Source organism: Afipia felis ATCC 53690, from assembly GCF_000314735.2.
Lineage (GTDB): Bacteria > Pseudomonadota > Alphaproteobacteria > Rhizobiales > Xanthobacteraceae > Afipia > Afipia felis.
Genome location: NZ_KB375270.1, coordinates 720027 through 776766 on the forward strand (window position 1 = coordinate 720027; position 56740 = coordinate 776766).

At 58.9% G+C, this 56740-nt stretch carries 51 protein-coding genes and 1 tRNA gene (2 of these 52 only partly in view); 35 read left to right on the top strand and 17 right to left on the bottom strand.

Features of this window, described 5'->3' with window-relative positions:
• Positions 1-661, bottom strand: partial view of a UbiH/UbiF family hydroxylase gene (locus HMPREF9697_RS03620; protein WP_002715793.1) — the 5' portion only. The gene continues 533 nt to the left of window position 1, outside the view; 661 of the gene's 1194 nt are visible here — the first part of the coding sequence; the start codon lies at positions 659-661; the stop codon falls past the left edge of the window.
• Between the two features lie 99 nt (positions 662-760).
• On the opposite strand from HMPREF9697_RS03620, the gene pcsA reads away from it, so the two are divergent.
• Together pcsA and HMPREF9697_RS03630 are read left to right on the top strand one after the other, a co-directional pair.
• On the top strand, positions 761-1501 hold the full coding sequence (gene pcsA / locus HMPREF9697_RS03625) for a phosphatidylcholine synthase (protein WP_002715794.1): 741 nt from the start codon (positions 761-763) through the stop codon (positions 1499-1501).
• 119 nt (positions 1502-1620) lie between these two features.
• The gene (locus tag HMPREF9697_RS03630) at positions 1621-2595 is read left to right on the top strand and encodes a quinone oxidoreductase family protein (protein WP_002715795.1); all 975 of its coding nucleotides are present in this window, start codon (positions 1621-1623) and stop codon (positions 2593-2595) included.
• 6 nt (positions 2596-2601) lie between these two features.
• Here the strand turns inward: HMPREF9697_RS03630 and rimO are convergent, their stop codons facing one another.
• Positions 2602-3924 carry a 30S ribosomal protein S12 methylthiotransferase RimO gene (gene rimO, locus HMPREF9697_RS03635; RefSeq protein WP_002715796.1) on the bottom strand — a complete coding sequence of 441 codons (1323 nt, stop codon included), beginning with the start codon at positions 3922-3924 and terminating at the stop codon, positions 2602-2604.
• Between the two features lie 335 nt (positions 3925-4259).
• On the opposite strand from rimO, the gene HMPREF9697_RS03640 reads away from it, so the two are divergent.
• The 7 genes from HMPREF9697_RS03640 to HMPREF9697_RS03670 are packed head-to-tail and all read left to right on the top strand — an operon-like array spanning position 4260 to position 14664.
• Entirely contained in the window at positions 4260-5573 is a 1314-nt protein-coding gene (locus tag HMPREF9697_RS03640; protein WP_002715797.1) for a CmpA/NrtA family ABC transporter substrate-binding protein, read from the top strand.
• A gap of 58 nt (positions 5574-5631) precedes the next feature.
• Positions 5632-6531: a nitrate ABC transporter permease gene (gene ntrB, locus HMPREF9697_RS03645; protein ID WP_002715798.1), complete on the top strand. Its 900-nt coding sequence runs from the start codon at positions 5632-5634 to the stop codon at positions 6529-6531.
• A 10-nt stretch (positions 6532-6541) separates the two neighbouring features.
• Positions 6542-7336, top strand: coding sequence for an ABC transporter ATP-binding protein (locus HMPREF9697_RS03650; protein ID WP_002715799.1), 795 nt, complete (start codon positions 6542-6544; stop codon positions 7334-7336).
• Between the two features lie 12 nt (positions 7337-7348).
• Positions 7349-8560, top strand: a complete 1212-nt coding sequence (locus HMPREF9697_RS03655; RefSeq protein WP_002715800.1) for an NAD(P)/FAD-dependent oxidoreductase — start codon at positions 7349-7351, stop codon at positions 8558-8560.
• 3 nt (positions 8561-8563) lie between these two features.
• Positions 8564-10318 carry a NirA family protein gene (locus tag HMPREF9697_RS03660; RefSeq protein WP_002715801.1) on the top strand — a complete coding sequence of 585 codons (1755 nt, stop codon included), beginning with the start codon at positions 8564-8566 and terminating at the stop codon, positions 10316-10318.
• Entirely contained in the window at positions 10318-11934 is a 1617-nt protein-coding gene (locus tag HMPREF9697_RS03665; RefSeq protein WP_002715802.1) for a sulfite reductase subunit alpha, read from the top strand. Before HMPREF9697_RS03660 ends, HMPREF9697_RS03665 begins: the two co-directional genes overlap by 1 nt.
• Positions 11935-11946: 12 nt before the next feature.
• The gene (locus tag HMPREF9697_RS03670) at positions 11947-14664 is read left to right on the top strand and encodes a nitrate reductase (RefSeq protein WP_002715803.1); all 2718 of its coding nucleotides are present in this window, start codon (positions 11947-11949) and stop codon (positions 14662-14664) included.
• Here the strand turns inward: HMPREF9697_RS03670 and HMPREF9697_RS03675 are convergent.
• From HMPREF9697_RS03675 to pxpB, 3 genes are read right to left on the bottom strand one after another with little or no spacing between them, the layout of a single operon-like run.
• Positions 14648-15406 (bottom strand): LamB/YcsF family protein, encoded by a 759-nt coding sequence (locus tag HMPREF9697_RS03675; RefSeq protein WP_002715804.1) that lies wholly within the window; start codon positions 15404-15406, stop codon positions 14648-14650. The two genes, HMPREF9697_RS03670 and HMPREF9697_RS03675, sit on opposite strands and share 17 nt — an antisense overlap.
• Positions 15403-16335 (bottom strand): 5-oxoprolinase subunit C family protein, encoded by a 933-nt coding sequence (locus HMPREF9697_RS03680; protein WP_002715805.1) that lies wholly within the window; start codon positions 16333-16335, stop codon positions 15403-15405. Before HMPREF9697_RS03680 ends, HMPREF9697_RS03675 begins: the two co-directional genes overlap by 4 nt.
• Positions 16332-17069, bottom strand: a complete 738-nt coding sequence (gene pxpB, locus HMPREF9697_RS03685) for a 5-oxoprolinase subunit PxpB (RefSeq protein WP_040308102.1) — start codon at positions 17067-17069, stop codon at positions 16332-16334. The genes HMPREF9697_RS03680 and pxpB overlap by 4 nt, the downstream gene beginning before the upstream one ends.
• A 145-nt stretch (positions 17070-17214) precedes the next feature.
• Between pxpB and HMPREF9697_RS03690 the strand changes: the two genes are divergently transcribed.
• The gene (locus HMPREF9697_RS03690) at positions 17215-17922 is read left to right on the top strand and encodes a ribonuclease activity regulator RraA (RefSeq protein WP_002715807.1); all 708 of its coding nucleotides are present in this window, start codon (positions 17215-17217) and stop codon (positions 17920-17922) included.
• 16 nt (positions 17923-17938) lie between these two features.
• Here HMPREF9697_RS03690 and HMPREF9697_RS03695 read toward each other — a convergent pair whose 3' ends face one another.
• Complete coding sequence (locus HMPREF9697_RS03695) at positions 17939-18163, bottom strand: hypothetical protein (protein ID WP_002715808.1); 225 nt, start codon at positions 18161-18163, stop codon at positions 17939-17941.
• Positions 18164-18317: 154 nt separating this feature from the next.
• Between HMPREF9697_RS03695 and HMPREF9697_RS03700 the strand changes: the two genes are divergently transcribed.
• The 6 genes from HMPREF9697_RS03700 (at position 18318) to HMPREF9697_RS03725 (ending at position 23964) form a co-directional block, all read left to right on the top strand.
• Entirely contained in the window at positions 18318-18515 is a 198-nt protein-coding gene (locus HMPREF9697_RS03700) for a hypothetical protein (protein ID WP_002715809.1), read from the top strand.
• A gap of 171 nt (positions 18516-18686) precedes the next feature.
• Positions 18687-20924, top strand: coding sequence for a CHASE2 domain-containing protein (locus HMPREF9697_RS03705; RefSeq protein WP_002715810.1), 2238 nt, complete (start codon positions 18687-18689; stop codon positions 20922-20924).
• A 65-nt stretch (positions 20925-20989) separates the two neighbouring features.
• Positions 20990-21814 carry an MBL fold metallo-hydrolase gene (locus HMPREF9697_RS03710; RefSeq protein WP_002715811.1) on the top strand — a complete coding sequence of 275 codons (825 nt, stop codon included), beginning with the start codon at positions 20990-20992 and terminating at the stop codon, positions 21812-21814.
• 94 nt (positions 21815-21908) lie between these two features.
• The gene (locus tag HMPREF9697_RS03715; RefSeq protein ID WP_002715812.1) at positions 21909-22574 is read left to right on the top strand and encodes a Crp/Fnr family transcriptional regulator; all 666 of its coding nucleotides are present in this window, start codon (positions 21909-21911) and stop codon (positions 22572-22574) included.
• Complete coding sequence (locus tag HMPREF9697_RS03720; protein ID WP_002715813.1) at positions 22571-23446, top strand: DUF6537 domain-containing protein; 876 nt, start codon at positions 22571-22573, stop codon at positions 23444-23446. Before HMPREF9697_RS03715 ends, HMPREF9697_RS03720 begins: the two co-directional genes overlap by 4 nt.
• A 29-nt stretch (positions 23447-23475) precedes the next feature.
• Positions 23476-23964 (top strand): hypothetical protein, encoded by a 489-nt coding sequence (locus tag HMPREF9697_RS03725; protein ID WP_002715814.1) that lies wholly within the window; start codon positions 23476-23478, stop codon positions 23962-23964.
• Positions 23965-23970: 6 nt separating this feature from the next.
• Here HMPREF9697_RS03725 and HMPREF9697_RS03730 read toward each other — a convergent pair whose 3' ends face one another.
• On the bottom strand, positions 23971-24864 hold the full coding sequence (locus HMPREF9697_RS03730; protein WP_002715815.1) for a cation diffusion facilitator family transporter: 894 nt from the start codon (positions 24862-24864) through the stop codon (positions 23971-23973).
• Between the two features lie 387 nt (positions 24865-25251).
• Between HMPREF9697_RS03730 and HMPREF9697_RS03735 the strand changes: the two genes are divergently transcribed.
• From HMPREF9697_RS03735 to HMPREF9697_RS03755, 5 genes are all read left to right on the top strand, one after another.
• Positions 25252-26424 (top strand): efflux RND transporter periplasmic adaptor subunit, encoded by a 1173-nt coding sequence (locus HMPREF9697_RS03735; protein WP_002715816.1) that lies wholly within the window; start codon positions 25252-25254, stop codon positions 26422-26424.
• Positions 26425-26430: 6 nt separating this feature from the next.
• On the top strand, positions 26431-29595 hold the full coding sequence (locus HMPREF9697_RS03740; RefSeq protein WP_002715817.1) for a multidrug efflux RND transporter permease subunit: 3165 nt from the start codon (positions 26431-26433) through the stop codon (positions 29593-29595).
• 167 nt (positions 29596-29762) lie between these two features.
• Positions 29763-31103: an ABC transporter substrate-binding protein gene (locus HMPREF9697_RS03745; protein WP_002715818.1), complete on the top strand. Its 1341-nt coding sequence runs from the start codon at positions 29763-29765 to the stop codon at positions 31101-31103.
• 11 nt (positions 31104-31114) lie between these two features.
• Positions 31115-32857, top strand: a complete 1743-nt coding sequence (locus HMPREF9697_RS03750) for an ABC transporter permease (protein ID WP_002715819.1) — start codon at positions 31115-31117, stop codon at positions 32855-32857.
• A gap of 9 nt (positions 32858-32866) precedes the next feature.
• On the top strand, positions 32867-33961 hold the full coding sequence (locus HMPREF9697_RS03755; RefSeq protein ID WP_002715820.1) for an ABC transporter ATP-binding protein: 1095 nt from the start codon (positions 32867-32869) through the stop codon (positions 33959-33961).
• Positions 33962-33979: 18 nt separating this feature from the next.
• Here HMPREF9697_RS03755 and HMPREF9697_RS03760 read toward each other — a convergent pair whose 3' ends face one another.
• The 5 genes from HMPREF9697_RS03760 to HMPREF9697_RS03785 form a co-directional block, all read right to left on the bottom strand.
• The gene (locus HMPREF9697_RS03760) at positions 33980-34612 is read right to left on the bottom strand and encodes a class I SAM-dependent methyltransferase (RefSeq protein ID WP_002715821.1); all 633 of its coding nucleotides are present in this window, start codon (positions 34610-34612) and stop codon (positions 33980-33982) included.
• 359 nt (positions 34613-34971) lie between these two features.
• Entirely contained in the window at positions 34972-35226 is a 255-nt protein-coding gene (locus tag HMPREF9697_RS03770) for a hypothetical protein (RefSeq protein WP_002715822.1), read from the bottom strand.
• A 147-nt stretch (positions 35227-35373) separates the two neighbouring features.
• Positions 35374-35946, bottom strand: a complete 573-nt coding sequence (locus HMPREF9697_RS03775; protein WP_002715823.1) for a hypothetical protein — start codon at positions 35944-35946, stop codon at positions 35374-35376.
• Positions 35947-36021: 75 nt separating this feature from the next.
• Positions 36022-36345, bottom strand: coding sequence for a DUF1634 domain-containing protein (locus tag HMPREF9697_RS03780; RefSeq protein ID WP_002715824.1), 324 nt, complete (start codon positions 36343-36345; stop codon positions 36022-36024).
• A complete protein-coding gene (locus HMPREF9697_RS03785; RefSeq protein ID WP_040307794.1) occupies positions 36342-37190 on the bottom strand; it encodes a sulfite exporter TauE/SafE family protein in 849 nt (282 codons plus the stop codon). Before HMPREF9697_RS03785 ends, HMPREF9697_RS03780 begins: the two co-directional genes overlap by 4 nt.
• A 173-nt stretch (positions 37191-37363) precedes the next feature.
• Here HMPREF9697_RS03785 and HMPREF9697_RS03790 point away from each other — a divergent pair, with 173 nt between their 5' ends.
• The 5 genes from HMPREF9697_RS03790 (at position 37364) to HMPREF9697_RS03810 (ending at position 41853) form a co-directional block, all read left to right on the top strand.
• Positions 37364-38128 (top strand): Crp/Fnr family transcriptional regulator, encoded by a 765-nt coding sequence (locus HMPREF9697_RS03790; protein WP_002715826.1) that lies wholly within the window; start codon positions 37364-37366, stop codon positions 38126-38128.
• A gap of 298 nt (positions 38129-38426) precedes the next feature.
• On the top strand, positions 38427-39413 hold the full coding sequence (locus tag HMPREF9697_RS03795; protein WP_002715827.1) for a Bug family tripartite tricarboxylate transporter substrate binding protein: 987 nt from the start codon (positions 38427-38429) through the stop codon (positions 39411-39413).
• Complete coding sequence (locus tag HMPREF9697_RS03800) at positions 39410-39907, top strand: tripartite tricarboxylate transporter TctB family protein (RefSeq protein ID WP_002715828.1); 498 nt, start codon at positions 39410-39412, stop codon at positions 39905-39907. The genes HMPREF9697_RS03795 and HMPREF9697_RS03800 overlap by 4 nt, the downstream gene beginning before the upstream one ends.
• Positions 39908-39931: 24 nt before the next feature.
• Positions 39932-41431 carry a tripartite tricarboxylate transporter permease gene (locus HMPREF9697_RS03805; protein ID WP_002715829.1) on the top strand — a complete coding sequence of 500 codons (1500 nt, stop codon included), beginning with the start codon at positions 39932-39934 and terminating at the stop codon, positions 41429-41431.
• Positions 41432-41550: 119 nt separating this feature from the next.
• Positions 41551-41853, top strand: coding sequence for an alkylphosphonate utilization protein (locus HMPREF9697_RS03810; protein WP_002715830.1), 303 nt, complete (start codon positions 41551-41553; stop codon positions 41851-41853).
• A gap of 17 nt (positions 41854-41870) precedes the next feature.
• Here HMPREF9697_RS03810 and HMPREF9697_RS03815 read toward each other — a convergent pair.
• The 3 genes from HMPREF9697_RS03815 to HMPREF9697_RS03825 all read right to left on the bottom strand — a co-directional run bounded on the left by HMPREF9697_RS03815 (position 41871) and on the right by HMPREF9697_RS03825 (position 43692).
• A tRNA-Ser gene (locus HMPREF9697_RS03815) sits at positions 41871-41960 on the bottom strand.
• Between the two features lie 71 nt (positions 41961-42031).
• Complete coding sequence (locus tag HMPREF9697_RS03820) at positions 42032-43162, bottom strand: site-specific integrase (protein ID WP_002715831.1); 1131 nt, start codon at positions 43160-43162, stop codon at positions 42032-42034.
• A complete protein-coding gene (locus HMPREF9697_RS03825; RefSeq protein WP_040307795.1) occupies positions 43159-43692 on the bottom strand; it encodes a hypothetical protein in 534 nt (177 codons plus the stop codon). Before HMPREF9697_RS03825 ends, HMPREF9697_RS03820 begins: the two co-directional genes overlap by 4 nt.
• 107 nt (positions 43693-43799) lie before the next feature.
• Between HMPREF9697_RS03825 and HMPREF9697_RS03830 the strand changes: the two genes are divergently transcribed.
• The 9 genes from HMPREF9697_RS03830 to HMPREF9697_RS03875 all read left to right on the top strand — a co-directional run bounded on the left by HMPREF9697_RS03830 (position 43800) and on the right by HMPREF9697_RS03875 (position 54604).
• On the top strand, positions 43800-43988 hold the full coding sequence (locus HMPREF9697_RS03830) for a MerR family transcriptional regulator (RefSeq protein WP_002715832.1): 189 nt from the start codon (positions 43800-43802) through the stop codon (positions 43986-43988).
• A gap of 44 nt (positions 43989-44032) precedes the next feature.
• Entirely contained in the window at positions 44033-44962 is a 930-nt protein-coding gene (locus HMPREF9697_RS03835; protein WP_002715833.1) for a helix-turn-helix domain-containing protein, read from the top strand.
• Positions 44955-45539 (top strand): hypothetical protein, encoded by a 585-nt coding sequence (locus HMPREF9697_RS03840; RefSeq protein WP_002715834.1) that lies wholly within the window; start codon positions 44955-44957, stop codon positions 45537-45539. The genes HMPREF9697_RS03835 and HMPREF9697_RS03840 overlap by 8 nt, the downstream gene beginning before the upstream one ends.
• 1040 nt (positions 45540-46579) lie before the next feature.
• A complete protein-coding gene (locus HMPREF9697_RS03855) occupies positions 46580-47443 on the top strand; it encodes a head maturation protease, ClpP-related (RefSeq protein WP_002715836.1) in 864 nt (287 codons plus the stop codon).
• Between the two features lies 1 nt (position 47444).
• Positions 47445-48734 carry a phage major capsid protein gene (locus HMPREF9697_RS03860; RefSeq protein ID WP_002715837.1) on the top strand — a complete coding sequence of 430 codons (1290 nt, stop codon included), beginning with the start codon at positions 47445-47447 and terminating at the stop codon, positions 48732-48734.
• 84 nt (positions 48735-48818) lie between these two features.
• Positions 48819-51761: a phage tail length tape measure family protein gene (locus HMPREF9697_RS03865; protein ID WP_002715838.1), complete on the top strand. Its 2943-nt coding sequence runs from the start codon at positions 48819-48821 to the stop codon at positions 51759-51761.
• Between the two features lie 43 nt (positions 51762-51804).
• Positions 51805-52470 carry a hypothetical protein gene (locus HMPREF9697_RS03870; RefSeq protein WP_002715839.1) on the top strand — a complete coding sequence of 222 codons (666 nt, stop codon included), beginning with the start codon at positions 51805-51807 and terminating at the stop codon, positions 52468-52470.
• Positions 52451-53428, top strand: coding sequence for a hypothetical protein (locus HMPREF9697_RS20785; RefSeq protein WP_002715840.1), 978 nt, complete (start codon positions 52451-52453; stop codon positions 53426-53428). The genes HMPREF9697_RS03870 and HMPREF9697_RS20785 overlap by 20 nt, the downstream gene beginning before the upstream one ends.
• A 183-nt stretch (positions 53429-53611) precedes the next feature.
• Entirely contained in the window at positions 53612-54604 is a 993-nt protein-coding gene (locus tag HMPREF9697_RS03875) for a polysaccharide pyruvyl transferase family protein (RefSeq protein WP_002715841.1), read from the top strand.
• On the opposite strand, the gene HMPREF9697_RS20275 is transcribed toward HMPREF9697_RS03875, so the two are convergent.
• Both HMPREF9697_RS20275 and HMPREF9697_RS20790 read right to left on the bottom strand, forming a co-directional pair.
• A complete protein-coding gene (locus tag HMPREF9697_RS20275) occupies positions 54522-55763 on the bottom strand; it encodes a hypothetical protein (protein ID WP_081602513.1) in 1242 nt (413 codons plus the stop codon). The two genes, HMPREF9697_RS03875 and HMPREF9697_RS20275, sit on opposite strands and share 83 nt — an antisense overlap.
• Positions 55764-56620: 857 nt before the next feature.
• A protein-coding gene (locus tag HMPREF9697_RS20790; protein ID WP_002715844.1) for a hypothetical protein crosses the window boundary here: on the bottom strand, positions 56621-56740 show its 3' portion. It continues 75 nt past the right edge of the window; 120 of the gene's 195 nt are visible here — the last part of the coding sequence; its start codon lies beyond the right edge, outside the window; the stop codon is at positions 56621-56623.

The following is a 56740-nucleotide window of genomic DNA, read 5'->3' on the forward strand; positions in this document are numbered from 1 at the left end:
GCATGCCGGGCAGCGGCACGAAAACGCGCGGGCCATGCGGCGTATGAAATTCGGTCGAGATGTTGTCGTGAGGCCGGCTGTGCGCGGTATTGAAGGTGACGGCGGACTGGTCGAGCGTGCGCGTCCGCAGTTCGATCCCCGCGCTGCGGCGCGCCAGGGAGTTACGGCCATCGGCACCGCCGACGGTTGTTGCGCTTATGCGCGCGCCGTTGCCGGTCTCGATCTCCACAGCGGTCACGCCGCTCCGGATCGTGCTGGCGTCATCATCATAGCGCACGAGATTCGGCAATTCTGAAGCACGAGCCTCAAGCGCGGCGACGAGAATGCGGTTCTCGATATTGTAGCCGAAGGCTTCCTCTCCGATTTCCTCGGACGACAGCCGGACCTCGGGCGCACGCACCAGCCGTCCGGTATCGTCGATCAGCCGCATCACCCGCAGCGCCGCCGCCTGCTGTTTGCAGCCGGACCAGATTTGCAGCGACGTCAGGAAATCGATCGAGCCGCCGAGCAGGGCGGTGGTGCGATTGTCGCCATAAGCCGCCTTGCGGGCGACAAGCGCCGTAGGGACGCCGTTCTGCGCAAGGCCAACCGCGGTGGCGAGGCCGACAGGACCGCCGCCGACAATGGCAACGGCGAATTGAGAGGTGCCGGGAGTATCCATGCGGGAGCGATAACAGCTTTTTCGGCATGGGTCGACGTCAGGCAGGACATCCGCCGAGCGCGAGAGTTGCAGTGCAAGCCTAACACAATCCTGTTAGTCATGGGTTGGATGACCGACTCGCGTGCCCCATCCCGCAGCCCTGACGCGTCCACGCGGGCGCGTGCGTTCGCCGTTCATCTTTTGACCGCCTCCGGAGCGGCGCTTGCCTTTCTGGCCTTGCTGGAAGCCGTCCGTGAACACTGGGCGATGATGTTCGTCTGGCTCGGCGCAGCACTTTTAGTCGATGGCATCGACGGACCGCTCGCGCGCCGCTTCGATGTCGTCGATGTGCTGCCGAACTGGTCCGGCGCAATTCTCGATCTCGTCGTCGATTTCCTCACCTATGTGTTCGTGCCGGCCTACGCGATCGTGGCGAGTAAATTGCTGCTGCCTCTGGCCGCGCCGCTGATCGGACTGGCCATTGTCATGTCGGGAGCACTTTACTTCGCCGACCTGCGGATGAAGACCGAGGACAATCATTTCCGCGGCTTTCCCGCGCTATGGAATGCGGCAGCGTTCTATCTTCTGCTGCTCAAGCCGTCGCCCGTTGTCGCGACCGCCGTGCTTGCGGCATTTGTCATTCTGACGTTCACTCCGTTTCATACTTTGCATCCGCTGCGCACGGCGCGGGGACGCCCGTTGACGCTGGTCTTGATCGGCGTCGGAGCCGTGTTGTCGATTTATACGATCGTCGCCGATTTCGACGTGCCGACGGTGGTGAAGATTGTGTTGTGCGCAATCGCCGGATACGTCCTGTTTTCTGATCTTGTCGTTCAAATCCGCCGCTGGATCAGACCATGATGGGTCGTTGAGGTGCAACCCGAGTAAGCAAAAGGTGCACCGGCGGGCCGCCGATCCTCCACGTTGACATTTGCCGCCCGATGCATTTCCGTCTGCGCAAGTAGTGCAGGGAGAAAACGATGATCAAGGCTGTGCGGGTGCACAAACTCGGGGGACCGGACGTCCTGACTTACGAGGACGTTGAGTTGCCTCCGCCCGGCCAGGGTGAGGTCCGAATTCGCCATCATGCGATCGGCATCAATTTCATCGACTGCTATTTCCGCAGCGGGTTGTACAAGGCGCCGAGTCTGCCGTTCACGGTCGGCCATGAAGGCGCGGGCGAAATCATTGCTGTCGGGCCGGGAGTGACAAATTTTCATCCCGGCGACAGGGTGGCCTATTACCTCAACCTCGGAGCGTACGCGACGGAACGCAACGCACCGGCCGACCGGCTGGTGAAATTGCCCGATCACATTACCTACGAGCAGGGCGCCGTGCTGATGCTGAAGGGCCTGACGGTCTGGTACCTTCTCCATAAGACGTTCCACGTGCAGCAAGGGAATCGTGTTCTGATTCATGCTGCGGCGGGTGGCATCGGGCTGCTTGCGTGCCAGTGGGCCAAGGCTCTCGGCGCGACCGTGATAGGCACTGCCGGTTCACGCGAGAAGGCCGATCTCGCGATGGCCAATGGTTGCGATCACGTCATCCTCTACAAGGAGGAGGATTTCGCAGAGCGCGTGAAGCAGATCAGTCGCGGCGAACTATGCGACGTGGTCTATGACGGCGTCGGCAAGGATACATTCCAGGGCTCTCTACGATCATTGAGGAAGCGCGGCCTGCTCGTCAGCTTCGGTAACGCTTCAGGCGCGGTGCCGCCGTTCTCAGTCAATGAATTGAATACACATGGCTCGCTGTTCGTCACACGGCCTAAGCTCGCCGATCATATCGAGACCCGGAAGGATCTGATGGAAGGTGCGGACGCGCTGTTCGCAGCTGTGATCAACGGCACGCTGCATGTGCCGATCAATCGCGCCTACGCGCTGAAGGACGCCGCCAAGGCGCACATTGATTTGGAAAGCCGGGTGACGACCGGCGCATCGGTGTTGAAGCCGTAAGGCGCCTTAAAATCCCGCCACGGTGCCGTGCAGGTCGTATTCGTCGGCGCGTTCGATCTTTGCGGTGACAATGTCGCCGACCTTCAGGGGGCGGCGGCTTGAAACATAAACCGAGCCGTCGATTTGCGGCGCGTCGGCCTTCGAGCGGCCCTTGGCGACGCTCGGTCCAACTTCGTCGATGATGACCTGCTGGCGGGTCCCGACCTTGCGCTTTAGTCGCCGTGCAGAGATTTTCTGCTGGCGTGCCATCAGTGCGTTCCAGCGCGAGGTCTTGATATCGTCCGGCACCGGGTTGTCGAGCGCGTTCGACGTCGCGCCGGCGACAGGTTCGTACTTGAAGCAGCCGACACGGTCGATCTGGGCTTCGTCAAGCCAGTCGAGCAGATCCTGAAATTCGGACTCGGTCTCGCCGGGAAAGCCGACGATGAAAGTCGAACGCAGCGTGAGGTCCGGACATTGCTCGCGCCATTTCTGGATGCGCGCCAGCGTCTTGTCCTGCGCAGCCGGGCGGCGCATGCGCTTCAGCACCTCCGTATTCGCGTGCTGGAAGGGGATGTCGAGATAGGGAAGGATGTTGCCGCCCATCAGCGCGATGACGTCATCGACGTGCGGGTAGGGGTAGACATATTGCAGGCGCACCCATGCGCCGAGTTCGCCGAGTTCGCGGGTGAGATCGAGGAAGCGGGCGCGGACCTCGCGATCCTTCCACGGGCTCGATTCATATTTGATGTCGACGCCATAAGCAGACGTGTCTTGTGACACGACCAGAAGCTCCTTGACGCCGGCGGCGACGAGCTTTTCCGCTTCGCGCAGCACATCGTTGGCGGGACGCGAGACGAGATCGCCGCGCAGCTTCGGGATGATGCAGAAGGTGCAGCGGTTGTTGCAGCCTTCTGAAATCTTCAGATAGGCGTAGTGCCGGGGCGTCAGCTTGATGCCCTGCGGCGGCAGCAGATCGAGATGCGGATTGTGCATCGGCGGTAAGGCGCGATGCACGGCGTCGAGCACGCTCTCATATTGCTGCGGGCCGGTGATCGACAGGACGTTGGGGTATTCCTTCTCGATCTGCTCGGGCTCGGCGCCCATGCAGCCGGTGACGATGACTTTGCCGTTCTCGGCCATGGCTTCGCCGATGGCCCCGAGCGACTCCTGTTTGGCGCTGTCGAGAAAACCGCAGGTGTTGACGATGACGATGTCCGCGCCGTCGTGCTTGCGGGCGAGTTCGTACCCTTCCGCGCGCAGGCGCGTGATGATGCGTTCGGAATCCACCAGTGCCTTGGGGCACCCGAGCGACACGAAACTGATTTTTGGAGGAACGGCTTGATTCATCGGCTTGTCCGGAGAAGCGCAGGAGCTATCCCCGATCTCTTCTGAATACAAGGCTTTAAGAGCAAGCGGAGCGTGAGAACCGAGCGCGTCGAAATCACGCCTGTCTGCTTGAAGTCGAGTTGTTCTGCCTGTGTTTTGTGCACTGCATAAAAATTAGCACTACTGCTGGCCGTCGAACAACGTCAAGGGTGGCCTGCGAAATCTAAGCAGTTGAAAATTAAATGACTTTCGTCCCGAAGCCGACTGGCACGCCGCTTGAATAGATGACGGTGACCGAGCAGGTCGGCGGCCCAGGCGGCTGCTCAGCAACGCGGCGTCGAAAGGATGGCATGAGGATGGAGAAGAAGCAGTCCCCGACGGGGCATGGGATCAGCCGGCGCGGTTTGATGAAGGCGGGTGCAGGGACCGCAGCGCTGCTCGCGGCGGCCCGTTTGAATTTTCCCGGCGGTGCATTCGCGGAAGGCGCCGGACCGGAGACCAGCAAGGCGAGGCTGGGCTTTATCGCACTGACAGACGCGGCGCCGCTGTTCGTCGCGAAGGAGAAGGGCATCTTCGCCAAGTACGGCATGCCCGACGTCACCGTCGAAAAGCAGGCGTCATGGGGCACCACGCGAGACAACCTGGTGCTCGGTTCGGAAGGCAACGGCATCGACGGCGCGCATATTTTGACGCCGATGCCGTATCTGATCTCCGCGGGCAAGGTCACGCAGAACAACGTACCGACGCCGATGTACATTCTGGCGCGGCTCAATCTGAACGGCCAGTGCATCTCCGTCGCCAAGGAATATGCTGATCTCAAGGTCGGTCTCGATACCGCACCGTTCAAGGTTGCACTCGAGAAGAAGAAGGCATCCGGCAAGTCGATCAAAGCCGCGATGACGTTTCCCGGCGGCACCCACGATCTGTGGATCCGCTACTGGCTGGCGGCGGGCGGCATCGATCCTGACAAGGACATTGAGACCATCGTCGTTCCCCCCGCGCAGATGGTTGCCAACATGAAGGTCGGCACGATGGATGCGTTCTGCGTCTGCGAACCCTGGAACCTTCAGCTCATCCACCAGAACATCGGCTACACCGCGCTCACCACCGGGGAGCTCTGGGACAAGCATCCGGAAAAGTCGTTCGGCATGCGCGCTGCTTATGTCGACAAGTATCCGAAGGCAGCAAAGGCATTGCTGATGGCGGTGATGGAAGCTCAGCAGTGGTGCGAAAAGCCGGAGAACCGTGAGGAAGCGGCGGCTATCTGCGCCAAGCGCCAGTGGATCAACGTGCCTGTCGAAGACGTGACCGACCGTATGAAGGGCAAGTTCGATTACGGCACCGGCCGCGTGGTCGAGAACAGCCCGCAGCAGATGAGGTTCTGGAAGGATCACGCCTCGTATCCGTTCCAGAGTCACGACCTCTGGTTCATCACCGAGGATATCCGCTGGGGCAAATACGAGTCCGGTTACGATGCCAAGGCGCTAATCGCGAAGGTCAACCGCGAAGATATCTGGAAGGACGCGGCGAAGGATCTCGGCATCGCGGCGGCGGATATTCCATCCTCGACCTCGCGCGGCAAGGAGACCTTCTTCGACGGCAAGATTTTCGACCCCGAAAATCCGGCTGCCTATCTGAAGTCTCTCGCCATCAAGCGTGTGGATGCGTGACGACAACGGGCCGCCCGCAAACGGGTGGTCCACTCAAGCAATGTGGAGACACGCCGTTATGAACATGCCTGCGGTCAAGTCTGAAATGCCGACGAGAACATCCTCGCCCCCCGAACCCGCATCCGTATTCAAAATGACCGTCAAGAAGACACCCTGGACCGAGGAGGGCTGGAAGCTCCTGCAGTCCGCGGCCGCGCACATCCTGCCGCCGGTGATCGTGATCGCCCTGTTTCTCGTGGTGTGGGAATTGCTGTGTAGTAAGAGTGGCGCGACGCTGCCGCCGCCTCTGAAAGTATTCCGGGACACCAAAGATCTTATCTTCGACCCGTTCTTCGACAATGGCGGAATCGACAAGGGGCTATTCTGGCATTTGTCGGCGAGCCTGCAGCGCGTCGCACTGGGCTATTCGCTCGCCGCGATTGCGGGCATCGCGCTTGGGACGCTGGTGGGGCAGTCGGTCTGGGCGATGCGCGGCCTTGATCCGATTTTCCAGGTGCTGCGGACCATTCCGCCGCTCGCGTGGCTGCCTTTGTCGCTCGCCGCATTTCGCGACGGCCAGCCGTCGGCGATCTTCGTGATCTTTATCACGTCGATCTGGCCGATCATCATCAACACCGCTGTCGGCATTCGCAACATTCCGCAGGACTATCGCAACGTCGCGGCCGTGGTCCGGCTCAATCCTTTCGAGTTCTTCTGGAAGATCATGATTCCGTCGGCCGCGCCGTACATCTTCACGGGCCTGCGCATCGGTATCGGTCTGTCATGGCTCGCGATCGTCGCGGCTGAAATGCTGATCGGCGGCGTCGGCATCGGCTTCTTCATCTGGGATGCGTGGAATTCCTCGCATATCAGCGAAATCATCCTCGCGCTGTTCTACGTCGGCATCATCGGATTCGTTCTCGATCGCATGATCGCGACGATCGGTGCCTTTTTCACGCGCGGCACGTCGGTTGCCTAAGGAGACTGCCATGCAGGACTATCTGAAGCTCGATCATATGGACAAGGTCTTCACGCGCGGCAGCGCTTCGACGGAGGTGCTGAAGGACATCAACCTGACAGTCGCGCGCGGCGAATACGTTTCCATCATCGGCCATTCCGGCTGCGGCAAGTCCACGCTGCTCAACATCGTGGCGGGTCTGACCGGCGCGACGCGGGGCGGAGTGCTGTTGGAAGGGCGCGAGGTGAATTCGCCAGGCCCGGATCGCGCCGTGGTGTTTCAGAACCACAGCCTGCTGCCATGGCTCACGGTCTACGACAACGTGAAGCTTGGCGTCGACAAAGTCTTCAGCAGGACCAAGACCCGTGCCGAGCGGAACGAATGGGTGATGCACAATCTCAACCTCGTGCAGATGGCCCACGCCAAGGATAAGCGCCCGTCAGAAATTTCCGGTGGCATGAAGCAGCGGGTCGGTATCGCCCGCGCGCTGGCGATGGAGCCGAAAGTGCTGCTGCTGGACGAGCCGTTCGGCGCGCTCGATGCGTTGACCCGCGCGCATCTGCAGGACACCGTGATGGCCCTGCATCAGAAGCTCGACAACACGGTGATGATGATCACCCACGATGTCGACGAGGCCGTACTGCTGTCAGACCGCATCGTGATGATGACCAACGGCCCGAGCGCTCATATCGGCGAGGTTCTGGATGTGCCGCTGCCACATCCGCGCAAGCGGCTCGAGCTGGCGTCCAACCCGGTCTACCTGAAGTGCCGCCAGCGCGTGCTTGAATTCCTTTACGAGCGTCATCGCTTTGTCGAGGCGGCATAAGGAGGCAGCAACATGAGCGAACCCCTTGTCATCATCGGTAACGGCATGGCGGCCGCCCGCCTTGTCGAGGAATTGGCCAAGCGTGCGCTTGGGCGCTACGCAATCGCCGTGATCGGCGACGAACCGCGCCTGGCCTATAATCGGGTGCTGTTATCTTCGGTGCTCGCAGGCGAAGCGACGTCGCAGGAAATTGAACTGAGATCCGCCGCGTGGTGGCGCGATCGCGGTGTCACCGTGACTTATGGCTGCGCGGCGGATGCGGTCGATCTCGCCGCGCGTCATGTGCATCTTGCGAGCGGCCTGACTGTGCCGTTTTCAAAACTGGTATTCGCGACGGGATCGATACCGTTGCGTCTCGCGGTCCCGGGTTCGGACCTTCCGGGTGTGCACACCTTTCGCGACAGTTGCGATGTCGACCAGTTGCTGGCGCTTGGCAAAGCGAAAAACCGTGTTGTGGTTATCGGTGGTGGGCTGCTCGGGCTTGAAGCGGCTTATGGGCTGGCGAAGGCGGGGGCGAAGGTCACACTGTTGCATTTGATGGAGTCGCTGATGGAGCGGCAGCTCGATGCGCCGGCAGCAGTACTGTTGAAGCGACTGGTCGAAGACAAGGGCATCGAGATTCTTCTTGGCGCCAATACTCGTCAGATCGTGGGCGACGGTAAAGTCGGCGGTGTCGAACTGGCGGATGGGCGCGTCATTGCGGCAGATGCCGTGGTTTTTGCGGCGGGCATCCGGCCCAACGTAATGCTTGCCAAAGAGGCGGGCGTTCCGGTCAATCGTGGCATCGTGGTGGATGACCAGATATGCACGAGTGTCGAGAATGTTTTCGCGCTCGGCGAATGCGCCGAGCATCGCGGCACCTGCTACGGACTGGTGGAGCCGGCCTACGAGCAGGCGAAGGTGCTGGCTACGCACCTCGCCGGCAGCGCAACGGAGTATTCCGGCAGCATTGTCGCGACCAATCTCAAAGTCTCGGGTGTGAGTGTTTTCTCGGCCGGTGATTTTCTTGCTGCCGAAGGCGAGACGCTCGTGTTCAACGACGAACGGCGAGGCACGTACAAGAAACTGGTGATTACCGATGATCGTCTCACGGGTGCGGTGCTGGTCGGCGATACGACGGACGCGCTCTGGTATCTCGACCTCATCAGGACGGCCGTCCCGATCGAAGCAATCCGTGGTGACATGATGTTTGGCCGCGATCTTACCCAGTTGAAGGCTGCGTAGCAGATGTCGAGCGATTTCTCTCCAGACCAGAAGCGCTATCTTGAGGGTTTTGTTTCGGGCCTCAGTGCGACGCGTGTCGCACGCGCTGGTGCACCAGCTAGGAGCGAACCGATCGGACCTGACGCCATTCATCTCAAGGCGCAAGACCGCACTGTCGCTGCGGGAGGCAAGCTCTGCGATCAGGAGAAAATCAAGCGGGAGGAGCATCCATTTGATGCCTATCCGCGCCTCGTGCGGCAAGCCGAGATGAACGAAGCTCCGAAGCCACCGGATAATTTCCGCTGGCGCTATTATGGCATTTTTTATGTGGCTCCGACGCAGTCGTCCTATATGTGCCGCCTGCGAATTCCGAACGGCATTCTCAAGTATTGGCAGTTTGCAGGCGTGGCCGATCTCGCAGAGAACTTCGGTGGTCCGTATGCCCATGTGACCACCCGCGCCAATCTGCAGCTCCGCGAGATCGAACCGAAAAATGCGATCAACGTGATCGAAGGGCTGCAGGATCTGGGACTGTGTTCTCGCGGTTCCGGCGCGGACAATATCCGCAACGTCACCGGCACCTCGACCGCCGGCATCGATCCACAGGAGTTGCTCGATACGCGGCCCTATGCGCGGGCGTGGCACTTCCACATTCTCAACGATCGCTCGCTGTATGGCTTGCCCCGCAAGTTCAACGTCGCGTTCGACGGAGCAGGGTGCGTCGCCACGCTGGAGGAAACCAACGATATCGCGTTTCAGGCTGTTGAGGTGTGCGCCGGATTCGGTGTCGATGCAGGCATCTACTTCCGGCTCGGTCTTGGCGGCATCACCGGCCACAAGGATTTCGCTCGCGATACCGGTGTCATTCTCAAGCCGCAGGAGGCTGTCAGCGTCGCCGATGCCATTCTGCGCGTCTTCATAGAAAACGGTGATCGGACCAATCGCAACAAGGCACGCTTGAAATACGTGCTCGATGCCTGGGGCTTCGACAAGTTTCTTGTGGCAGTAGAGGAAAAGCTTGGTCGTAAGCTGGCGCGCGTGCCTGCGGAGGCGATCGCACCGCGTCCGGCTTATGACCGGCTTGCTCACATCGGCATTCATCCGCAGAAGCAAGCCGGACTGAACTGGATCGGCGTAGCGCTGAAATTGGGTCGGTTGTCGCCGGAACAGATGAGAGCACTGGCGAAGATCGCAGCCGAGTATGGTGACGGCGATATCCGCCTCACTGTCTGGCAGAACCTGCTGATCTCCGGCGTTGCGAACATCAATGTCGCAACCGTTGTCACCGCTATCGAAACGCTTGGGCTTGCGGTGACTGCTTCGGCGTTACGTGCCGGGCTGGTCGCCTGCACAGGGGCGACGGGGTGCCGTTTCGCCGCCGCTCACACCAAGGAGAACGCCGAGGAGATCGCGTCCTGGTGCGAGCCGCGGGTGCCCCTGAGTGCGCCGGTGAACGTCCATCTGACCGGCTGCCATCATTCCTGCGCGCAGCATTACATCGGCGATATCGGGCTGATCGGTGCGCGCGTCCCGATCAATGACGAGGGCGATACCGTCGATGGCTATCATCTGCTGGTCGGCGGCGGGTTTGGGGCCGATGCCGCCATCGCGCGCGAACTGTTTCGTGACGTGAAGGCAGCGGATGCGCCGCAAACCGTCGAGCGTGTTCTGAAGGCATATCTCGCCAACCGCGCGTCGGAGACAGAGAGTTTCCTCGATTTTGCGAAGCGGACCGATATCGACGCCTTCAGGCACATGACTGAAATGGAAGTCGCCTGATGAATCAGAGAACATCTCCGAGCCAGCTCGAAATTATCCCGGAGACCGCGCCGTTCTCGCATGAACAGCGGTCATGGCTGAATGGATTCTTCGCAGGACTGGTCTCGCTCGATAATGCCGTGACGCCGCTGTCGCCGGAGCAGGGTGCCGCCGTGATGGCCGCGGCCACCGGCGATGCCGACGACGGTGAAGCGCCGTGGCACGATCAGACGATGCCGATTGCCGACCGCATGAAACTTGCCGAGGGCCGGCCGCTGCGGCGGCGGATGATGGCGGCGATGGCGCAGCAGGATTGCGGTCAGTGCGGTTACAATTGCCACGATTACTCTGAGGCGATTGCCAATAAGGCCGAGGCCCGGCTGAACCTGTGCGTGCCGGGTGGCAAGGAAACCGCCCGCATGCTGAAATCGTTGCACGAAGAACTCGAGAAAGGCACCGCGCCCGGAGACCCAACGGCCGCAACTGAGGCCGCCAAAGACTCGGGCGCGAAGCCAGCGGGTGAACCTGGCCGTTCGCGCGACAATCCGGTCGAGGCGATTTTCCTGTCCCGTCGTCTGCTGAATAAACCGGGATCGGAGAAGGAGACATGGCATATCGAGTTCGATCTGTCGGGGCCCGGCCTCGATTACGTTGTCGGCGATTCTTTCGGCGTGTTCGCGACCAATGATCTCGGGCTGGTCGATCAGATTATCGCACTGCTCGGCGTTTCGCATGAGACAATGATCAACGGCAAGAAACTGCGCGATGTGTTGCGCGAGGATGTGTCGCTGTCACCTGCACCGGATTCGCTGTTCGAGCTGATCTCCTTCATCACGGGCGGTGCTGTGCGTGAAAAGGCGCGTGCGCTGGCTTCGGGGGACGATCCGGACGGTGACGCCGCGCATCTCGACGTGATGGCGACGTTGCAGAAATTCGCCGGTGTTCGTCCGCATCCGGAGGCTTTCATCGAGGCGCTTGACCCGTTGCAGCCGCGGCTCTATTCCATCTCGTCGTCGCACAATGCGACGCCCAGCCGTCTATCGCTGACTGTCGATACGGTCCGCTATGTGATCGGCAAGCGCAAGCGCATCGGCGTCGCCTCCACGTTCCTTGCCGAACGGATCAATCCGGGCGACACGCTCAGGGTTTACGTCCAGAAGGCCCATGGCTTCGGGTTGCCGGAGAATCCGCAGATACCGGTCATCATGATCGGCCCCGGCACGGGCGTCGCGCCGTTCCGCGCCTTCCTGCACGATCGGCAGGCGACCGGCGCACCGGGACGCAACTGGTTGTTCTTTGGTCATCAGCGCAGCGAATGCGACTTCTTTTACGCGGATGAGTTCAATGCGATGAAGGCATCGGGTCATCTGACACGGCTGTCGCTGGCATGGTCGCGCGATCGCGATGAGAAATTCTACGTGCAAGATCGCATGCGCGAGGTCGGCCGCGAATTGTGGTCGTGGCTCGCGGATGGTGCGCATGTCTACGTCTGCGGAGACGCAAAACGAATGGCCAAGGACGTCGAGCGTGCGCTGGTCGATATCGCAGCTCAATTCGGCGCGCGCTCCACTGACGAAGCTGTCGCGTTCGTGGCCGATCTGAAGAAGAAAGGTCGATATCAGCAGGACGTTTATTGATCGCAGGCTGTTATGACTGAGATGGAAACTCCTCCGTCGACCGTGAGAACGACATGTCCCTATTGCGGTGTCGGTTGTGGCGTACTGGCGACGCCCGATGGCAAAGGCAGGGCAACAATCAAGGGTGATCCCGATCACCCAGCCAATTTCGGCCGTCTTTGCTCAAAAGGTTCGGCGCTAGGCGAGACGCTCGGTCTTCATGAGCGGTTGCTGAATCCGATGGTCCGCTGTTCGAACGATCAGATGGAACCTGTGGCGTGGAGCGATGCGCTTGATCATGTCGCGCAACGTCTCCATCACATCATTGCCAAGCACGGACGGCATTCCGTCGCGTTCTATCTCTCCGGGCAGTTGCTGACGGAGGATTATTACGTTGCCAACAAGCTGATGAAGGGGTTCATTGGCAGCGCCAATGTCGACACGAATTCGCGGTTGTGTATGTCGTCGGCCGTCGCGGGGCACAAGCGTGCCTTCGGATCTGATACGGTGCCGGGGAATTATCGCGACCTCGACAAGGCCGATCTGCTTGTACTCGTCGGCTCGAACGCCGCGTGGTGTCATCCGGTTCTGTACCAACGCATACTCGCGAATAAGCGAGAGCGGGGCGCAAAAATCATCGTGGTCGATCCACGCCGAACCGACACCGCCAGCGACGCTGACCTTTTTCTTGGGTTAAAGCCGGGGACGGATACTGCGCTCTTCAGCGGTCTGTTGGTTCATCTCGCCGCGCGGAATGCCATCGATCGTCACTTTATCGAAGATCACACTTCGGGCTTCGAGGATGCGCTGGCGCAGGCGCGCAGGATCGCGGCGAGTGTTGCGGCAACAGCGCTTGCGACTGGATTGAGCGAAGCCGATGCCGAGGCATTCTTTCGCCTGTTTGCCGCCAGCGACAAGGTCGTTACGCTGTATTCGCAGGGCGTCAACCAGTCGGCGCAGGGCACCGACAAGGTCAATGCCATCATCAACTGCCATCTCGCAACGGGGCGGATCGGAAAACCCGGCGCAGGTCCGTTCTCGCTGACGGGGCAGCCTAATGCGATGGGCGGCCGCGAAGTGGGCGGTCTCGCAAACCAGTTAGCCGCACATATGAATTTCACGCCGCCCGATATCGATCGTGTGAGGCGGTTCTGGCAGGCGCCGCGCATCGCGACACATGAAGGGCTCAAGGCCGTTCAGATGTTCGAGGCCATCGAACGCGGTGAGATCAAGGCACTCTGGGTGATGGGAACAAACCCGGCGGTGTCGCTGCCGAACGCGGATGCAGTACGGCTCGCCATGCAGAAGCTCGATCTGCTTGTGATCTCGGACAATGTACGCTCGAACGACAGCATTAATGCCGGGGCGCATGTGTTACTGCCCGCACAGGCTTGGGGCGAGCGATCCGGCACGGTGACGAATTCGGAACGGCGGGTGTCTCGACAACGGCCGTTCATGACGCCGGCAGGTGATGCCAAACCGGACTGGTGGATCGTCAGCGAGATCGCCAAGCGGCTCGGTTATGAGGGTGCGTTTTCCTATCAATCGTCCGCAGAGATTTTCCGCGAGCACTGCTGCCTGTCGTCATTCGAGAACAACGGCACACGCGATTTCGATCTCGGTGCATTTTCCGAAATCACGGAAGATGAGTTTAATCGGCTCCCGCCGACTCTATGGCCCGCGCGTCTTGATACGAGCGTCTCGGAACGTTTCTTTGCGGAGGGAGGCTTCTTCACCGGTGACCAGCGGGCGCGGTTCGTTGCCCCTGAAATTCCGGCATTGCGCGGTGAAAGATCCGCTAGTCGGCCGTTGCTCTTGAACACCGGCCGCATTCGCGACCAGTGGCACACCATGACCCGCACAGGGCTTAGCCCGCGGCTGGGCCAGCATCTGCGGTTTCCGTTTGTCGAAATTCATCCGCGTGATGCGTGCGCTGCGGGTGTCGTGGATGGCGGATTTGCCAGGCTCGAAACTGACTTCGGCAAGTGTGTGCTCAAAGTGATCGTGACGGATCGGCAGCAGCCCGGCATGTTGTTCGCTCCGATTCATTGGAGCGATGAGACATCTTCCTCCGCCCGGGTCGGCGCGCTGGTCGCGCCCCACATTGACCCGTATTCGGGGCAGCCGGAAAACAAGGCTACGCCTGTCGCTCTATCTCTTTGCGATTATCCGCAGTACGGGTTCGCTCTCTCGCGCGACGTTATGTCGTTTCCCGAGAGCATCTGGTGGGCGCGTGTCGCCGTCACAGGTGGCTACGGCTATCTGCTTGCGTCGAAACGGGGCGTACAATGGCAGGCCTGGTTCAATAAAGGCTGTGGCGAGCATGACGTCGCGGAGTATCTGGACGGTGCGGGGGGCATATACCGGGCGGCGTCATTTGATGGCGACAGGCTGACGAGATGCCTGTTTGTCGAGCCGTCAGATCGCTCGTCGGACTGGGATGTTGTCAAGGCGCTGTTCGCCGTGGAAACGGTGAATGCCGAGCAGCGGCGCCTGCTGCTATCGGGAAAAGCATTGGATGGTATCGCGAGCGTAGGGCCCATCGTTTGCGCTTGCTTTGGTGTCGGTCGCAACACGATCTGCGATGCATTGAAGTCCGGTGCGGCACGCTCGTATCTTGATCTTGGCACGCAACTCAAAGCGGGGACCAATTGCGGATCGTGCATTCCGGAGTTGCGACGGCTGGTTGCGGAAACCCTCCCCGATGAAAAGCAGAACGATCAGCGCGAGGTGGCTATGGCCGAGAGCTGAACGGTGAGATTTTTACGCCACCTTGCTCCAGCGCCGCACGAACGGCTTTCGCAATCTCCACCGCGCCCGGCGTGTCGCCATGAACGCAGACGCTATCCACGGGTGTGGGGATGACCTTTCCTGAAGCTGCAATGATGGACTGCTCCGTCACCATGCGCAGGACTCGCTGCGCGATCTCATTGGCATCATGCAGAACGGCGCCGCTCCGGCTACGAGGAAGAAGCTGTGCGTCGTCCTGATAGACGCGATCGGCGTAGATCTCATGGATCGGCTTTAGTGCGGTGCGGTCCGCCGCGCGGGCGAGCTCAGTCTGCGGTAACACCATGAAGGCGAGGTTTGGATCAACCGCCTTAACGGCCGCCGCGATGGCATTGGCGATCATAGCGTCGGAGCAGGCAGCGTTCGACAATGCGCCGTGCGCCTTCACATGTGTGACCTTGTGGCCTGCGAGCGAAGCCACTGCGCACAGCGCGCCAGTCTGGTAGGCAACAAGATTTTCAATCTCGCTGGCGCTGAGGCCGGGCATCGGCTTGCGTCCGAAACCAGCCAGATCGTGATAGCCGGGATGTGCGCCAATACCGACGCTGCGCGCGCGGGCCTGTGTTGCAATTCTTCGCATGGTGCCGGGATTGCCGGCATGGAATCCACAAGCGACGTTGACGCTGGTGGCCACGCTCAGCATAGCCTCGTCGTCTCCCACGCCTTCACCGATGTCGGAGTTGATGTCGACCTGAATCGTCATGCGCTGTTCCGTATTCTGTCCGGCAGGGATTGCAGCAGCGCATGGAATGCGCGCGCTTCCTGTTGGGCGGCGGCGACGTCGATCGCCACGAAGCGGAGTGTATGCCGGGGGCGCGTCTGCGCAAAGCGGCCGAGGTCTGCAGAGATGATGGTAGCGATCTTGGGATAGCCGCCGGTTGTGCCGCGATCCTTCATCAGCACAATGGGCTGGCCGCCTGCGACCTGAATGCTGCCGTCGACGGTGCCGTCCGAAACAATATTGAAATTCCCGGCATGAGTGAGGACAGGGCCTTCCAGACGATAGCCCATGCGGTCGCTCGTCGGCGAGATGCGCCACAGCGAATTGCAGAAGATTTCGGCGGATTTTCCAAATTCATCATGCTGAGGTCCCGGCACGACCCGAATATAGCCTTCCCCGAATACGGGTGGAATCATGCTGCGGTCCGGCAGCGACGTTACATTCTCGAATGCCAGCCGGTCGCTGCTTCGAAGCGGACGAGGATAGGGGCTGCCCAGTCCGGCGCGCGCGTTAACGGAGAAGCTGCCGAACGTCGCCTCGCCTGTCAGGTCGCCTGCAACGGCGAGATAGCTGAAGACGCCCTTGCGTGCAGCATCGAGTGTCAGCGTATCGCCGTCGCGAAGGGTGAACGTGCGATAAAGCGGGCACGCATCGCCGCCGATCCGGGCGAAACGCAGTGCGCCGGTGAGTGCCACGCATAGTGGCCCGCCGCGCGCGACAAACACGGTTTTTGTCGGCCCGATTTCGATGGCAGGTGCGGACAGCGGACGTCCCACCAGCGCGTTGGCGGCAGCCAGTGACAGCCGATCCATCGCTCCGCTGGGTGTGAGGCCGTAACGCTGCGCGCCGAACCGGCCAAAATCCTGAACCGATGTCAGCGGCCCGGCGGTGATGATGTCGAGAGCGTTCACGCGATCAGCTCCGCAATCGCGGCACCTTGCTCTGCGAGGCGTTCGAGCCGTTCGAATTCAGCCGCATCGATTTGCTGAAATGTCACGGTGTCTCCCGGTTCGATGAGGAAGACAGGCGCGCGTTGCGGATCGAAGGTCCGCACCGGTGTACGGCCAAGAAGATGCCAGCCGCTGGGGCCTGCGAGGCATTGCAAAGCGGCCTGCACGCCGCCGATCGAGATCGTGCCCGCAGGCGTGGAGATGCGTGGCTGCGTCCGTCGCGGCGTGGCGATAGCAGGATCGAGACCGCGCAGATAGGAAAAGCCCGGCGTGAAACCGATCATGGCCACGTCATAGCGCGGCGCGCTGTGACGCTGGATCAATTCATCCGGTGACATGCCGTGCACCTTTGCGACATCATCGAGATCGAGACCGAACGCACCGCCATAGGCGACCGGTATGCGCCAATGGCGGGACGCACGCTCTGCGATATTCGGCTGGTCGAGGAGAGCGAGTAGACGATCGCTTAATTCGGGAAAGCCGAGCTTGAGCGGATCGTAATGGACGAGAAGCGAGCGATAGGTCGGGACCGTCTCGGTGACGCCCTCGACCGGCATGTTATTTAGCGCGCGATCCAGCGCGAAAACCCGACGGTTGCTCTCGGCATCCATGGTGGTGCCGAACTCAACGGCGAGCGCGGTATCGCCGCAGGCAAGAACACGTGGTTTTGATGGCCGGGAAGGTTGGCTGTTCATGGACAAACGATGCCGGGACGGGCTGATGGCGTCCAGCGCTTTATTCGCGAGAAGATTCACCTAGAAGCATTCGCCGGGAGATGCGCTTGACGCGAGCGAAGTGCTTCGCATCATGCCGCCTCTTCATACAAAGGAATTCCAGCCAATGTCGCTGCCCGCCGAGACGGTTCAACTGCTGCAACGTATTTCCACCGCCACTATCACCACAGTGCTTCTGAAGAAGGGGCTGCGTAATGTCTGGATGCGCGGCACGCGCCCGCTTCGGCCGGGGCAGAAGCGGCTCGTCGGCCCTGCCTTCACGCTGCGTTTTGTCCCCGCGCGCGAGGATCTTGCGACGCCGGAATCGTGGTCGAAGCCGATTTCCACCCGCACCGCGATCGAGGCGATGCCGGAAGGCTGTATCGCGGTCGTCGATGCCATGGGGATTACCGACGCCGGCATTTTCGGCGACATCCTGTGCATGCGCATGGCAAAGCGGGGCGTCACCGCGCTCGTTACCGATGGCGTGATGCGTGACGTGGAAGGCGTGCTGGGTACCGGCCTGCCGGTCTGGTGCGACGGCGCGGCGGCTCCGCCGTCGGTCGCGGGCCTCACCTTCGTGAACTGGGGCGAGCCGATAGGCTGCGGCGGCGTCGCGGTGTTTCCGGACGATATCATCGTGGCCGATGAGGACGGCGCAGTCGTGATTCCGCAGGCTTTCCTGCCGCTGATCCTGGAGCAGGGCGAGGAGCAGGAGCGTGTTGAAGCGTGGATCGTCAATGAGGTTCAGCAGGGTGCGCCGTTGCCGGGGCTTTATCCGATGAGCGCCGACACCAAGGCGCGCTACGAGGCATGGAAGAAAACCCAGAAGTAAGCCTTAAAATCTGCCTTCAGTTTTGGCGCTTGCCGGTCTCTGCCGGCCAGCGCCATCCCACGACATGGGCCTCGACCGGATTGCCCGACTCGCAGTTTTCCCAACCGTTGCCGGCCCAACGGCAGGCAAACGGAAGCTGGTAGGTCCCGCTTTTATCCTCGCACAGGACCTGCACCGGCACGCCTGCAGGCGGCGTGCCTTGTTCGCCAAATTCGGAAAGGCGTTGTGAACGGGTTGCCATGGTTCATCTCCCCGGAAGGGAACGGGAGCGGGCGGCTTCTGTTCCGGAACCGGGATTGTTAAAATTCACAAATGCCCTTTTGTTTCGGAGATCGCCGCAAGCCTTGATTTACGTCTCGGCATCGAGACTACCGGCAGCAACACGGAGAACACCGATGTTTGTGCTGATCCTGGGTTTGTTGGGCGCGAGCGGCCTGTTTTATCTGGCTAGCGCGACGCAGCATTCGGGCTGGACCTTGTCGTATGAGGTCTGCCGGCAGGGTGCAATCTTCTGTGATAACCCCCACTGGATTCTGATCGCCGCCGGTATCGCCATCGCGATCGAGATGGTCCGCAGCATGTCGAGGGCGTGAGCTCCCTGAGCATGGGTGCTCGATCGGCTTCCGGCCTTTCCGGGGCGTGGATTTTGCCGGGCCGTGCGGCACCGGGCTGGTGGATTTCGGGACGGGAACCGGACAATATCGGGCGGCGCGCCAAACCTCGCCGGCGGGCCTTCAGCAACCGGGAACCTGACGTCCGCCGCCATGTCCCTTTCACAAAGTACCTTCCGGCGCTCCTTTCGGCTCGCCCGCCGGTTCGGCTACGCCCGAATCCTGTGCCTCGGTCTGCTGGCGTCTCTCGTCGCGCTGCGCGCCATTGATCCGGTACCGCTTGAAGAATTGCGTCTAAGAGTTTTCGATACCTATCAAATTCTTAAACCCCGCAAGGCTCTCGAACGCCCCATCGTGATCGTCGATCTCGATGAAGCGAGCCTTGCCCGGTTTGGTCAGTGGCCATGGTCGCGCACCCTCGTCGCCGATCTGGTGTCGCGGCTGACGGGGGCGGGTGCCGCCGTGATTGCCTTCGATATCGTGTTCGCTGAACCTGACCGGTTGTCGCCATCTCGCGTGGTGGATAGTTTTCGGAATCTCGACGATGCAATGCGCATGCAACTCAAGAGCTTGCCGGATAATGATCAGGTTCTTGCTGAAGTTTTGCGCCGTTCTCCCGTCGTGCTTGGCGAATCCGGTTTGCCGTATCTGACACCGATGCCCGCCGTCGATCTGCCGCCACTCGGCCTTGCCACGCTTGGCGGCGACCCGTCGCCGTATCTCATGAATTTCCCCGGACGGCTGCGTAACACGCCGGTTCTGGAGCAGGCGGCCCCGGGCCGTGGACTTTTCACGATCCGCACCGAACGTGACGGCATCGTCCGGCGCGTCCCGCTCATCATGATGGCGCAGGGCAACCTGATGCCGTCGCTGACCTTCGACATGTTGCGGATTGCGGCGAATGCGAACACGCTTCTCGTCAAGTCGGACGATGCGGGCGTGAAAAGTGTAGGCGTGCCCGGCTTTGAAATCCCCACCGATCCCAACGGCCAGCTCTGGGTCTATTTCAGCAAGCACGATCAGGCGCGTTACGTCTCTGCGGCGGATGTTCTGGACGGCAAGGGCGGCACCGACGTGTTCTCGCGCAAGCTCGTCATCATTGGCACTTCCGCCGTGGGACTTCTGGATGTCAAAACCACGCCGCTCGACCGCGTGATGCCCGGTGTCGAAATCCACGCGCAGGTGCTGGAAAACGTGTTGACGGATTCGGTCCTGTCGCAGCCGAACTACGCATTCGGCGCGGAAATCGTTGCTGCGATGCTGTTCGGTCTTTTGATCGTCTGGCTTGCGCCGGTGTTGAGCCCCGTCGCGTTGTTGCTGTTGGGCGGTACGGTCGCTGCGATGCTCGCGGGTGCATCCTGGTATCTGTTCGCGCGCGAGAAGCTGCTGGTCGATTTCACCTTCCCGCTGCTTGCGAGCGCCGTGGTCTATCTGACGCTGGTATTCAACGGTTATGTGCGCGAGCAAGCACAGCGCCGCCGTATCCGCTCGGCCTTTGGGCAGTATTTGTCCCCCGCTCTTGTGGAACAGCTAGCGCAGGCGCCCGAACGTCTGGTCCTTGGCGGCGAGGAGCGCGAGATGACTGTGATGTTCAGCGACGTCCGCGGCTTCACGACGATTTCCGAATCCTACCGGCACGACCCTCAGGGACTGACGTCGCTGATGAACCGTCTGCTGACGCCGTTGACCGATGCGATCCTCGCACGCAAAGGCACGATCGATAAATACATGGGTGACGCCATCATGGCGTTCTGGAATGCGCCGATTGATGACGCCGAACATGCCGTCAACGCCTGCGAGGCGGCGCTCGACATGCTGGATAAAGTTGATGAACTGAATAAGGAGCGGGCGAAGGAGGCAACCGAGCAGGGCAGGCCGTTTATGCCCTTGAACGTCGGCGTCGGCCTCAACACCGGCCTGTGCGTCGTCGGCAATATGGGGTCGAGCCTGCGATTCGATTACTCGGTGCTTGGCGATAGCGTGAACCTGGCCTCGCGGCTGGAGAGCCAATCGGCAACCTACGGCGTACCCATTATTGTCGGGTCGAAGACAGCGCTGGCCGCAAAGGACAAGCTCGCGATCCTCGAGATGGATCTCGTCACCGTGAAGGGAAAGCAGGAGCCGGAGGTGATCTATGCCATTCTTGGCCGTGCCGATCTCGCGCATTCGGAGCGATTTCAAAAGCTGCGCAATCTGACCATCGATATGATCTGGCGCTATCGCAGCCGTGATTGGGAAGGCGCGCTGAACGCGGCGGAAAAGGCGCGGGCACTTGACGATGGCCGTCGGCTGACGACGCTGTTCGACCTCTACGCCGGACGGATCGAAGCGTTCCGGACAACGCCGCCGTCGCCCGATTGGAATGGCGTTTTTGCGATGACGATGAAATAGATGAAAAACCGCGAGCCTGCCTTGCACCCACCCGATATGATGTTTTGTCCCGTTTGAGCCTGTTGATGATGTCAGATTCCATTACGATCAAATTCTGGGGTGTTCGCGGCAGTATCGCCTGTCCAGGACCGGACACTGCGCGCTACGGCGGCAATACATCCTGCGTCGAAGTTCTTTGCGGCGAAAGCCGAGTGATATTCGATGCCGGCTCCGGCCTGCGCGGGCTTGGCGAGGCACTGGCGGGACAGCCCGGCGAGATCGATCTGTTTTTCAGCCATCTGCACATCGATCATCTAATTGGACTGCCGTTTTTTCAGCCGGCATTTGAAAAAGACAGTCGCCTTCGGCTGTGGGCGGCCGGCCTGAAAGAGGTGGGTGGACTTCGGGCCGCGCTCGACAGATATCTGAGTTTTCCGCTGTTTCCGATCGGTCTCGATGAATTCCGTGCCGGTGTTGCCTTCAATGATTTTTCGCGGGGCGATGTGCTGACGCCTCGCCCGGGTATCGTTCTGCGCACGGCTGCGCTCGATCATCCGGGCGGCGCGACCGGCTATCGGCTGGAATTCAACGGGCGTGTGTTTTGCTATGTGACCGATACGGCGATGGACGCCGAACCTTCCCTCGAAATGCTTGCGCTGGCGAAGGATGCCGATTGTCTCGTCGTAGACGCAACTTATACCGACAGCGAACTGACGAAATACGCGGGCTGGGGTCACGCGAGCTGGCAGCAGAACATTGCATTTGCCGATGCCGCCGGGGTGAAAAACTTGTGTCTGTTTCACCACGCCCCCGAACACGACGACGACGCTCTCAATCGGATCGCGGCCGATGCCGCGCGGATGCGACCGGGAACGGTGATGGCGCGGGAAGGCCTGTCGATCAGGATTTGAGGGCCGAGCGGGGCCGGACTTGAATTGATTTTAGTTTGATGAGATCGGCATCGAACCGATCGCGCTTTGTCTGTGACAAAAGGCTGGTTGGCCCATGGATATCTCAGGTGTTGCTTCGGATATGTCAGGTCTCGCCTCCGGCGCGGGAGGCTTGATCGCGTCGGCATTCGTCGTCGCTGGTTACACCATGCGCACTATGATCCCTCTGCGCATTGTCGGCATCATCACCAATGTGGTGTTTATTCTTTATGCCATGTCGCATCGGAATTATCCGATCGTGGCGCTGCATCTGATTTTGCTGCCGCTGAATATCTATCGTCTGCGCGAAATGCTGGTGCTGGTTCGCAACGTCAAGCGCTCGGTGAGCGGAAACCTGTCCATGAACTGGTTGAAGCCGTTCATGACCGAACGGCGTTGCCAACCGGGTGAAGTGCTGTTCTACAAGCACGAGCGTGCGACGGAGATGTACTACATCGTCAGCGGCCGTTTTCATCTCGTGGAATCGGGCATCGAACTGCCGGTCGGCTCCATCGTTGGCGAGTTCGGTATGCTGTCGCCCGACAATGCACGCACGCAGACGCTGGAGTGCGTGGAGAAGGGCGTGGTTCTCAGCGTCACCTACCAGAAGGTGGAAGAACTTTACGTGCAGAATCCGGAATTCGGATTTTATTTTCTGCGGCTGGTTAGCGCGCGGTTGTTTCAGAATGTCGGCAGGCTCGAAGCGCAAGTCGCGGCACTCAGCGGAAAACCTGCACCATGAGATTGCCCGTCGATTTCAGGCTGCTCAAGGAGCGCTATTTCGGCGAAGCATCGCGCAAGCCCTGGGTCGCGGAAAACCGGCTAGCCGAACTGGCTCCGTATCTGCAGCCGGAAGCGGCGGACATCGTGCAGCGCGCCGTTGCGGCGCTGATGATCTATCAGGATCCGGATTACGCGCTTGTGTATCTCAATCGCGTCGGACGGTATGCCGGGCCGGGCAAGGAGCCCTGCGCATTTCTCGTCTCGCTCGCCCCCCGCATGGATATGCGGATGCGCTATGCAGACCCTCCGAGCGTCGCGCAGGCGACGTTGACGGAGAGCGGGGATGGCAATTCCTCTCCGAGCCGCCGGGCATCCTTCTGCCTCTGCGACTTCGCCGGAATGCTGCCACCGGATGCCGCCGATACGGCTCTCATTGTAATGTCCTACCTGCGGCTCTCAAGGCGGATTGTCGTATTGACGTTCTCCCCTCAAGCCGGATGGAAACGGCGCTGGACCGAAGCTTGGGCGCTGCTGCGCTACGCGCGAAGCTACTCGCGGCGCGCGAAGAGCGAGAACGCCTGGGTCGAGCGATGGTTACACATGATCGACCGCGTCCGGTCCACCCAGCCGGAGGCTGTCATCGAGATGGTGCGAAGCGCGGATATCGTCTGCGGGTCGGGCGCGGATTACCATCGGGACATCGCAAACTGGAATGTGATCGTGGATCGTCTGGTCAAGCCCGTTTGCGACGGGATGATTGCAGCGATTGATCTTGCAGCGGCATTGCGAGTCGTTTTACACGCTGCGGCTGATCGCCCCGAACCTGCGATGCTCGAAGGGCAGATCAATCATCTGATTGCGGCTCAGCCGTCTCGTCTCGAACCCGCGTGATCTTCATGCCAAGCCATTCCGGAGCGCCGATGATATCGTGTCGAGCGGGGATTTTCGCAGCCGCCGTCGCGGCCTGCACTCTGGTGTTGCCGGCGATTGCGCATGCAGACGCCACGTTCAAGCTCAGCCACAATCACCGAATTTCATGCAGTAAGGTGCTGATGCCGGGAAAACGGCAGGTGATCGCGTGCAAATCGTATGCGTATCTGTTCAATACGGTAACGTCGGAATTCTATCGCTGCGGAGTGCAGGTGTCAGTGACGCGCGATGTTTCGACTGTTCTCGGAGCGGATGGCAGCGGCGGTTGCCAACTCAAGACGAAGGTGTTTCCCGACAATTCCAGTTATGATTTCGATGCTGTCGAAACCGAGCCGCCGAACACCAATGCGTTCTTCGGCAATGGTGGCACGGCGATCTGGGCGGCCGATGTCACCACGCGCAAGGTCAGGGCTTGTATCGAACTTGGCGCCGGTGTGTCCCCGCCGGTTCTCAGATGCGTGGACATGACCTTCGAGTAACGCCGTCTATCCGACGACCGGCACGCCGCCAGGATGCTTGGCTTTTTCTTCGGGCTCGACATGAATCGAGATCATGATGTCGGAAATCTCTTTCCGCAGCGCGGCCTCGATCTTGTCGCACAGCATGTGTGATTCCGAGACCGTCATGTTGCCCGGAACGACGAGATGGAAGTCGATGAAGATCGCACGGCCCGCCTGACGGGTGCGGAGGTCGTGCGCCTCGAGCGCGCCTTCGGCGTGAGAGGAAATGATCTCTCGGATCTTGGCGAGCGTTTCTTCCGGTACGACTTCATCCATCAACCCGCCGACGGAGGACCGCATCAGCTTCCACCCAGCCCACAGGATGTTGACTGCGACCATTGCGGCAATAAGCGGGTCCAGAAACGGCTGATTGGTCAGCCACACCAGTGCAACACCGACGAGAACGCCGGCTGAAGTGACAACGTCGGTCCATAGATGTTTGGCGTCGGCGATCAGAGCCGGAGAGCGGAGCCTTTTTCCTGCCTTGAGCAGAATGAAATACCACGCCGCATTGATGCTGCTTGCTGCCGCATTGATAAGCAATCCCTTGAGGGGCGCCTCAAGCGGTCTGGGCTGAAGGAATCCGCGATAGGCTGCGTAGAAAATCGCCAGTGCGGCAGCGAGGATCAGAACGCCTTCCGCAATGGCAGATAGATATTCGGCCTTCTGGTGACCGTAGGGATGATTGGCGTCGGGCGGCGTTGCGCTGACGCGCACCGCGATGAAAGCAGCCACCGCGGTCGCGACGTTGAGGATGCTCTCCAGGGCATCCGAATAGAGCGCCACGCTGCCGGTGACGTAATAAGCAGCGTATTTCAACGCCAGCACGAGACAGCCGACCACAATGCTGCCGGCTGCTAATTTAAGGGATGTGCCCATGGAACCACGCGGGATTTGATCTTTGGTGCTTAAGGGAACAGCTGCGGCCGATCAACGCGGATGTTTGCTGACGCCAATCATTCGCAGGCTTTGAGCGCAATAATCGGTGCATAGCGCCGCTGGTCGGATAACGATCCATCCTCCGGTTCGGAGAATAGAATGTTGCTGATTTTGATGCCTGGCAGATCGGCCGCGTTGATGCGTGGGTAGGGAACCTGACAAGGATTTAATCCGGCATTATGCGGATGTTTTATCTCCGCTTAACTCGTGACTGATTCCATATGTCGCAGCTGATAAAGCGGCGATTTATCGCATTGCCACAAAGATGCTGCATTGCGATTTCAACGCTGCTTACACCGCATCTGCCATTGGGGAATCTCTCTGCACATGACGAATCGCATCGTCGCAATCGCCTGTCTGATCGTTGGAAGTGCCTTCTTGAGCGGTTGTGACGATCCCGCGCCAGCGGTGGCCAAAAGCGCGCCGCCCGAAGTCTCCATCGTACGCGTGAAGCCGGAGCCGTTTACGGTGGTCCGCGAGCTTCCGGGTCGCATCGCTTCGGTGCGCGTCGCGGAAGTGCGCCCGCGCGTATCCGGAATCATCGTGGAGCGGTTGTTCCGGCAGGGCAGCGACGTCGAAGCGGGCGACGTACTCTATAAGATTGATCCTCGACCGTTCGAGGTCGAGGTCATGGCGCAGGAAGCGGCACAAGCCAAGGCCGAGGCCGTGCTCGACCAAGCCGCCAAGCAGGCGCATCGTATTGCGACGTTGGCCTCGCAGCATGTCGCTTCCGAGGCAGAGAATGAAAAGACCATCGCAGCCAGGCGTCAGGCGGAGGCGGACCTTGCCGCACGCAAGGCCGAGGTCGCACGCGCGAAACTCAATCTCGACTATGCAACCATCCGTGCGCCGATCAAGGGCCGGATCGGCGCGGCGCTGGTGAGCGAAGGCGCGCTCGTCACCGCCAACGATACCACCAATCTCGCCACCATCCGGCAGTTGGACCCGATCTACGCCGACTTCACCCAATCGGCCGGCGATCTGATCAAGCTGCGCGAAGCGCTCGACCGAGGCGATCTTGAGCAGGTGAGCGAGGGCGCGGCCAAGGTCCGGCTGATCGTCGACGGCCGGAAGTATCCGCTCGATGGTAAGCTTCTCTTCTCCGAGGCCAAGGTGGATGCCAGCACCGGACAGGTGACGTTGCGCGGCGAATTCCCAAACCCGAATGGCGAATTGCTGCCAGGCATGTACGTGCGTGTCCTGCTCGATCAGGGCGTCGATACCGACGCGATCGCGATTCCCGAGCAGGCTGTTCAACGCGGCGCGAACGGCAGCAGCGAAGTCTATGTCGTGAAGCCCGACGGTCGCGTTGCGAAGCAGCCGATCCGCACTACCGATCTGCAGGACGGCAAATGGCTGGTGAGCGAGGGCCTGAAAGCTGGCGACCATGTGGTGGTCGAAGGCTTCCAGAAATTTGTCGCGGGTGACGTGGTGACGCCGGTTCCGGCCGACGGCACGAAGGTGAGCGCTGAAGCGGCTTCGCAGCCGACATTCAACTAGCGCCCAATGCCAGCCTTTTTCATTGAACGCCCGATTTTCGCATGGGTGGTCGCGCTTTTCATCTGTTTGATCGGCGCGATCTCCATTCCTTGGCTTGCGGTCGCGCAGTATCCCATCATTGCGCCGCCGTCGATCTCGATCAGCACGAGCTATCCCGGTGCCTCGCCGGAGGAGCTTTACAACAGCGTCACGCGGCCGATCGAAGAAGAACTCAACGGCGCATCCGGCATCCTGAATTTCGAATCCACCAGCGACTCGCTCGGACAGGTGGAGATCATCGCGAACTTCCAGCCGGGAACGGATACCACGACGGCATCCGTCGACGTCCAGAACCGCATCAAGCGCGTCGAGGCGCGATTGCCGCCGACGGTGATCCAGCAGGGAATTCTTGTCGAGGAAGCCTCGAGCGCGGTGCTTCAGATCATCACCCTGCGCTCGACCGACGGTAGCCTCGACGAGGTTGGGCTCGGTGACTTCATGGTCCGGAACGTCGTCGGTGAGATCCGCCGCATTCCGGGTGTCGGCCGCGCCACGCTGTATTCGACCGAGCAATCGCTACGCATCTGGGTCGATCCGGAAAAGCTGGTTGGTTTCAATCTGACCTCTGATGACGTGACCAAGGCCATCACGGCACAGAACGCGCAGGTCGCTTCCGGCAGCCTCGGCGCTGAGCCCGCTGTGTCCGGCCAGAAAGTCTCGGCGCTCGTTCTGGTCAAGGGGCAGCTCAGTACGCCGGACGAATTCGGCTCCATCGTGCTGCGCGCGAATGCTGATGGCTCGATCGTACGGCTGCGCGATGTCGCCCGCATCGAGATCGGCGGGATGGGCTATCAGTTCACCACGCGCTTGAACGGCAAGCCGACGGCGGGCCTGTCGGTGATGCTGGCGCCGAGCGGCAACGCGCTCGCGACCGCGGCGGCGGTGAAGGCAAAGATGGAGGATTTGTCGAAATTCTTCCCGGCCAACGTCGCTTATGACATTCCCTACGACATCACACCTGTGGTCAAGGCGGCTATCGAGAAGGTGTTGCACACGCTGATCGAAGCCGTGGTGCTGGTGTTCTTCGTGATGTTCCTGTTTCTGCAGAACATTCGCTACACGTTGATCCCGACCATCGTGGTGCCCGTTGCATTGCTCGGCGCGTGCGCGACGCTGTTGCTGGCTGGCTATTCAATCAACATGCTGACGCTATTCGCCATGGTGATGGCGATCGGCATTCTTGTGGACGATGCCATCGTCGTCGTCGAGAACGTCGAACGCATCATGACCGAGGAGGGGCTACCGCCGAAGGAGGCGACCCGCAAGGCGATGACGCAGATCACAGGCGCCATCGTCGGCATCACGCTGGTGCTGATGGCGGTGTTCGTACCGATGGCGTTCTTCCCCGGATCGGTCGGCATCATCTACCGGCAGTTCTCGATCACGATGGTTGCGGCGATCGGCTTCTCGGCCCTGATGGCGCTATCGCTCACGCCGGCGCTGTGCGCGACTCTGCTGAAGCCTGCGAAGGGTGGCCACGGTGCGCCGAAGAAGGGTATCTTCCGCTGGTTCAACGATACGCTGGATGCTTCGCGCGGTCATTACGTCAAGACTGTGGGCTGGTCGTTGAAGCGTAAGGGCCGCGTGATGCTGGTCTATCTGGCGCTTGTGGGCGGCGTGGCGTTCGCGTTCTCGCGGATGCCGGGTGGCTTTTTGCCCATCGATGATCAGGGTTTCATCACGGTGGATGTGCAGACGCCGTCGGATTCGTCGTTCGCGCGTACCAAGGCGGCCGTTGAGCGCGTCGAGAAATATCTGGAGACCCGCGCTGGAATCCAAGATGTGACCTTTCTGACAGGATTCAGCTTCCTTGGGCAGGGCATCAACACAGCGCAGGCTTTTATCACGCTGAAGGATTGGTCGGAGCGCGGAGCGAAGGATTCGGCGGAGGCTATCGTCAACGACATCAACGCGCATATGGGAAATGTGCGCGACGCGAAGATCACCGCGCAGCAACCCCCGCCGATCGACAATCTCGGCAATTCCAGCGGCTTCAGTTTCCGCCTGCAGGATCGTGGGCAGAAGGGATATATCGCGCTGCTCGAGGCCGCGAGGAAACTCGTCACCGACGCCAACGCAAGCCCGATCCTGCAGAAAGTCTATGTTGAGGGACTGCCTGAGGGACCGGTCGTCAATCTCATGGTGGATCGCGAGAAAGCGAGCGCCTTCGGCGTTTCCTTCGCTGACGTCAACAACACGATTTCTACCAATCTCGGTTCGGCCTACATCAACAATTTCCCGAACAAGGGACGGATGCAGCGCGTGATTGTGCAGGCAGATGCGATGGATCGCATGAACCCCGCCGATATTCTCAAGTATAACGTCAAGAATAGCAGCGGCGATCTGGTGCCGCTGTCGTCATTCGCCAGCATCCAATGGGGCAAGGGGCCTTCGCAGATCGTCGGCTTCAATTATTACCCCTCGGTCCGCATCAGCGGCGAAGCGCGTGCGGGCTATACCAGCGGTGACGCCATCACCGAGATGGAACGTCTGGCCGGGCTTCTGCCCCGCGGCTTTGGTTACGAGTGGAGCGGCCAGTCGTTGCAGGAGAAACTCTCCGGCTCGCAGGCGCCGCTGTTGCTGGCGCTGTCGATCCTGGTCGTCTTCCTGTGTCTTGCCGCGCTCTATGAGAGTTGGACCATTCCGGCGGCGGTGCTTCTGACCATTCCGCTCGGCGTATTCGGATCGGTGCTTGCCTCGTCGATGCGGGGATTGCCGAACGGCGTCTACTTCACCGTCGGCCTCATTACGATTATTGGCCTCGCGGCGAAGGATGCGATCCTCATTATCGAGTTCGCCAAGGATCTTCGCGAGCAGGGCAAATCTCTTTTGGCCGCGACGATGGAAGCCTGCAGCCTGCGCTTCCGTCCGATCCTGATGACCGGCTTTGCATTCGTATGCGGCGTGCTGCCGATGGTTGTCGCGCAGGGGGCGGGCAGCCTCAGTCAGCAGGCGCTCGGAACTGGCGTTATGGGCGGTATGATCGCCGTGGTCATTCTCGCTCTGTTGATGGTGCCGGTCTTCTTCGTCTTCATACAGGGACTGTTTTCAAAGTCCCCGGAAGGCGTGCGAGACGATGCCAAGGCGTCGCCCGAGACTGCCGCGATGTCCTCGCCTCAGCCTCATCCCTGATCACAAATCCTTTTCAGTGAGACGATATAAAATTGTCGATGGCGGATTTGTAGCCGCCGTCGTTTCATTGCGGTGCAATAATCGAAAGGTCTACTGTTCATTCGCCGAAGCTAATATTACAGTTTTGTGACAGTGCCGATATAAGGCCAATATTTTCAGGGGGCATGATGGTGAAACGCATTCAGCTAGCGAAGGTTTTTGCAGCAGCTTTGGTGTTTGGATGGCCCGCCGCCGCCAACGCGCAAGCAATCTCGGGAAAAGTGAGCGTCGTCACGTCCTATGCGAAGGATCTCACAGATCCGATCAAGAAAGCCTTCGAGGCAGCCAATCCTGGCGTCACGCTGGATGTGCAGAACCGCAATACCCATGCGGGCGTCAAATTCCTGGAAGAGACCAAGTCCAACAATCAGGTCGATCTGTTCTGGGCGTCCGCGCCGGATGCTTTCGAGGCGCTGAAGGCGAAATCGCTGCTGCAGGCCTACAAGCCGAAAGCCACCGGCATTCCTGAAAAGATCGGGCAGTTCCCGATCAACGATCCAGACGGTTACTATTTCGGCTTCGCCGCGTCCGGCTACGGCATCATGTGGAACGAGCGTTATGTGAAGGCCAACAAGCTGCCCGAGCCGAAGGAATGGGAGGATCTCGCGGCGGCGGTCTATTACGATCACGTCTCGATGGCGGCGCCCTCGCGTTCCGGCACCACCCATCTCACCATTGAGACGATCCTGCAGGGCGAAGGTTGGGCCAAGGGCTGGGCCACTCTACGTGATGTGTCCGGCAATTTCCGCGAGGTCACCGAGCGTTCGTTCGGCGTGCCGGATGCGGTCAACTCAGGTCAGGTCGGCTACGGCATCGTCATCGATTTCTTCGCATTCTCGTCGCAGGCAACGGGCTTTCCCGTGAAGTTCGTTTATCCGAGCGTGACCGCGATCGTGCCGGCGAACATCGCCATCGTCGCGAATGCGCCGAACAAGGCGGCCGCGCAGGCATTCATCGAGTTCTTGCTATCGCCGGCCGGCCAGAACCTGCTGTTCGATCCGGGCATCCGCCGTCTGCCGGTCAACCCCGCAGTGTATGATAAGGCGCCGGCAGGCTATCCCAACCCGTTCAAGGACCCGCGTCTGAACTCGATGGTGAAATTCGACGTCAAGAAGTCGGAATCGCGCAATGATGTGGTCGACGCGCTGTACGACCAGACGGTTACCTTCCAGCTCGCAGACTTAAAGCAGACCAAGAAGGCGATCGACACGGCGGCTGCCGCTCTTGCGAAGAAGCCAAATCCCAAGGGTGACGCGCTTCTGAAGGAAGCACGAAACCTGATGGGCGCCGTGCCCCTTACCGAGGAACAGGTGTCGTCTCCGGAAATCGTCGGCGCGTTCTCTGGCGGCAAGAAGAAGGAGAAGGGCGCGCGGCAGGCTGAATTGGAGCAGCAGTGGGCGTCCTTCGCGAAGGATCACAATGCGCAGGCTCGTGCCAAGGCCGACGAAGCCCTGAAGCTCGCCAAGTAATCGTCACACACATGACGGCGATCGGTTTACATAACAACCGGCGCGGGACATTCGTGTCCCGCGCCTTCAGTGGCGCGACGTGGGGTCAGGTCAGCATTGCCTTGTTGATCCTGGCTTTTTTGCTTGCGTTCCTTGTCTGGCCGGTGGCGACTGTCGTCTGGGTGGCATTCACGGAAAAGGGCAGCGGCGCTTTCACCTTTGCCAACTTCGTCGATTTCTTCAGGACTGACCTGTTCATCCGGTCGTTCTGGAATTCACTGTACGTCTCGGCGATGGCAGTGATCGGCGCGTCGGTTCTGGCGATGCCGCTGGCCTACTTCACTTCGCGCTTTGCGTTTCGCGGCGCTGGATTGATCCAGATTCTCGGCTTTCTTCCGCTTATCATGCCGCCGTTTGTCGGCGCCGTGGCGCTGCAACTGTTTTTTGGCCGTAACGGCACGGTCAATTTGCTGCTCGACGACTGGTTCGGTTTCAAGCTCGCCTTCATGGAAGGCCTGAATGGAGTCATCTTCGTCCAGTCAATCCATTATTTTCCATTCATTCTCATCAATCTGTCGGCGGCGCTGCGCAATGTCGACCGCTCGATGGAGGAGGCTGCACAGAATCTGGGGTCGCATGGATTCCGGCTGTTTCGGCGCGTCGTGTTTCCGCTCGCGTTGCCAGGCTACGTCGCGGGTGCGTCGCTCGTGTTCGTCAAGGTATTCGACGATCTTGCGACGCCGCTGCTGCTGAACGTCAAGGACATGCTCGCGCCGCAAGCCTATCTGCGCGTCACCTCGATCGGCATCGCCGATCCGATGGGATATGTGATTTCCGTGGTGCTGATCGTGGCGTCGGTCGCTTCAATGTGGGTCTCGTCTCTCGCCACCCGCAACATCGACTATGCTACGACCCAGCGCGGCGGCGGTGGCATCGCCAAGCGAAAGCTGCGGCCATGGGAAATGGCGCTGGTTTATGTCGTGCTCTCTCTCATCATCCTGCTGGTGCTGGCGCCGCATTTTGGCCTGTTGCTGCTGTCGTTCGCGACCATCTGGTCGTTCTCGCCTCTGCCGGACGGCTACACTGTCGCACATTACGCGCGGGTGTTCGGTGAAAGCTCGATCTACATCAAGAACACGCTGCTCTATGCTTCGCTTGCCGGTTTGATTGACATCGTGATTGGAACGGCGATCTCGTATCTTGTGCTGCGGACAAAACTTATCGGCGTGCGGGGCTTGGATCTGCTGGCAACCGCTGCGCTTGCGATTCCTGGTGTCGTGCTCGGTATCGGTTATCTGCGCGCGTTCTACGGCATTCCGTTGTGGGACGGAACACCGCTGGCCTCGCTCTGGGTGGTCATCGTGATCGCTCTGGCGATCAGGCGTCTGCCTTATGCGTTGCGGGCCTGTTACGCGGCGCTTCAGCAGATTTCGTCCTCGCTCGAGGAGGCGGCCGAAAATCTCGGGGCGACCAAGGCCAGCACCGTTCGCCGCATCGTGGTGCCGCTGATGACTGGCGGATTGGTCGCGGGCTTCATAACAAGTTTTGCGACGGCGGCAGTCGAGTTGTCCGCCACGCTGATGCTGGTGCAGGCGAACCAGGACGCGCCGCTCGCTTATGGGCTTTACGTTTTCATGCAATCGGCCGCCGGTCGCGGGCCTGGTGCGGCGCTCGGCGTCATCGCCGTGGTGATCGTCGCGCTCAGCACTGTCGCATCGCAGTATGTGATCGAACGCGACCGCCGCACCAAGGCCGGCAGCACGCCGAACGAATAGGGGACACTCTTGGCAGACACGAACACGCAGCACCCCGGATTGACGGTCAAGGCGCTCGATCTGAAGATCGACGATATCAGCGCGGCCTATGGCGACAATGTTGTTCTCGACGGGATCAATCTCGACATCCAGCCGGGGGAATTCTTCGCGCTGCTCGGCCCCTCCGGGTGCGGCAAGACCACGCTGTTGCGGTTGATCGCGGGCTTCGCCGATGCGCGTCATGGCCGGATCGTGGTCGGCGGCAAGGAGATTTCGCATCTCCCGCCGTGGAAGCGCGATGTTGGCATGGTGTTTCAGTCCTATGCGCTGTGGCCGCATATGACGGTCGGAGAGAATGTTGCCTTCGGGCTTCGCGAGCGGCGCCTGCCGCGCGCTGAGATCAAGAAACGTGTGGATGCGGCACTGGCCTTTGTCGGATTGACAAGCCAGATTGATCGCCGTCCGTCGCAACTTTCCGGCGGACAACAGCAGCGCGTGGCGCTGGCGCGAACGATCGCCATCGAACCGAAGATCCTTCTGCTCGACGAACCGCTGTCGAATCTGGATGCGAAATTGCGCGTGCAGGTGCGCCGTGAGTTGCGCGCGCTACAGAAATCGCTCGGTCTGACCACCGTGATCGTGACGCACGATCAGGAGGAGGCCAATACGATCTGCGATCGCGTCGCTGTCATGAATGAAGGCAAGGTCCAGCAGGTCGGCACGCCGACCGAACTGTACGAACGTCCTGTCAATCTGTTTGTCGCGCAGTTTCTCGGGACAGCGAATGTCGTCGAAGGCAAGATGACGGGCGCTGGGTTTCAGTCGGATCTCGGCATTGTGCTGCCGCTGCCGAAGGGCGTCGACGTGAAACCGAATGCGAAACCGGTTTTCCGCCCGCAAGACACTATGCTGATACCGAGGGGGCAGTCGGGCGAAGCCAGTCCGTCGATGCCGGGCGAGATCGTCGAGCGGGAATTTCTCGGCAGCACGATCCGCTATGGTGTGAAAGCAGGATCGAGCCATATCTGGATCGACGCTCCGTTCCGTTCAGGATCGTCGTTGATGGAGATAGGCGACGCGGTCGATGTCACGGTGCCGGTCGAACGGCTGTTATGGCTCGCGTGACTTAACCCGTCTCCGCGCCTATCCGGCGTCGGGATTGAATCTGAATACGTTGAATTGGAACGATTGCTCGAATTGTCCGGGTGTTAAATGCTTGTGGTGTTTGCTGGCCACGAGCTCGAATTCCAGCCCGAGCTGCTTTTGAAGTAGGCTTGAATCATAACGCATTACGGGAAGTCCGCTGCAGTATTCCGGTCCATCGAGTGCGAACGTGCCGATGATCGCATGGCCGCCGGGTTTGAGAGACGATTTCAGTCTTTCGATATAGGCACAGATATCGTTCGGCTTAGTCAGAAAGTGGAGCGCCGCTCGATCGTGCCAAATATCGAACGCGGTCGCGGGCGTCCAGCGCGTCACGTCGGCAACGATCCACTCGACACGCCTTGCATCGTTGCCAATTCGCTTCTGCGAAGCCTCGAGCGCAGCTTCCGAAATGTCCAGAACGGTAATCCGTTCAATTCCTGCGGCGAGCAGGTGATCGACGAGGCACGACGACCCGCCACCGATATCGATGATCGATGTGTCCTGGTTGATGCCGATATCGTGAAGCAATTCCAGAGAGGGAGAAGGTGTGGTTTGAAACCAACTCACTTCATCTGACGATTTTTGCTGATAGACCGATTGCCAGTGATCTCTGGCGGATACGCTGTTCATTGCAGGTATTTCTTCGTTTTGTGACGAATCTGAATTTAGCTCAAAACAAAAAATCATGACGGATTATTTGTTGGGCTTCTTGTGTGCGCTTTTCTTCAAGGCGTTCTTCAGATCGAGCGGCACTTCGTGCCTTGTCAGGAGGTCCGAAATGGCCTCGTCGGCAAGCTCCTGTATCGTCGCCATCCTTTCGCGACCCAGAACCGTCAGTTCCTAGAACGTGTTTTGGTCAAACTCGATAAGCTTTCTCATCGATGGTGTTTTTTCCGTTTCATAATAAGACCACGCTGTCTGAGTGAACAACATGCATCTCGCCCGGCGCTCCAAGGAGGCCGGGCTTTCACTTTCCGGCACAAACCGGTTCACATGCGATCTTCCTTCTTCTTCGTATGTTTTTTCATGTGCTTGTGTGGGGCTGTCGCTGCGCCGGTTGTCATACCCTTGCTGCTCATGCTCGCATGGGGCATGCCTGCGCCAGGTGATCTCGACATGTCATTCGACGAGCCCGCAGCAGGCGGATTCGGCACAATCGTGTCACCTTGAGGAGTTCCCGCCTGGGCGAATGCGCTTGCCGATGTCATCGATAGCAAGGCTGCCGCAACCAAAAGCTTTCTCATGTCCGTTTCTCCGGTTCGAGGGGCGTAATTCAATCACCGGCCGGGCACGACGTTCCGAAAGCGGAAACAAATCTGCTTGAGCAGATTAAGGGGCAAGGCTGGCCCGACGGGGGCACCAGCAGGTTCAAATTGTGCGTTTAGTCATCGTCACGCAGCGTCCATCGGTTCGCTGTTCATCACTTCAATCTCGACGTGCCGCGCATGCATTCCACGCATAGGCATCAGCGCGCCTATTCCGCCTTCAAAGCGGAACAGCATCGCGACTTCGGGAGCGACCGGCCTGGCGATTTCTACTTTTGGGAGCTGAAGCATCTGCCGGATGTACGGTAGATAAAAATTGGCCGCGCCAATGGTGGTGGACACATCATGTTCTGAGTTGGATTGGCCGGTGTTGCCACATGCCTCGCATCCGCAGTTCCAATCGGGACACAAGTGAATGTTGCCGCGGCCATCGCAAACGGGACACCTATCCAGCGGAGCCAGCAGGCGCGGCAGTTTGAAAGAAGGAGCCTGATACGTTGTTATTTCCGCGTCTTTCAGTGGTGCCTCGGGATCTTTAACCGGGAAATCGGCTGGTGCAGCATCAACATCGAAACGCCTGTCGATGCGGACGATGATGTGTCCGTTCGTGGCGTAAGTGAAGGCGCCCACCGTAAACGGCTTGGTCAGGTAGTATCGATCGTTATCGCGGCTGCAAAACGCCTCAAGATCGATTCTCATGATCAAATCCCTTGTCTTCGATACTCTTGCCGCACCGAAAGAAACCCGTCGTTCCCTTCACCGTTCGCGCTGCTCCTAATACAGCCCCATGCTCACGGCCGCGCTCATTGCAATAATGAGCAGAACGAGAAATCCGATAAGTGCAAATACAAAATCGAGTTGTTTGATAAATGCGATCGTCATTACTGAGACTCTCGCAATAGGGAGAAAAAGGAAAAGGGCGATTCCAATGTTGATTAGTCGCGTGCTCAATATCGAATTTGATGAGGTGAATGAGATCGTCATGCCGGACGCGATAATCGCGCATGCGGCCATCGTTCCCCAACTGAGAAGGTTAGCGAGAAACGTTTCCAGATTTTTGCGTCCAAAGAAATCGGAAGTGTCATTTTCCTGATTCATAGTTCGCCCCCAAGAGCCAGCAAGGTCATTTGAAAGGCCAATGCAACAAGCACGACGACGAAGAAGAGGCGGGTTCTTTCCCCTGAAAGGGACATGAGCAGTTTTCCACCAAGCACGGCGCCCAGCACCGAGCCTAGTGCTATGGGGGCTGCAAGCCCTGGATGAATGTCGCCGCGGACAAAATAAGCGGCGGCGCTTGCCGCAGCTGTTACACCGATCATGAAATTCGATGTGGCCGATGATACTTTGATCGGAAGGCGTAAGGCGGCATCCATCGCTGGGATTTTCAGAACGCCGCTTCCTATGCCCAGCAGCGCGGACAGCAGGCCGGCTCCATACATAAATCCAAGGCCGAGCGGGACGCGTTGAACGCGATACTGAATTGTTCCCCCATCTTGAGATGGATAGCTGGAATGCAGCCGTAGCAATGTGGCCACATCTCGCATGGCAGCCGAGTTTATCGTTTCAGCAATGTCTTGTCGCTTGGCCAGCATCTGTTTTGCTGAAACGATGAGAATAAAGGCAAAGAGGCCATAGAGAATCTGGTTTGAGAGCAAGCCGCTTAATGCAACGCCGCTTAGAGCTCCAATCGTCGTGGCTACCTCCAATACGATAGCAACACGGATGTTTGTGAACCCGTCGCGGAGGAAAGGGGCAGCGCTGGCGCAAGAACACGCAATAACGGAGACCAGGGACGCCGCAATGGCGAGATGAACATTGAGGCCGAACGCCGTGGTCAGGATGGGCACAATGAAAATTCCACTCGCCATCCCTAGAGCGCCGCCCAAGGCGCTTGCTCCGAGTGACGTAAGGAATAGCAGTGCTGAGAGGCCGCTATTTACCATGCGTAATGTCCGCGATATGACGACGATGCTTTGGATCGCCGCCTTGAGAGGTGGGAATCCGCAGCTTCTTGGTACGGGGTGACGAACATTCCGGATAGGCAATATATTGCCGATCTGGTGAGATAGATCGGCCTGATGTGTGGTGCGCTCTCTATGAAAGAGGAAAGTGGCGCATGAACGAGAGATCGAAATCTTCAGCAAGGGGAGCCTCGGAGAAGCCTGCCGGGGCAATGCTGATGCCGATGGATCGCATCGGCCGTTCAGGGCCACCGCCGATCTTCCGCAACTTGACGCCTTCCGAAGTTGAATCGATTGTTCAGGAAAGCAAGCAACTGATTATCTATCGGGGCGAGTCTCTCTTTAAACAAGGTGCGCCACAGGACGGCATCTACGTTGTAGAAACCGGGCGCATCAAGGTATTTTACGTTGATCCGTCGGGACGTGAAATCACGCTTGCATACTGGCACAGTGGAAATTTCGTCGGCGGGCCCGATGTATTCGAGGGTGGCAATCACGTTTGGTCCGGAAAGGCCTCGCAAAATAGCCGGCTTCTCCACATTCCCGGCGTCACGCTTCGCAAAAAGGTGAAAGACATTCCCTCGCTTGCGATCAATGTGATCGAAGGTCTGAGCTTTAAGGGACGATGCTACTCCGCGCTGGCGCAAATGCTTGGCACGAATTCTCCAGCTCAACGTCTGGCCTATCTCATTTCGCACCTTGGCGACCTTTATGGCCTCGATGGACCTGAAGGCAGGATGATTGAAGCGCAATTTTCACATGCCGCGCTTGCTGGCATGATCGGCGTAACGAGACAGGCGGTGACGACAAATTTAAAGCGCTTCGCAGAGCTTGGGATCATTGCGTTAGATTCGGCAGGGATCATCGTGAAGAAGCCCCACGTCCTTGACGAGATTAAGAGCGGATTTTCCAGCTTCTAAAGTCGCTAGGCTGATCGGACAGCACCCCCGCCTTTTGGCTGGTCCGACAGCTCCGTTGGTTCGAGAGTGTCGTTTTCCGCACAGGAGCGGCGTGTTGGGCAAATAGCCAGCGCCGCCGAGCAAGCCTTTCTGGACAACAGCCGCCTTTCTGGCTGATATATCGTGATCGTATGATCATGGGCTCGGGGTCGTTCTCCTGGAATATCTTGGTTGGATAACGAGTTGAGACGCGGTGCTGACACCGTGACGTATTGACGTGCGGCCACTATCGTAGCGGTCGCTACAGGGAGGGGTACCCATGAAGTCTGGTCGAAACGCGGCCCGTAGATATTTCCTTGGCATGGTTGGTGCCGCCTGCCTGGGAGTTCTCGCGGTCCCGGCCCAAGCGCAGCAGCCGCTTGAACTGAAGATCATGGCCCCGGCCAATCCGGGCGGCGGCTGGGATCAGACCGCGCGCTCGATGCAGCAGGCGCTGGTCGCCTCGGGTATCGCCCGCAGCGTGCAGGTTACCAACGTCGGGGGCGCCGGTGGTGCGGTCGGCATCGCTCAGTTCGTCAACTCGGCGAAGGGTGACGGCAGCCAGTTGATGGTCAACGGTTTCGTCATGGTCGGCGCGCTGGCGATGAACAAATCGCCGGTCACGCTAGATCAGGTGACGCCGATCGCGCGGCTCACCGATGAGTATCAGGTGATGGTCGTTCCGGCGAATTCGCCGATCAAGAATGTCAAGGACCTCGGGGATGCACTGAAAGCGAACATCGCAAAGGTGACGTTCGCGGGCGGGTCGGCCGGCGGCATCGACCACATCATGGCGGCGCTGTTCGCCGGCTCCGTCGGCGCTGATGCGGCCAAGGTGAATTATGTGCCGTTTTCCGGCGGCGGTGAATCGCTCGCCGCGATCCTCGGTGGCAAGGTGACGGCGGGCATCTCCGGCTATAGCGAGTACGAAGGCCAGATCAAGTCCGGCAAGCTGCGTGCCATCGGCATCACCTCGAACGAGCGGCGGGCTGGCATCGACATCCCGACCTTCAAGGAGCAGGGGATCGATCTGGTTCTGGCGAACTGGCGGTCGGTCGTCGCTCCGCCCGGCATCACGCCCGAGCAGCAGAAGGTTCTGGCGGACGCCATCGACCGTCTTGTGAAGTCGCCGGCATGGAAGGAAGTGCTGGCCCAGAAGGGCTGGGAGGACGCTTATCTACCCGGCGATGCGTTCGCGGATTTCCTGAAGAAGGAGACGGTGCGCGTGAACGGGGTTCTGAAATCCATTGGCCTTGTGAAGTCATGACCACGGACAGCGGCGCGCAGGAGAGGGGCCCCGCGCGGCGCGGGGTGGATTGGGCAGGCGTCGCCATTGCTGCGGCGTTGGCGTTGCTTGCAATGGTGATCGCCCTTGATGCGATGGGCATTCAGGCGAATGTCACTTACGGCATGGGCCCGGAGGCCATACCGATCGTCATTGCCATCGGTCTCGGCGTGCTGGCGATCGGCAATCTGGTCAATGCGCTGCGGGGTGATTTTCCCGAGCGTGAGCACATGGACTTTCGTCCTGTTGGTCTCGTGCTCGCCGGTCTTGCGATAATGATTGCGATCATCGGTTTGGGAGGTGGCTTCATTCCTGCGATGACCGTGTTGTTCGCGGCGACCGCCACCGCCTTCGGACGGCGCGCCATCCTCACTGATCTTGTCATCGGCTTTGTCATCGGCACCATTATTTACATCGCCTTCAGTCGTCTTCTCACTCTTAGCCTTCCCGCGGGCCCGATCGAGCGCCTGTTCTAGGTCACTTATCTAAGGATTGTTGGCATGGATACATTCGCCGCGCTGGCCCACGGCATGGCCGTTGCCCTGCAGCCGATGAACCTTCTGTTCGCGCTGATCGGCGTGTTCCTCGGGACGGCGGTCGGCGTGTTGCCGGGTATCGGACCTGCGCTCACTGTCGCGCTGCTGCTACCGGTCACCTATAAACTCGATCCCGGCGGCTCGCTGATCATGTTCGCCGGCATCTACTATGGCGGCATGTATGGCGGCTCGACCACAGCGATCCTGATCAACACGCCGGGTGAAAGCGCGTCGATGGCGACGGCGCTCGAAGGCAACAAGATGGCCAAGGCCGGTCGCGGCGGTCCTGCGCTGGCGACGGCCGCGATCGGATCGTTTGTGGCAGGAACGTTGGCGACAATTGGCCTTGCGTTCGTTGCTCCTTACCTCGTGGATGTTGCGGTCAAGTTCGGGCCGGAGGATTACTTCGCGCTGATGGTGGTCGCGTTCGTCACGGTCTCGGCAACATTTGGCGACTCACCGGTGCGCGGATTGACCAGCCTGTTCATCGGTCTGACGCTTGGTCTTGTGGGTATCGACAAACTGACCGGGCAACCGCGGCTGTCATTCGGTGTCCCGGAGCTGCTTGACGGCGTCGAGGTGACGACATTGGCGGTCGGCCTGTTTGCGGTCGGCGAGGCGCTTTATGTCGTCTCGCGGCGACATCAGGCGGAGGAGAAAATCGAGGCGGTGCGCGGCTCGCTCTGGATGACGAAGGAAGACTGGAAGCGCTCATGGAAGCCATGGCTGCGCGGCTTCGGCTTTGGTTTTCCTATCGGTGCGTTGCCGGCGGGCGGGGCTGAAATTCCAACCTTCCTGTCCTATTCGGCCGAGCGCCGCCTGACCGCGCATCCCGAGGAATTCGGCAAGGGCGCGATCGAAGGCGTCGCCGGACCCGAAGCCGCGAACAATGCTTCCGCTGCCGGCACGCTGGTGCCATTGTTGACGCTCGGCCTGCCGACATCGGCGACGGCGGCGATGATGTTGGCGGGATTCCAGCAATATGGGTTGAATCCGGGGCCGCTGCTGTTTGCGGAGCGGCCCGATCTGGTGTGGGGCCTGATCGCGAGTTTGTTCATCGCCAACACGATGCTGCTGGTGCTGAACTTGCCGCTGGTCGGCCTGTGGGTGCGGTTGCTGGCAATTCCGCAGCCGTGGCTCTACGCCGGTATTCTCGTGTTCGCGACGATGGGTACGATTGCCGCGAAGCCCTCGGTGGTCGAACTGACCATGCTGACCGGCTTTGGCGTGATGGGCTTTCTGATGCGCCGCTACGATTTTCCGATCGCGCCTGTGGTGGTGGGGCTGATCCTCGGTCCGCTCGCGGAGAGCCAGTTGCGACGAGCACTGTCGATCAGTCTCGGCGATCCGATGACGCTGGTGCAAAGCCCGATTTCGGCGACGCTGCTAGGCCTCGCCTGCGTCGCGCTGGTTGCACCTTTCGTTTTGAAGAACATGAGCCGGTTCAAGGCGACAGAGGACTAACCGCCATTGGCAGCCGCTCATGATGAAGGCGGGCAATGTTCCTGCTCCATGGCCATCTTTTGATTGCAGCGCCGGTGCTGCTGTCTGTATGACGGTGCGCGGCAACGTTGGACACGGATATGAGCGACCAGAACGACGATTACGTCTATGACGAGGCAACCGGCGAGTGGCGGCCCGCTTCCGAAATCGCTGCAGAGAAGGCCAGGGCTGCTGAAGTTCGCGACGCCTCTGGCAACGCTCTCGCGGATGGCGACTCCGTCGTTCTGATCAAAGATCTCAAGGTCAAGGGTGCAGGGCAGACGCTCAAGCAGGGAACGGTCATCAGGTCGATCCGGCTCACGGACAACCCTGAAGAGATCGACTGCCGACATGAGACGATCAAAGGCTTGGTGTTGCGCACCGAATTCGTGCGCAAGCGCTGATCAAGCATGGCGGCTTATGGCGGAGAGGGTGGGATTCGAACCCACGGTGGGCTTGCACCCACGCCGGTTTTCAAGACCGGTTCCTTAAACCACTCGGACACCTCTCCGTCTCGCAATTTCAAGCAGTTAGCAGAATGTTCGAGAGAACAAAACTGGAAATTGGCACCGAATTGGCACCCTAACCGTTGAAAACCGCATTGATTGCCGCCGCGGCCTTGCTGTCGTCCTTCCTAAACAGGTGGGCATAGATGCGCAACGTGATATCGGGCTTTGCGTGGCCAAGACGCTTCGAGAGTGTGACGATATCCACGCCGGCGTCGATCAGCTGGCTCGCATGGGTATGGCGGAGGCCATGGAAGGGCACGCCAACTGCCAAGTCGCTCCATGCCTTTGAATAATATTTCTGTGAAGGCAAGGAGCCGTCGAGCTCCGCGAACAATAGAGCGTCATCCGGCAGCTTCCCAAGGCCCAACGCCATCCGAAGTTCAAGCCGTGACGTTCGGAGCTCCCGTAGCACGTCGACTAGGAAATCCGGCATCGAAATATCACGGCGTCCGGCTTTGGTCTTGGGTGCCTTGATCCGAATCCCATGAGCTCTGGTTTCCTCTATCGCCTCGCGGACCTCGATAACCTTTCGATCTAGGTCGATCCGTCCCCAGCGCAAGGCAAGGGCTTCGCCGATCCGCATTCCCGTAAATAGCGCAATCATTGCGAGCGGAAAAAGCGTCTTGCCCCGCAACTTGTCAATCAGGGCAGGGACGTCCCGCACAATCACCATTTCTTCATCGTCCACTTTCGGGGCGACCTGAAGACCGGTGACGTTCTTGGTTATGAGGTCGAAACGGACGGCGTTTCGAAGGGCTTTACCCAGCACCCGGTGCGCATGGCCGATCGTGCGTGGAGCGAGGCCTCCGTTGCCTTTGGCGCGGCCGCTGGTGCGCAGTGTGGTGTGCCAGACCTCAATATCGTCGGCGCGGATCTTCTGAAGCAGCTTGGCTCCGAGGTGCGGCACAATCTGGTTTTCGACCAACTCGCGGTAGCGGTCGGCGGTTCGCGGGCTGATCTCGCCTGCTGCTTCCCATTGTGCGACTCGATCGCGGACGTATTCGGCAACTGTGACTTTCGTGGGCTCGATGTATTTTTCCTGAGCAACAGACGCAATAAGTTCGGCCAGCTTGTTTTGAGCTTGACGTTTTGTGCCACGGAAGGTCACGAACTGCGTTTTGCGCTTGCCGGTCCTCTCATCTCGTCCGGCATCGAACTTAAGCCGGAACGAACTTTTGCCTCGCTGTTGGATATGACCTTTCATCTGGTGGCTCTCGTTGCGGTTAGCGCTTTACACAAGCGACCAATGGCGCCGCCATGAAGATCGGCGTGCACCTCAAATTGGAGAATTTCGCGAGATCGGCCGAATGAAGTTTCCTTTGCCCATGAGGTGCGGCCTTGCAGATAAAACAGCGATGCTCTCGAAGCTCGCCTCGACACTTCTATCGAGCTTACCTTGCGCGCAATCGTCTCTGACGCAAGCGCAGCGGCCAGCGCACCTAAAAACGTTCGCTCGCCAGTTAGAGCGCATGTCGAATTGTCGGGCCCGAGTTTTGCTTCGGCTAGTTTTTTAATCCGTTCATCGGTGTCAGAAAGATTGTCGGTTGCCAAAACCGAAATGATCAAGAGCGCAACAGTACCGGGGGTCGCCTCGGCGCCGCTACCACGACCGCGACCTACGGGCCGGGGCAGCAATCCAAGCCTGACAAGGGCGCGCTGCCGCTCGTAGAGCGCATGCACGCTCATCTCAAACTCGTTTGCGATGTGAGGAAGGAAAGCTGTGAGACTGGACATGGAATAATACCATAATGGTATTTTGGTGGATGTCCATAATTCTTCTTGATCAAATCGTGCCAACAGTGTCTATTTATGGTGAACCACCATAAATAGGATGGCTATCCATGAAACAGGAAGAACATCAGCAGAGCGTGACGAAGTGCGCATACACGGTGCCAGAAGCGGGCGCGATGATCGGGTTAAACAAAAACGCGAGTTATGCCGCGGCGGCGCGGGGCGAGATTCCAACGATACGCTTCGGCAAGTTACTCAAAGTGCCAAAAGCGGCCTGGGACAAGAAGATCGGGGCCTGACTGATCCTAACGAGAATAAGTGCGCCGTCTGAAAGGCACCCTCATTGTCCAGTGATCGCGATCCTGATCGTAAAAGCGAAACCCGTAGGCGGTTGACAATAGTCAATCACGCTGTGGCAGATCATCGTGTGGCATCTACGGCATTTCAGGTGCTCTCGATCATCGCCAAACACGTGAACGGTCGCACGGGTAAGGCGTATCTGAGCGATGAGGTCATTCTGGAATATCTGCCAGTAGAAGAGCGGACGGTCCGCCGGGCTCGAAATCTTCTGCGTGATTTAGAATGGATCGAATGGACGAAAGAGGGGGCAGCCAACGTTTACAAGCTGCTGGACAAAAATGTCCCCATGATCGCCCAGCAAATCAAAGAGCGAAAAGAAAGACGGCTTCTCAATAGAGCCCAACAAAAAGAGAGCGACCGGACATCTGTGACCAAAAAAGCGGACGAAAACCGGACAAATTTGTCCAGCCGCGGAGAATACAACCGGACAAATTTGTCCAACGAAGGGACATTCCTGACCAGTGAGCGGACATTGGTGTCCAAAGCCCGGTCACCAATGTCCACCATACCTATTAGTTCTACAAACTCAGATACAAATTCTACTACTCATGAGAAGAGCAACACTAAATCCAGAGAACCGGATTCGGGTGACCTCTTTCCTTCCAAAAGTGAAGTGCGCCCTATCAAACATGGTCGAACCAAGGGCAAAACAGATCTTCCTGAGAATTGGCAGTTCAGCGACGAAGTCTGGGCTTTTGCAGCTCACTATGGGCTATCAGGGCCTGAGATTGAACAAGAACAAGCGAAGCTGAAAGACTGGGCTAAATCAACCGGTCGTCGTTACGCGGATTGGGATGCCTTCGCTCGCAACTGGATCAGGAACGACAAATCTCGATTGCAGCGCGTTCGTGGAAACGCCCAAGGCGACGCGATGGCTGGCTTAGAAAGCTACGGAGGTCGCGGCCATGGCTGAGATCAAGGCATTCAAACAGTCGCCGTTACCGGCTCCCACGAGGTCCGACCTTGTGTCACGCGCGTACGGAGACATTCACCGACTGATGACCGCTGCTCGACAAGCAAAAGCCGAAGGCTTGGTCGAGATGCAAGATGTCCTTGCCCAGTGTGATGCAACGTTAGCCCGCCGAGACGAGCTAAAGCGGGAATTGGAAGCGCTTGCTCGCCCTTCGACGCGAGCTGAGATCGCAACTATCTTGGCGGCCTTGCTCGAAAATTATCCGATGAACAAACACAGAGCGAGCGCAGCTACAACTCGTATCATGGCCGAACGGATTGGCGCCGCCCAGCCAAGTGTTGGGGCGTTGGAAGTAGGCATCAACAAAATCATCGACAATCCTGACATTGAGTTCTTTCCCGTGACTGGCGTCGTGCTTCAGGCAATCGCCGAGGCATCGCGCAGTCTTGGTATGACAGGTGAGTACCTCGATAAAGTCCTCCCGAGACTGCGAGAGGAACTACAGGTTGCCATCAAAACCCAGATGGCCAACGAAGCCGCCTATGCACGGCGGCGTCAGCTGCCGGACGGGCAGTAATTCAAGAAGCGAAAGAAATTGCGATGTCTAGAACAGCACCGACTGCCAAGCGAGTTACGAAAGCTGAGCTCCAGCGCGGAGCCATGCAAGCTTATGCCGAATGGCTTCACATGGAACTTCGATTGTTGAACATGGAGCTGATGCCAGACTATCCGTATAGAGACAAGTTCAGCTGCTGCAACACCGCGGCTCATGGCTTTCATCTTCCGACGGGGAAGAAATGGAATGCGCCATCATCTCGTGCTTTGCCCATGATGCGTGCGCTCGGAATCGATGTGGCCAAGCACATACGGCGAGACAAACGTGAGGGCGTGGTCTGGCCGGCGGTACCGACCGCCCGTAAGAGACGCGCACAAGACAGTGCCTCAAAGCAATTCACCGTGAATCAGCCCAAGGGGTAGGGGGTCGAAAAGCCTGGAGCGGAACCGGGGCGTCCACCGCTCGGGGTCGCACTTGGAGAAAATTTTTTGGTCGGCCCAAAATTTCAGGGTTTGGCCGGGATTTTTCCCGATTTTTTGAAAAACCAGAATTTGCCTCGCGAGAGCACTTCCGACCGTTTTCGCGAGGCAATGAAAACCTCAACGGAAAGGATCGACAATGTCTAACAGTAGTAGAAAGCGGCCCCCGTTCATTCAGATCTCGCCGCTCCCACGGCAGATCCAGCGCCTACCGCGTGTGCGTCCTCTTGAGCTTGACCGCGAAGAGCATGATGCGCTTGCCGATTTCTTACTTTCCTTTGCTGGCACAATAGCAGGAGCCAAGGAGACGCTCCGCGTCGGCGGACCAGATAACGCACGGGCGAAGCTCTCGCCAGTCATCGCCGCGTTGGCGCGTCACATGGTCAGTTTAGGCATTGGTGAGATTGACTGACTCTTGCGAGGCGGAATCTTTCGCGGTATGTGTGATTCGTCACGTCGAGCTGGCATAGCACCGACGCTGACAAGATCCTTGTCGCCGCGCTGCGATTGCCGCGCACGCAAGTCCAACTTACCGGCCCTTAGCAGGGCGTGTTTTGGCTTGACGGCAGGGAGACGCGCGAGATGCGCGACAAGATCAACATTCAGACATCGCAGAAGCCGCCGGTTCAAAGACGTCGGTTATTTGCAAAAGCATTTGGCTCGGGGTTCGAGGCTAAGAGCCTCGGCAATGCCACAACGATCGAGATATTCGACGAGATCGGCGTCTACGGAGTCTCAGCCAAGAATGTAAGCGACAGCCTTAACGCCGCCACCGGAGATTTGATCGTCAAGATCAACTCGCCCGGCGGAGATGTCTGGGACGGCATCGCGATCCACAATGAACTTGCTGCTTATCGCGGGAAGGTGACTGTCCAAGTCACAGGGCTGGCTGCATCAGCCGCATCGATCATCGCCATGGCTGGAGATCGCATCGAGATCGCGAATAACGCATTCCTGATGATCCATCGAGCCTGGGCTCTGACAATCGGAAATGAAGGCGATCACGCCGAAACGGCGGCCTTGCTTTCGCAAATCGATGGGGCATTGGCTGAAACTTACTCCCGTCGGACAGGTATCAGCGTCGCAAAGGCCGCTGAATTTATGAGGGCCGAGACTTGGTTCTGCGGTGCAGAGGCCGTTGAAGCGGGATTTGCCGACGCTCTGGCCAGTGATGCTGAGCACGCTCAAGCGAAATTCGATCTTAGCGTTTATGCACACGCTCCTGAGGCTCTGCGGGATCAAAGATTGCAAATGGCGATGCCAAGGTCGCCCGTAGAACTAGAAAAGATTCTGCGCTCCGCGGGGTTATCGCGCAGCCAGGCAAAGGCGGTGAGCTTCGGCGGATATGCCGCGCTCTCCAGAGCTGAACCCGTCTCCTCATCCCAGATCGCCGCATTGGCCGAGCGTGTCGCCTCAGCGACCCTCGAACTGAAAAGGACTGCTTAAAATGACTTCCCAAGTTATGCGCCGTTGTTCGGCGATCGAACTTCCCCTCGGTTCGCGTCGTCAGCCGGTATTTGCAATGGTTGGCGAAGCATCGGCCGACATTGCCGCACTCGGCTCTGCGTTCGAAAGCCATAACAAAGTGGTGCAGGCCGCGTTGACCGACACTAATCAGAAGATTGACGCCATCAACGCGGAAATCGACAAGCTCAATGAGAAGCAGGCTGCGATGACTTTAAGCGGAAGAGGTGAGGCCGGTAACGGGCTTCGAAAAGAGCTCAATGCCGTCGCGAAATTCTTTCGCAAGAAAGACGATAGCGATCTGATGAGCTTGCATGCTGGAGCTGCCGGTTCGCTGGCCGAGATTAATAACAGCATGTCTGTTGGATCCGATCCGGACGGCGGGTACTTCGTGCTTCCGGCGCTCTCAAACACGATGACGAAGAAGCTTTTCGACGTTACGGCAATGCGACGCTTGGCACGGGTGGAGACGATCAGCGCCGGCGATCGATGGGAAGAGCCAATTGACAATGGAGACACTGGATCCGGGTGGGTTGGCGAGAATGACTCACGACCATCGACGTCCTCGCCGAAGATCGGAAAGCTCTCAATTCCGTTGAACGAACTCTATGCCATGCCTCCCGTTACCCAGGCGCTGCTCGATATGGTCGGATTCGATCTTGGGAGCTGGTTGCTCAACAAAATCACTGATCGATTTGGCCGCGATGAGGGCTACGCATTCCTCGGAGGCGACGGAGTCGGAAAGCCAAGAGGCCTGCTCACTTATCCAATCTCGACAGCGGCGGACGATACGAGGCCTTGGGGAACGATCCAATATCTGCCGACGGGTGCAGCCGGCGGGTTCAAGACCGGATCTACACCACCGGACACAGGCGACTGTTTGCGGGATCTCACTTGGAAACTGCGTACCCCATACCGTCAGGGCGCAAGCTGGCTGATGAACTCGAATACGATTTCGCAGATCGACAAGATCAAGGACGGGCAGGGCAACTATCTGTTCCGCCCCTCGATGACTGCTGGGGCCCCGTCCTCTCTGCTGGGGTATCCGGTCGAGATCGACGACGTGGCGATGCCAGATATCGGAGCCAACTCGCTATCGATCGCGTTCGGCAACTTCCAGAAAGCTTACGTGATCGTCGATCGCATCGGCATCAAGCTTCTGGTTGATCCGTTCAGCGCTAAGCCGATCGTTCTCTTCTATGCCTACAAGCGCGTTGGCGGTGGCCTGGCGAACTCCGAAGCCGTCAAATTCCTTCGGTTCTCAGTCAATTGATCTGATCGAGCGTCGCCCTCGGGCGGCTCTTAGCGCCGGTCGACGACGGATGTACTCGTCGGCCGGCGACGAGGAGGCACAAAAATGGCCGTAAAACTGTCAGCTCTCAGGGTGACATCTGATTTTGACGCGTCCGGCTACACCCGCGGCGCGCAGCAGAAGGTAGCCGCTGACACGCAAATGATAGCGTCGGATAAGGCTCGCCACGCCATGTTGGCGCAAGTCGATGCTGCGATGTCGAAGGCCATCCCCGGCATGGCCTCGCTGAGCAAGTCTCTCCTCGACGGGTATTCGGCCGGCCAGCAGTTCACAGGCGTGATCCAGCGCATCGGCAATGCCGTGGATCGCGGCATGGGGTTGGATCGCACAAACGCGCTGCTCGACGCCGCCTACAGGAAATTCGGTCTAACCGCTGACGCCGTGCAACTCGCTGAGCACGGTTATGTCTCAATCGCGCCGGCAGTCGACCAGCTCAATTCCAAGCTGCGGGTGCAGGAGGCGTTTGCGACAGATGTTTATGCTGCGATGACCCGGCTGAACTCGTCCCAGCAAGTGCAGAACGGCATTGATGCGCACCTTGGGATCGGCGCCAATGATAATCTGGGTCGCGCTGATGATATCGCCGCGCTCGGCAGCTCCCTCGACTCGTTGAGGGCGAAGTATTCGCCGCTGTACGCTGCTCAGCAGCAGTACCGGGCCGCGCTTGGCGAGCTAAATAGTTTGGAGGCAAGGGTCGCGTTGAGCGAGATGGAGCGCGCGACGGCTATTGCCCGGGTCAAGGATGCGTTTGCCGGTCAGGTGGTTTCGATCAAAGGGGCGGCAAGTGCTACCGGCCTTGCGGCCTACCAGATGCAGAACCTCGGGTACCAGGTCAACGACGTCATCACCATGCTGGCGATCGGCTCGAGCCCATTCCAGATTCTCGCGACGCAAGGCGGACAAGTCTACCAGATCCTCGCCGGTGCCAATGGCGGGGTCAGCGGAGCCCTTCGGTCCGTCGCTTCGAACATTGCCGGGATGATTACACCGACGCGGCTGGCGATCGGGGGGGCCGTTGCGCTCGGAGCGGCCGGCGTGGCGGTCTATGAGAGCTGGAAGAAGACCGAGCTCGAGTTTGATGCCGTGGCGCGTCAGGCTGGTGTCACCCTGAACTTTTTGCACAGCCTCGATCAGGCTGGAGCGGTCAAAGGGATTGGCACCGATGACATGTTCGGCGGAGTCAAAGGGTTCTCGGCACAGCTCTACCAGGCCAAGGCCAATATGGGGGGGCTGGCTGACGTTATGGCCGCCAACGGCGTCAAAGCAGCCGGCTTCCAGCAGACCCTCATGTCTATCGCTGACATCATCAGGGATCTTCCCAACGACCAGGCCCGGCTCAACGTCCTGCAGCAGGCCGGACTTCCGACGACTTTCCAGTGGCTACAGTTCATGCGCCAAGGCGGTGACGGGATCAAAGCGGCCACGGACGACGTGGTCCTATTGGGCTCCTCGATCGACCAGAACATGGTCGCGAAGGCGCGGGCGTTCGACGAAGCCTGGTCCAAGACCTGGAAAAACTTCAAATCCGAATTCTCCTCAGGATTCATTGAGCTCTATGGGTTCTTTGACAATCTAAACGAACGTGCGCTGATGGCCGTCCGCGGCGTTGCCATGGCCATGGGCGTCGACGTGAAGGGCAATTTGCTGCGGTCGGGGAAAGCGGCAGGCACCCAGCTCACCAATGCCCAGGTCATCGATTTTCAGGATGCGGTTGGTCTCAAACCAAAAGCGGGTGCTGGCGGTTCCGTTGATCCCGCCGTGCTCAAACAACAGATAAGCCTTGAGCAACAGCGTATTGGAATCCTTGGTGCTACTGCCTCGATCCAAGACGTTGTCCGAGGCAGAGAACTGGATATCGCCAGCGCGCGGCTCAACCACATCGTAGTCACCGATCGGGAAGCAGCGGCGCTGAAGGCCTTGGCCGCTGAGAACGCTCTCGGGCTCACCGCGATGCGGCAGCAAGCCGACCAACTGCGAATTCAGTCCGAGACGCTGGGTATGTCCGCGGGGCAGGCTGCCGCCTATACCGCCGTGCAGAACCGACTGGCCGAGGCCGTCCGCAACCACCAGACGCTCACCGAGAGCGACGTGGTGCAGATCAGGGCGCAGGCGGCAGCGCTGGGCATCGCTACCGAAGCGGCCGAGCGGGCGCGGGTGCTGGACCAGATCCGCTCCGGTCGCGCCACCGCGCTCCTTTCGTCCGATGACGTCCAGATCGCCCAGCAGCTCCGCGGCCTCTACCCGGACGTCGCAACGGCTCTGAGCAGCGTGGAGGCGGCGGGTCTACGGACCAATCAGGCGCTCAGCGGAGTGTCATCGACCCTCTCCGGTAGCCTCACGACAGGTCTGGCCGATATCGCGGACGGCACAAAGTCCATCACGGCCGGCGCTGGCGACATGCAGAAAGCGGTCATCCGCGCACTCGACGAAATGCTGATCAAAATGACTATCGTCACGCCGGCGATGCGCGCGCTGCAGGCTGTCATGACGTCGTTCGGGATTTCGGGCGTGGACGGCTTCAACCCCGTCTCTGGCCTCACTGGGGCCGCGCTGGGCAATGGCTTCACTCGGAGCGGCTTAGCGCGCTTCGCCACCGGCGGAGCTTTCACCAATCAGCTTGTCGATCAGCCGACGCTTTTCCGGTTCGCCCAGGGTGGCGGCATGTCGCTCGGTTTGATGGGCGAAGCTGGCCCGGAGGCTGTCATGCCGCTCCGCCGCGGTCCTGGTGGACGGCTCGGCGTCGAGATGGTGGGCGCGTCGAATGACAACGTAGGCACCGCACCCCGCTTCAATTTTAAATTCAATAACGCACCGGCCGGGACGTCAGGAACTGGATCGGCCTCGCCCAACAAAGATGGCGGCTTCGATATTGAGATTACGTTCGGCGACGCCGTGCGCGGCATCGTCCGCAAAGACCTGTCGACTGGCACTGGTTTAGCGCCAGACCTGAAAACCTTCGCTCAAGCGAGTCGATTCTCGGGTGGGTGAGATCCGACTTAAACGCATGAAGAATGGAGAGGAGAGACGTTCTATGACCGCTTTTGTGATCGTCAAACAGTCTGACTCGATCCACGTCATCACCGATGGATTGGTCATTGGAGGTCTCGGCATCGTGTCCAAGGCATTTACCGTTCCGCATCTCAACGCGGTGGTTGTGTCTCGAGGCGTTCAGACCGTTGCGCCGTTCTTCGTATCAGAGACGTGGCTATGCCGAGATCTTGACGAATTGCGCGAGCGCTGCGGCGACATAGCGCGTCACTGCTTGGAGGTTAACCGCGACATGATGACGGGTGGACCGGATCACGGACCACACTTCGAAATATTCGTCTCAGGATGGTCTCCGACAAAGGGACCCGTGAGCTTCTATACGTTCGGCGCCAAAGGCACGTCGAGCTATGAGCCATTCAAAGTCTATGACGTGGACGGCAGTCTCATGGCGCGCCCGAACAACGCTAATATCCAAGCTGAAATTACAAAAAAAGTGCTGCAGGGCTACACCGTTGACAAGTTGCGGCCAGACCTAGCCGGGCCTCGTATCATCGAGATTCAGCGTAAGCACGCGCAGTTGCAATGCCCCGACACGATCGGTGGTCATGCGCTGCTGACGTCGATCTACAAAGATCACATCGATCAGCGCATTGTTCGCGAATGGCCCGAGCACATCGTGGAGGATGACGATGAAACATCTGTGGCCTAAAGACCTCCTTTGTTCAGTGCTTTTGCCTCGCTTTACCGGTCAAGTGACCATTAGGCACAACGCAACATCGTTGTGGTTGCCTGGCGAAGCTGACATCACTTTCGATAATGGAGATCAAATTCAAGTTGTGAGTGACGCCTCGGGAAATTGGCGCGTCATCGACATTCAGAAGAATTTGGCGCCAGCTCGCGGAAAGCTCACGGCAAACCGGACCTATTATGTCCGCACTGACGGAAGCGACAGCAACAACGGCCTAGCGAACACGTCAGGCGGTGCATTTCTGACAATTCAGAAAGCAATCGATGTTGCGCTGGGTACGTTGGATTTCGGCGGCTTTACCGTCACGATCCAGTTGGCTGATGGTAGCTATACAGTCAGTTCGCTTGCCATCGGAAGCGGCGTCGGTCTGCTATCGCCAGCAAGCTTGGTTATTCGTGGAAATAATACGACACCCGGAAATGTCAAAGTTTCCGGAACAGGAAATGCGTTCGCTGCAGAATCCGCAAATGCCATCTGCACAATTCTGGATATGGAAGTCTCTTCGAGTGGATCTGGGACTTCATGTTTTAGATCGAGCGCTGGAGGTCAAATATTCTTCGGTAATGTTAGATTTGCCGCCACAGGCTCCGGTGGCCATATCACCGTAACGGAGGGCGGTGCTGTCCAAGCTGTAAGCAATTATGAGATTGTTGGTGGGTCAACTTACCATGCTCAAATCGCTGGCGGTATGTTCCGCGCAACGGGAAGAAATATCACGCTGACAGGTACGCCAGCTTTCAGCGGTGCGTATATCGCTGCAACTCGTTGCGGTTCTGCAATTGTTTTCGGCTGCACTTACACGGGATCGGCGACGGGCAAGAGCTACGACGCACAAACAAATGCGGTTGTTTCCGCGCTGGGTGCGACTCTACCAGGGGACGTTGCGGGAACCACGTCAACGGGAGGGCAATACGCATGAGAGAGCCTGACCGCATAGGCGAGCGGCCCTGCACCTAGAAGTCTCGGATTTTTATCCGGCGCGACCAATCAATTGCGGTCTCCACACCTACCACGGCCGCTCATCATTTATGGTAATATTCTGCCAGTTCATTGTGCCATACCTTGCAAAAAAAAAGCACATCGAAGGGGGAGGGCGGCTGCTGTGTTCAATCGAGTCCAGTTTTGGCTAAAGGGCCAAGATACTCAGAATTTTGGCGATGCACTCGCACGCATTTTTTTCGATAAAATTTTCCTTCCAATCGGCGCGCACGGTGGTGCCGTCTTTCTTGTCGGCAGTGTGGTCGACGACATGTGGATCGAGCCGAGTTTGGCTGCTTATGCGGGCGCAAAGCCATCCTTTTGGGGATGTGGAATAAGGTCTCTCGAAGGATTGAAGCCTTCCAATCGTGAGCAGATCGAAATTTTTGCGGTGCGTGGGCCGATTTCAGCGCGAAAGCTCGGCGTGGAACGTCAAGTCCCAATGGGGGATTCAGCGCTAATCTTGCCCGCGATCTATCGTCCAAAGAAGCGCCTTGACTTTAAGGGAGAGTCTATCTGCATTCCGCATTTTAATGATACGCGTCCTGACAGCGATCTTCTCTCAGTAAGTGGTTGCGATCGCATCGTCCGCCCAAATATTGGTACAGATCCTGCCAATGTTTACGATCTGATAGACATTATTGCTTCGGCCGACTTTGTTCTGTCGTCGTCTCTGCATGGTGCAATCGTCGCCGCTGCATATCAGAGGCCATTCGCATTTTGGGACTCTGGAGAAGCAATCGATGTTCCTTTGAAGTGGGAAGATTTCGCGGCGTCGGTCGGATGCTCGGCGCGCTTTGCTAAAACCAAAGAGGAGGGGCGAAAGATATTCGACCGAACGATCATGCCGTATTATGAACCGCCGCGGGTTACGGCGTTGCTGGAACGAGCACCATTCGTTGTGCGTCCCGAGGCGTACATCAATGCCTACATGTACGAGGGATCAGACATTCCGGTGGCCCTTGCAGACTACGGCCGACATCTTTCTGCCTTGTCTACGGTTGCCGCGGATCAGTCGAACCACTCGCAAGAAATTATTGTGCAGGCTGCCGAGGTCCACTACCCAGAGGATTCTCACGAAGCCAGTCCCGTAGATGATTTGTGTAGTGGCGGATAAATGCTCGATCGGCGTTTTCAGGTATTGACCAATTCCATGCTCGGTCGATCTCGATTGATGCCGTTTTGAATGGTTCTTCCTTGAGAATCCAGATCACATGTCCGTTCTCCCCATCAGGGGTGACGAAGTCCTCTAGAGGCACTTTTTCTGTGCGGCGATCAAGGCACTCGGCCAAGAACGCAGTCGCTGCACTATTAGATCCACCTCTTAGAATCAGAACTCCTGAATTTGGCCGTCCGGATATCCCGCGAACAAAATAGATATCACTTCCAGCGTGCTGCTTGGTAAGCTGAGCGAATGGTGGGCATTGCTTTGTTATCTCGGCGTCGGCGTCAATTAGAAGGACGTCTCGACCTTGTTCGAGTATCTTAATTGTAGCTTCTAACTTTGCCCATTTTGGGTGGAGTTGCGATCCTGATGGATCAATGCACCGATACTCATAGTTATGCCTTCTGGCATAGGAATATTGGCTGTCGATGCAAAACCGCCATTGTTCGGCATAGTCTCCGGTAGCTACAGACAGTACTACGGGGCTTTGATTGCCCCCATCGATCGGGGACCCAACTGACCAAAGCATTTTGCGGTACGGGAGATAATCGCTGTTCGTAAGAACAACTCGCTGCGTTCCCCGATCTCGGAAAAGCATGTCCGTAAAGTGGCGCTCAAGAGGTCTGTCATAGTCGTCGATGAATACATGAGTGTCAGGCGAAGCTAGCAGAGAAGCCCAATAAATTGTGCGTGCTCTGCCAGGGTCACTGGGCGAATATCCGCCTGGTCCATCAACCAATATCACGTCCCATTTCTTCGCAGCCAGATTGGTCGGGACCGGATAGCGAGAAAGATCGCTGACGGATAACGTTGCGCTGTTCGCAACAGTTAAATTTGACGGCGGGAGCAAGGAGATCGATAGCGCGGCATGGTCCTTTCTGACCGCATCGATCCACTCTGCTGAGCTTTCTACAAAATGCGTCTCTCCAGTTGCGTTCAACGAGCTCCACAGTTTGCTGTCGTGCCCGACTCCAAAAACGAGAACGTTGCAGCCTGGAGCTCTTCCGAGGATTGTGTTAGCGATGGTTTGTGCTTGGTAGGGAGAAATCTGCATCCTCTGATCGAATGTAGATTTGAAAATATCCATCAAAGCCTGCTTGTCGGACTGCATCGCTCGCTCAACCAATCATCAGCCAAATTCTGAGCTACGATTAAAATCTATCCCACCAACGAGACAAATCCAATGCTCCACGTAGCGCAAAGAGCCGCGTGAGACGTTTCGCTCCAGCTTAACCTACAGATATTAGCGCATCATCGTCTTGCGATAATCTTCGATCATCTCCGCGGTAACGTCATCTGCAAAGCACTTCGGCGCCGCTCCACCGGGACGAGAATATGCGCTGCGACTTCCGCATCGTCGCCCATTTCGCATTCGGTCATCCGGGCAGGCACATGGGCGGCCGGTCGAATGGTAAGCGTTGCGGCTCGCTGTTACGATTAGCGCGGCAATCGCAGCTGCTGTAAGTGCAGCCTTCGCGTCGGGCTTGCGGCGCCTTGTCTCAGTCGGCTGCGCCGGCTGCGGCGTGATTGGAGGATTCGATACACGCTGAGGGACAAGCTGCAGCGGTTGATTGGCGGGGCGAGCGACCTCGGGCTTCGCAGTTCTCTTTGGTGGGGGCGCAGATGGCCTCGTAGACTGCGGGACGGGTTGCGGCAGGGTTGCGAGCGGAGTTGGTGGAGGCGGGGCAGGGGCGTGGCTAGCAGCTCCCAGCGCATAAGCCCCCACAGCCGTTCCTAGGACCAGAATAATGCCCCTAAGCCGCATTACGATTTCCCCCGCAACATCTTCCTGTGCTGTGGGTTCTGTTGCAACCCTCTGCGAGACGCTGGGGAGCCACTAAATATTGACCTAAAAGGACGAACCGGTAGGTTGGGACGTCTCTAAAGGAAGAGCGTGTGGAAGAGTAATCCAGCCCCATATTGCCGGCGCTGTTCGATGCAGTGTTCGGCAAGTAGTGCCTGAGCAGGCTAATTCGACAGGGACTCTATGAAACGGAAGAAGCCTCTAGATTTTCTGCGACGTATGTCACGCAGTTCTTCATCCGCTTGATCTTCAGTAATCTCGCCGTGATTTAGACGTACGAAAAC

Bases quoted from the DNA above. Each gene is read 5' to 3' on its own strand.
- HMPREF9697_RS03750 (WP_002715819.1), top strand. From the start codon at position 31,115: ATGACGGCGATCGGTTTACATAACAACCGGCGCGGGACATTCGTGTCC.
- HMPREF9697_RS03740 (WP_002715817.1), top strand. From the start codon at position 26,431: ATGCCAGCCTTTTTCATTGAACGCCCGATTTTCGCATGGGTGGTCGCG.
- HMPREF9697_RS03715 (WP_002715812.1), top strand. From the start codon at position 21,909: ATGGATATCTCAGGTGTTGCTTCGGATATGTCAGGTCTCGCCTCCGGC.
- HMPREF9697_RS03660 (WP_002715801.1), top strand. From the start codon at position 8,564: ATGTCGAGCGATTTCTCTCCAGACCAGAAGCGCTATCTTGAGGGTTTT.
- HMPREF9697_RS03675 (WP_002715804.1), bottom strand. From the start codon at position 15,406: ATGACGATTCAGGTCGACATCAACTCCGACATCGGTGAAGGCGTGGGA.
- HMPREF9697_RS03725 (WP_002715814.1), top strand. From the start codon at position 23,476: ATGATATCGTGTCGAGCGGGGATTTTCGCAGCCGCCGTCGCGGCCTGC.
- pcsA (WP_002715794.1), top strand. From the start codon at position 761: ATGGGTTGGATGACCGACTCGCGTGCCCCATCCCGCAGCCCTGACGCG.
- HMPREF9697_RS03730 (WP_002715815.1), bottom strand. From the start codon at position 24,864: ATGGGCACATCCCTTAAATTAGCAGCCGGCAGCATTGTGGTCGGCTGT.
- ntrB (WP_002715798.1), top strand. From the start codon at position 5,632: ATGAACATGCCTGCGGTCAAGTCTGAAATGCCGACGAGAACATCCTCG.
- HMPREF9697_RS20785 (WP_002715840.1), top strand. From the start codon at position 52,451: ATGAAACATCTGTGGCCTAAAGACCTCCTTTGTTCAGTGCTTTTGCCT.
- HMPREF9697_RS03860 (WP_002715837.1), top strand. From the start codon at position 47,445: ATGACTTCCCAAGTTATGCGCCGTTGTTCGGCGATCGAACTTCCCCTC.
- HMPREF9697_RS03825 (WP_040307795.1), bottom strand. From the start codon at position 43,692: ATGTCCAGTCTCACAGCTTTCCTTCCTCACATCGCAAACGAGTTTGAG.
- HMPREF9697_RS03830 (WP_002715832.1), top strand. From the start codon at position 43,800: ATGAAACAGGAAGAACATCAGCAGAGCGTGACGAAGTGCGCATACACG.
- HMPREF9697_RS03840 (WP_002715834.1), top strand. From the start codon at position 44,955: ATGGCTGAGATCAAGGCATTCAAACAGTCGCCGTTACCGGCTCCCACG.
- HMPREF9697_RS03695 (WP_002715808.1), bottom strand. From the start codon at position 18,163: ATGGCAACCCGTTCACAACGCCTTTCCGAATTTGGCGAACAAGGCACG.
- HMPREF9697_RS03710 (WP_002715811.1), top strand. From the start codon at position 20,990: ATGATGTCAGATTCCATTACGATCAAATTCTGGGGTGTTCGCGGCAGT.
- HMPREF9697_RS03795 (WP_002715827.1), top strand. From the start codon at position 38,427: ATGAAGTCTGGTCGAAACGCGGCCCGTAGATATTTCCTTGGCATGGTT.
- HMPREF9697_RS03690 (WP_002715807.1), top strand. From the start codon at position 17,215: ATGTCGCTGCCCGCCGAGACGGTTCAACTGCTGCAACGTATTTCCACC.
- HMPREF9697_RS03700 (WP_002715809.1), top strand. From the start codon at position 18,318: ATGTTTGTGCTGATCCTGGGTTTGTTGGGCGCGAGCGGCCTGTTTTAT.
- HMPREF9697_RS03745 (WP_002715818.1), top strand. From the start codon at position 29,763: ATGGTGAAACGCATTCAGCTAGCGAAGGTTTTTGCAGCAGCTTTGGTG.
- HMPREF9697_RS03785 (WP_040307794.1), bottom strand. From the start codon at position 37,190: ATGGTAAATAGCGGCCTCTCAGCACTGCTATTCCTTACGTCACTCGGA.
- HMPREF9697_RS03720 (WP_002715813.1), top strand. From the start codon at position 22,571: ATGAGATTGCCCGTCGATTTCAGGCTGCTCAAGGAGCGCTATTTCGGC.
- HMPREF9697_RS03820 (WP_002715831.1), bottom strand. From the start codon at position 43,162: ATGAAAGGTCATATCCAACAGCGAGGCAAAAGTTCGTTCCGGCTTAAG.
- HMPREF9697_RS03800 (WP_002715828.1), top strand. From the start codon at position 39,410: ATGACCACGGACAGCGGCGCGCAGGAGAGGGGCCCCGCGCGGCGCGGG.
- HMPREF9697_RS03865 (WP_002715838.1), top strand. From the start codon at position 48,819: ATGGCCGTAAAACTGTCAGCTCTCAGGGTGACATCTGATTTTGACGCG.
- HMPREF9697_RS03650 (WP_002715799.1), top strand. From the start codon at position 6,542: ATGCAGGACTATCTGAAGCTCGATCATATGGACAAGGTCTTCACGCGC.
- HMPREF9697_RS03770 (WP_002715822.1), bottom strand. From the start codon at position 35,226: ATGAGAAAGCTTTTGGTTGCGGCAGCCTTGCTATCGATGACATCGGCA.
- HMPREF9697_RS03630 (WP_002715795.1), top strand. From the start codon at position 1,621: ATGATCAAGGCTGTGCGGGTGCACAAACTCGGGGGACCGGACGTCCTG.
- rimO (WP_002715796.1), bottom strand. From the start codon at position 3,924: ATGAATCAAGCCGTTCCTCCAAAAATCAGTTTCGTGTCGCTCGGGTGC.
- HMPREF9697_RS03780 (WP_002715824.1), bottom strand. From the start codon at position 36,345: ATGAATCAGGAAAATGACACTTCCGATTTCTTTGGACGCAAAAATCTG.
- HMPREF9697_RS03775 (WP_002715823.1), bottom strand. From the start codon at position 35,946: ATGAGAATCGATCTTGAGGCGTTTTGCAGCCGCGATAACGATCGATAC.
- HMPREF9697_RS03870 (WP_002715839.1), top strand. From the start codon at position 51,805: ATGACCGCTTTTGTGATCGTCAAACAGTCTGACTCGATCCACGTCATC.
- HMPREF9697_RS03805 (WP_002715829.1), top strand. From the start codon at position 39,932: ATGGATACATTCGCCGCGCTGGCCCACGGCATGGCCGTTGCCCTGCAG.
- HMPREF9697_RS03665 (WP_002715802.1), top strand. From the start codon at position 10,318: ATGAATCAGAGAACATCTCCGAGCCAGCTCGAAATTATCCCGGAGACC.
- HMPREF9697_RS03735 (WP_002715816.1), top strand. From the start codon at position 25,252: ATGACGAATCGCATCGTCGCAATCGCCTGTCTGATCGTTGGAAGTGCC.
- pxpB (WP_040308102.1), bottom strand. From the start codon at position 17,069: ATGAACAGCCAACCTTCCCGGCCATCAAAACCACGTGTTCTTGCCTGC.
- HMPREF9697_RS03705 (WP_002715810.1), top strand. From the start codon at position 18,687: ATGTCCCTTTCACAAAGTACCTTCCGGCGCTCCTTTCGGCTCGCCCGC.
- HMPREF9697_RS20275 (WP_081602513.1), bottom strand. From the start codon at position 55,763: ATGCAGTCCGACAAGCAGGCTTTGATGGATATTTTCAAATCTACATTC.
- HMPREF9697_RS03640 (WP_002715797.1), top strand. From the start codon at position 4,260: ATGGAGAAGAAGCAGTCCCCGACGGGGCATGGGATCAGCCGGCGCGGT.
- HMPREF9697_RS03655 (WP_002715800.1), top strand. From the start codon at position 7,349: ATGAGCGAACCCCTTGTCATCATCGGTAACGGCATGGCGGCCGCCCGC.
- HMPREF9697_RS03760 (WP_002715821.1), bottom strand. From the start codon at position 34,612: ATGAACAGCGTATCCGCCAGAGATCACTGGCAATCGGTCTATCAGCAA.
- HMPREF9697_RS03810 (WP_002715830.1), top strand. From the start codon at position 41,551: ATGAGCGACCAGAACGACGATTACGTCTATGACGAGGCAACCGGCGAG.
- HMPREF9697_RS03670 (WP_002715803.1), top strand. From the start codon at position 11,947: ATGACTGAGATGGAAACTCCTCCGTCGACCGTGAGAACGACATGTCCC.
- HMPREF9697_RS03855 (WP_002715836.1), top strand. From the start codon at position 46,580: ATGCGCGACAAGATCAACATTCAGACATCGCAGAAGCCGCCGGTTCAA.
- HMPREF9697_RS03790 (WP_002715826.1), top strand. From the start codon at position 37,364: ATGAACGAGAGATCGAAATCTTCAGCAAGGGGAGCCTCGGAGAAGCCT.